Genomic DNA, 57,671 nt, shown 5'->3' with positions numbered 1-57,671 from the left:
TTCTTAGTTTCACAACCGGTGAAGAACAAAGAAATGAAATTAGCATTACAAGACACACGTGATACATTAGAATCAATTAGTACAGTTATGGAAGAAGATTTAAATAATGTACTAGCCTCTGATGTAGAACTCCTTAAAATGGAACTCGATTTTGCTAAATTATCCGTTAAACAGACAGAAAAACCTTTATATTTAGAAGGAGAATCAGAAAATGAGCGAAAAGTTATCGAATACAAGTGATGATATATTAATGGACGAATTATTATCTAGTCCATTTAATTTGGATACTACCAAACCCCAAGTTGTTTCCATAGAAAAAGAAGCTGCTCCAACTAAATTGATTGATCGATTATCAGAAGCGGAGCAACAAAAGGCTCGCCAACTTGCAGAACAAATTCCTGCTGGTGACTACGAAGCAATTCTAACGTACGGTGCAAATGCACAAGCAGAGCTTACACGCTTTTCCCACCAGATGTTAGACCATGTGCAAAAAAAGGATATTGGACCAGTTGGAGATATTTTAAGTGATTTGATGAATAAATTATCTGAGATTAATCCTGATGAACTATCCACTGAGAAAAAAACAGGTATTAAACGATTATTTAGTCGTGTCAATCGCTCGGTACAGGAACTAATGACAAAATATCAGAAACTAAGTACACAAATAGATCGAATTGGTATTCAACTAGAGCACTCTAAACGCGGCCTTGTTGAGGACGTGCAAATGCTTAATAAACTGTACGACCAAAATAAAACATATTTCCAAGCATTGAACGTATATATTGCAGCAGCAGAATTAAAACGAGATGACATAGTGAATGTAACGATTCCAGAATTAAGACGTAAAGCAGAACTATCCAATGATCAAATGGCATATCAAGAAGTAAATGATATGGCTCAATTTGTAGATCGATTAGAAAAAAGAGTGTATGATTTGCAGTTATCCCGACAAATAACCATTCAAAGTGCACCGCAAATTCGCATGATCCAGCAAACCAATCAAACACTTGCGGAAAAAATTCAGTCATCTATTATGACATCTATCCCACTTTGGAAAAATCAAATAGCTATAGCCTTAACATTAAATCGTCAGCAAAAAGCGGTTGCAGCTCAAAAACAAGTTACACAAACAACGAATGACCTATTACTGAAAAACTCGGAAATGCTAAAGGTCAATAGCATTGAAACCGCAAAAGAAAATGAACGCGGTATTGTAGAAATTGATACATTGAAGAAAACTCAAGAAAACCTACTTCAAACAATTGAGGAAACGATGCGTATTCAAGCAGATGGCCGTATTAAACGAAAAGCAGCAGAAATAGAAATCGGCCGCATGGAAGAAGAATTGAAACAACGCCTTCTACTTATAGCAGACCAATCTAAAAACCGCTCTTCTTAAGAAGGTATAGACTACTAACGAACAACTACTATATTTGGTGAAAATAAAAAGAATTCATATTAAATCATCATTGATTTAATATGAATTCTTTTCTTCATGTAGGAAAAACACTTCAGTAGTTTTTCAACATGTTTTTCTTATTCTCATCAGTAAACACTAATACTTCATGAGAAGCATCATAGGAATCACCATAAAAATCTTCATCTTTATACGTGTGAATATTTTCATAGGTCCATTTCATCGCTTTATAAATTGCATATTCATCCTGCTCTGATGGAGACCAATATAGAATTTCCAAAATGGTATTTTCACCAGTTGCCAGTGAACGACGCGAATAACCAATACGGGTGGCATGTTTGAATTCTTCACGCGCATAAAACTTTAGACGCTTTTCTGAGTCTGTATCTCCGTAGTTTTTAGGTTCTACTTCTAATAATATAACCTTATTTTTCACTTTTAATTGATTTAATAATTTACGACCAAGTCCTTCTCCACGAGCTTCTTTAGACACAAATAAATAGTCCACAAAGATAAAGTTTTCAAATTCTACGTACATTAATACATGCTTTGGACCTTCATCTTTTATATACACATTTTCTTTATCAACTAAAAGTGTTTCCATATGAACTTTCGATTTCATTTCATCGACTGGAAAATATTGATTGAGCTTTTCATACCAATTCATTCGGAACATCTCTCCTTCTAAAAATTGTATTTAGCTCGGTGATTTTCTATGAATGAAATTTATCAGGAATAAAATCACCGAAAAAAATCCTCGATTATATATATTCCCTATTGTATGATTTATAAACATATAAGATATAACTCTTTTAAGAACTTTGCACAACTAGATGTAGCATTTTGCGAAGTAAACGAAGTGTTTCCTCCGAAAATTTTTGTAATGAAGATGCGGTAGCTGATTTCTTATCAAAGATTAATCGAAATAAATTCAACTGCTCCTCTGTTGCCTCTTGATCATTTAAAAATAAATGTAAAACCGTAATACCCCGTTGCTCTTGCTCTAATACTGCCTCTGCAGTATCCATAATCCCATTTTGTGCATAACCAAATGCAGAAGGTTCCCCGTCTGAAAATACAAGAAGGAACTTATGAGTTTCCGATCTATGCTTTAAACGATTCCCCATCCATCTTATAGCAAACCCATCTCTATTATCTTCATGGGCAACCATGGAAAGAATATCTAAACCGTTATCCTGTTGCCCATCCTCTAACTTATGAATCCATTCAAAGGTGTTCGGTTGGGAAGTTTCTGTTGCCTCATAAGCATCTTCAAAATGTAGGACAATTTCATGCGTAATTTTTAGCTCTCTTAATACATCATGAAAAAGTAAAACAGCTTTTTTAGTTTCTTCCATCTTGTCCTGCATTGAAGCAGACCCATCCACTAACAAACCAAATACAGCATTTAATTGAATGCTTGGTGCATTCTTTTTATAAAAGGGTTTAGGTCTTTCCTCTGTCCAAAGAGCTGTCAATTTAGTAGATAATCTTCCCTTTGTTAAGTTAGTTCGTTTATCTATCCGTTTTTGATCTAACCGTTTTTTCATCTCTTGCACAAATGCCTTAACATATGGCGCGGACTCCTGACGGTACTTGTATAGGTGATGCTTATTGTCAGATGGATTAGTAAGCTCAATACGCTGTTCCTTGTAAACAACATTCGTATGTTCTTTACCAAAGGATTTCCCAGCTTTTTTCAAGTCACTGGATTGATCTTTGTCCGTCTGATCCACTTGCCCTTCTTTACTGTTCCCACTTGACTGACCCTTTCCAGTCATCGTAATATCATGACCCTCTTGTCCTTCTTCCGCATCAATTGCTTGTTCCGCTTTTCCATCTCTTCCATGCTCTAATTCATATTGAAGGTGGACACCGTCTTCCTGCTCATTTTCTCGATGCCAGGATCGAAATATCTCTTCAATCGTATCTTTCTCGCCCTCTTCACCAGGTTCTGAGTTTTTTACCCCTCGATGATAATGAAAATCCTTAGGCGGTAAACTTTTGTAAGAAATAATTGCATAGTATTGCAGTAAGCTATCCTCTTTCAGATATTCATTCAATAGTACATACATTTGATAAACTAAATCAATGGAATACTGAGTTGAATTAGACTCATATACTTTTTGAATAATAGTATTTGTAAGCTTAAAGGAATCTGGTCCCTGCACGTACATAGTCCCTTCGTAAAGGGAAATATATAAATAACTAATAAAGGCATCCGCTAAAAAACCTTTTTGTATACTTACGCGAAGCTGCTGTTTATGAAAATCCAAATAGGTTTGAATACGAATGTTGAATGTTTTTTGTGTGCCAATTCTCTTTTTCTGAATCATTTCAATCATTCGAAACTCTTCTATACAAAACAACAACTGATCCATGAATTTAGGGAGATTATTTGGTTTCTCCTCCTGAAAATACTGCCACTTTAATACATCAAATAGCTTCCAAAATCCATCTGCCATAATAAAAATATCGGACATTCTACCAGCATGCATCACATGTTCCTCACGATGTCTCCAAAACACACTCAAAGATATAGTCTGTTCCGCTGGTTGAAATTCTATCAATTTACGTTCATTTATTGCCAATAAATTGTTTTTAGTTAAAGCCTTGGCTACATTTTCATAATGCATTAGCTGTCTTGCATCTATCATTTCATTATTGAACTGTATAAAACGGTCAACTGAACCCATTGATCTACCTCACTTAATCCAAGAAGAAGCCAAAGCTAAAACAAGCTGTTTTTCTTGGTCATCCTCTAGCTTTTCAGCGATCGCATATGTAATTGCTCTTATTGGTTCCATATATAGTGCTAATTCAGTAGCATAGAGCAAACTTCTAATAGATGCTGCTTCCTCTGAAAGTAACCCTTGTTTGACTTGTTCCATTAAATCATTGGCTAAATTCAACATCAGTGTGTGTAGGGACTTAGGGGCTGTTGGAAACATCTCCTGCCATAGTTGTTCAAGATGCGCACCAGAAATATATGGAATTGCAAACGAAACGAATCGATTTTTCAACGCTTCATTCATAGGGGTTGTCCCGATATAGCCCTCATTAATCGCAGAAATAACCGAAAAATCAGGATGTGCCTTTATAACTTCTCCTGTAAAAGGGTTTGTAAGCATTCTTCTATAATCAAGTACACTATGTAAAATAGGAAGCGTCTCTGCTTTGGCCATATTTATCTCATCGATATATAAGATATGTCCTTTTTTCATAGCTTCCACTACTGGTCCATCTACAAAATCAATTACGTTCACTCCATCATTTGTCACGATAGTTTTAAACCCTATTAATGCCTCCGCATCTAAATCCACGGAACAGTTTATACTTTGAATAGGCTGAGAAAAAAATGCTGAAACTGTTTCGGCAAGCTTTGTTTTTCCAGCCCCTGTTGGTCCTTTTAACAAAACAGGTTTTTTTAAGGATATAGCAATTAGGACATCTTCCAGTAAATATTCTTCTGGTGATAGATACCCGCCCGCCCCAATAAGTTCTGTGTCTTGTTCGGAATGTACTCGAAGTAATCTCTTCTGTTGTTCATCCATTATTATGTCTTTCATTTTATATTCTTACCTCCTTATGAAAAAAAACCGATGAAATCACATCGGTTTTTTTATTGAAAATATTCTTTGTAGTAGCCGCCAACTTTTCCTGTGTTGTCAATTACAAATATAAATTCTTCTGTTTCATTTTTAACTTCATATGTTTTTCCAACAGTAAGCACATTACTCACAAGAAATTTTTTAGCATCTGTTTGCGTACATGTTACTGTTTTAATAGTTGGCATTGTAGCCCAATTTGTATGTATCATATATCCACTTCCTTTATAACTAGTATACGTTTCAAGATAACTTTTTTCAATAAATCATTGTAGGAAAGAAGAGAAATTTATACAGCTCCTCTTTCCTGTTGTAATATGGGAACGAGTGCTAGGACATGATCGACTCGAAATGTTCTTTTCGCATTCTGCTTAAAACAATAAGCATGGAATATATCTTCTTGTACTTTTAGTAGCTTTACTTTACGCTTACTGATCTCTCCAGCTTTTGATACATACATTAACTCGACAATCCATCCTCGATTTAAATACTTTACTAAATCATTACGCAAGTTCGTTCCTCCTTTTTACTATTGTATGCGAACGTATGTTTTTTACCTACTATATTTAATCATTTTTTATAAGTTCTTTTAATTGATTTAAGACTATTGTAAAGTTTTCTTTTTCCATATTTAATCTAAAGTCTCGAAATGGATTCCCTTCATTCTTTACACGATCTAGTACATATGGAATCGAAAATGTATTTGGTTTTAAAGATTCTTTGACCTCCTCCCATATAAGCGGAGTTGCGATAAGCCCCGAGTCATTTCCTCTAGGTGAATAGGGAGCTATTATCGTTTTGCCTTCCTTATGTTGGACATAATCCAAATATAATTTATTGCCGCGATTCTTTTTCAGTCTTTCAGTAGTAAACCACTTCGGATCTTGCTCTACTAAAAATTCACATACAAATCTAGTGAAAATACCTGTCTCTTCATACGTAAAGCTATCCTCCACTAATGGGATATATAGCTGAATTCCCTTCCCACCAGAAGTTTTTACATAGGACTTCAGCTGAAATTGATCAAATATGAGTTTCATTCGTAAAGCAGCTTCCACAGCCAATGAAAATTCGTGAACCGATGGTGGATCCAGGTCAAATACAATTTCGGTCGGATTATTTGTATGTACCGTTTGAAAAGGAATATGAAATTCCAGTGCTAGCTGGTTTCCTAACCAGAGCAATGATTCTATATCATTACACATCATATAATTAATATCGTCCATTTGCCTTGTCGCAACAAAGTCTGGAACATAATCAGGAGTATTCTTCTGATAGAAACTTTCCCCAGTTACACCATGTGGAAATCGAATAACTGTAAGAAGCCGATCCTTTAGAAAAGGTAACATGTAGGGAGATATTCGTTGTAGGTACATAAGGTAATCATCTTTTCGTATCCCCAGATCAGGCCATATTGGTTTATCAGGATGAGTCATCTTAGTAGATGGGGGTAAAGGATATAATTCTTTATACATCTGTTGCCAATTACAATCCTGTATATCCTTATTCAAATTAAACGAATGAAATCTTGGTTCTCTTAACTTTTTTCCATCAAAATCAATACAAGCAATTTCTACACAAATGGATGGTTCTATTTCCCAAATATTATTGGATAGTTTTGTCCCATTCTTTTGAAATAATGCTATTAACATATTTTGCTCCTGTTTGAATAGTCCGTGTCTAAATGTAACGACTTCTAACAAAAGGTCATTTTTATATAGGGCACCATGAAAAAAGCCATTCTCTTTATCATATTTCGTTAAAACGACATTAATAAATCTCCAGTTTTTTATTTTTAACCACTTGGTAGTCCGCTGGGCGCTATTCCATGTGCTACTTCTTTGTTTGGCTATTAACCCTTCCCCATTACCTGCGACTATTTTATCCCACAATTGTGTATGGTCCTCAAAAACGTCTATGGCCTGTAATCTTTTTGTATCTTCATAATTTATGGACACAGGAAGTTGAACTTTTTTAAACAGTCGGTCCATTTGCTTTTTTCGTTTAGTTAATGAAAGATTGCTTTGATCCTTGCCTATATATTGCAGCAAATCGAATACAATATAATGACATGTAAATGTTTGAGCATTATTTCTTATGGACTCGCTATTTTTCATTCGACCTCTTAACTGAACTTTGGAAAAATCACTTTGAAAATTATTTATTAAATAAACTAATTCACCGTCCATTGTCAGCGGTAAATAGGGTTTTATTTGGTTATACATGTCATGACAGAAGTTAATAATCTCAGGAAATATATCATTTAGTAATTTTCCGTTTCTGCTTTTCAGTAATGGCTCATTCTCCCATTCTAAAATACATCGAAATCCATCATATTTCGTTTCGTACACCCACTCATTTCCTAAAGGAACTTCTGTTGAAGCAGTTAAAAGCATAGGCATCAATTGTTTTCCTACTTCCAATGTTTTTCTTTAGTTTTCATATTAAATCTACTTTTGATACATAAAAAGAAGTAAAAGATTGCATAGTAAGAAGAAAAAGAAAAAGTGGTGACCATCATGCATACAGTTTGGAAAGGAAGTATCAGCTTTGGTTTGGTTAATATTCCCATTAAGCTCCATACAGCAACAGAAAATAAGGATATAAAATTACGTCAGCTCCATAAGGATTGTCATACACCAATAAGCTATGCGAAGGTTTGTGAAGGCTGTAAACAGGAGGTGAAGAATGAGGATATCGTCAAAGCATATGAATACTCTAAAAACAAATTTGTTATTTTAGATGAAGAAGAACTAGAAAAACTGAAAAAAGAAAATGAAGATAAGGCTGTTGAAATAATAGACTTTGTAAAACTAGAGGAAATTGATCCAATTTACTTCGAGCGAAGTTACTTTATGGCACCTGATAGTGGTGGTGGAAAAGCTTACTCTCTGTTAAGAGAAGCATTGCTGGAGTCTGGCAAAATTGGAGTTGCTAAAATTATGATTCGTTCTAAGGAGCAATTAGCAATTGTCCGCGTCTATAAAGAAACATTAATCATGGAAACCATTCACTTCCCCGATGAAGTTCGTAACTCTACAGATGTACCAAATATTCCTACTGAACAAGCGATAGTAAAAAAAGAACTCGATACTGCCTTAATGCTTGTGGACCAATTAACTACAGAATTTCAACCTGAAAAATACACAGATGATTACCGAACTGCCTTAATGGAGCTAATTGAAGAGAAAAAGGCTGGAAATAATGTAGTCACTACAAGCGAAAAACAAACAGAATTACCATCAAATGTGACCGATCTAATGTCTGCCCTACAAGCTTCCCTTGATAGAACCAAAATGAAAAAACCTACGACCAAGAAAAGAACTCCGAAAGCCAAAACCTCTTAATCCAGGGGAGCAAGTTATATATTATTCAGCATGCTCTCATTGCAAACAAAAGCGAAAGATCCATAGGCTACACTTGGGAACTTTGATGAAGGGTCGTGAAAAATTTAATAAAGAGGCGAGATAGCGAATGAAATTGCATATTCGGGCCCGCATGATGCGGGACAGGCAGTCGTTGCGAAATGTTTTTTTATTTTGCGACGATCTTTGCGCAGGAGCACCACGATGTCGCGTACTTAGACCGTCATCCATCATCCACTTCTCTAAATAGGAAATCATCTTTTCTATCCAAAAACGTACTTACCTGTTTCTAAGAGTTGTAGGAGGGCGACAGATAGAAAAAGTGAAACTTCAATTAGTGGGGCTTCATCCCCCCACTGATTGTTAGTTGAACCATTCGGGCTTTTACGGGCAGTTCTCTACTGCCCGTTAATGCGGGACAAACGCCATAAGATTACCGAAAAAAAGGATGCTGGTTGGTTGTGACGAGTGTCACAACCAACCAGCATCCCTAAAAATTCAAACGGTAATATTATAGCAAAATGTCTGTTCAAAGTCCTTCGAAAACGATAGAAACAGGTCTTGAACTTAAAGAACCGGGAAACTGGATTCCTGATTTTTTTGTTAACTATTAAGCAATAAGTCTTCTGGATTTTCTAGTAATTCTTTAACTGTTTTTAGGAAGCCAACTGAATCTTTTCCATCGATTACACGGTGGTCATAAGATAATGCCACGTACATCATTGGACGGATTTCAACTTCATTTCCAACAGCGATAGGACGTTTTTGGATTGTGTGCATTCCTAAAATACCAACTTGTGTACCATTTAGGATAGGTGTTGACAATAAAGATCCGAATACTCCACCGTTTGTAATAGTGAAAGAACCACCAGACATATCCGATAGAGCTAATTTATTATCACGTGCTTTTTTAGCAAGTTCTCCAATATTAGCTTCGATTTCTGCAAAGTTTTTTCGGTCTGCATCACGAACGATCGGGACTACAAGACCACCTTCTGTAGAAACGGCGATACCAATATCATAGAAGTTGTTTTTCACGATATCTGTTCCATCAATTTGAGCATTTACATATGGATATTTTTTAAGTGCTGCCACTACCGCTTTTGTGAAGAATGACATGAACCCAAGACGTACATCATTTTGTTCAAAGAATTGATCTTTTTTGCGCGAACGTAATGCCATAACATTCGTCATATCAATTTCATTGAAAGTTGTAAGCATTGCAGTACTTTGTCTTACTTCTAATAAGCGTGAAGCAATCGTTTGACGACGACGAGACATTTTTTCACGAGTTGTGCGGCCATCATCTTCTTTAGGTGCACTTGCTGCTGGAGCAGGAGCTGCTTTTGCAGGTGTTGGTGCTGAGCCATGAGCAGAAACGTCTTGTACACGTACGCGACCCATAGGATCTACAGGTGAAATATCACTTAGGTTAATGCCTTTTTCACGAGCTAGTTTTCTCGCTGCAGGACTTGCAATCGTACGGTCTTGCTCAGTTGCAGTCTCTTGAACTACTGGAGCTGCTTTAGGAGCTTCAGGTGCTTTTACCTCTTCTTTTGCTTCAGCTTGTGCAGCTGGAGCTGATGCAGTTGAACCTGAACTAGCTCCTACTACTGCGATTACTTGCCCAACTAGAACTGTATCTCCTTCAGCAGCTAAAAGTTCACTAACTACTCCAGCTTCTTCTGAAATAACTTCAACGTTCACTTTATCTGTTTCAAGTTCTACGATGAACTCACCTTTTTCAACTGTATCACCAGGCTGTTTTAACCATTGTGCAATAGTACCCTCTGTAATCGATTCTGCTAATTCTGGAACAATAATGTCTGCCACTTGAATTTCCTCCTCTAGTCTGATCTAATCCTATGTTATAAGCTCTTTAATGTTTCTTCAATAATACGTGCTTGTTCTACTTTATAAGTATCTCCATCACCCTCAGCAGGACTTGCTCTATGCACACGCCCTACATAAGTAATTTCTTGATCTTTTGCTATTTCTAATAGATATGGAAGAGCAAAGTGATATGAACCCATATTTTGTGGTTCTTCTTGAGCCCAAACAAGCTGTTTCACATACTGGAAACGGGATACAATCTCTTGAATCTTTTCTTGTGGGAATGGGTACAGTTGTTCAACACGAACAATATGAAGATGGTCAAAACCTACTCCATCTTTTACTTTGTCTGCCAAGTCTATTGCAAGTTTACCACTAACAAAAATAATTTTCTCTACTTTGTCTTCCTGTTGACCTAAACCAGGTTGTTCCACCACTGTTTCAAATTGACCAGAAGTTAAATCTGCTACATCTGCTCCAACTAGTGGATGACGTAATAATGATTTAGGTGAAACAATGATTAACGGACGAATAACTTCTTCCTTAAGCATTTTCGCTTGTCTGCGTAAAATGTGGAAATAGTTAGCCGCACTTGATAGATTGGCAACAGTCCAGTTATTTTCAGCAGCTGATTGTAAATAGCGTTCTAAACGTGCACTAGAATGCTCGGAACCCTGACCCTCTGCAGCATGTGGCAATAGCATAACCAAGCCTGATTTTAGACCCCATTTAGCTCTAGCCGAACTGATAAAGTTATCAAACATAACTTGTGCCATATTCGCAAAGTCACCATATTGAGCTTCCCAAATCGTTAGTGAGTTATTATCTTCTAAGTTATATCCAAATTCATACCCTAAAATTGCTGCTTCTGTTAGTGGGCTATTATGCACAACAAATGAAGCGTTCCCATCGCTAATAGCATGAATCGGTGTTAATTCAGCTCCAGTTTTTTCATCATGAAGTACTAAATGTCTATGAGAGAAAGTCCCACGTTGAGCATCTTGACCAGATAGACGGATAGAATTGCCTTCTTGTAAAATTGTTGCAAATGCTAATGTTTCTGCATGGCCCCAATCTACTTTACCCTTACCTTTGAACGGCTCTTCACGACGCTTCAATATTTTTTCTAACTTTTTGAAAGCATTAAAATCAGCTGGCCATGTAAGTAAATCTTCATTGATTTGAGCAAGCTTACTCTCTTCTACCCCTGTTTGAATTTCCGGTATACCATCTAACACAACTTGTGGTATAACGATATCATGTACAGTCGATGGTGGAAGTTCTTTCACACGATCATAAGCTTGTTGCATTTCAGCGAAAACAGATTCGTCTATTGTTTTTACTTCCGAAGCATCGATTAAGCTTTCTTCTACTAACTGCTTGCCGTATAACTCACGAACAGTTGGATGTTTATGAATAGAATGATACATCGTTGGGTTTGTTACTAACGGTTCATCCATTTCGTTATGTCCATAGCGACGATACCCCATTAAATCAATAACGATATCTTTTCCAAATTTTTGACGATATTCATGTGCAAATTTTGCCACACCAATTACCGCTTCAGGATCATCAGCATTTACATGAATAACAGGTACTTCATACCCTTTAGCTGGGTCAGAAGAATAGTTAGTTGAACGAGAATCAAAATGTTCGGTAGTAAAACCAATCATATTATTCGCGATAATATGTATCGAACCACCAGTTTGATAACCACGAACGCGGCTATAGTTTAATACTTCGGTTACAACCCCTTGCCCTGGGAAAGCAGCATCACCATGTACTAATATAGCAAAAGCAGCATTTTTATCTTGAACTGGGTAACCAGCCGCATCTGTTGTTTCTTGTGCCGCACGTGTTTGACCAGTAACGATTGGACTTACAACCTCTAAATGGGAAGGATTATAAGCAAGTTTTACTTTTAAACCTGAAGGGGAGAGATAATTTGCCCCTTTATGGTATTTAACGTCTCCAAACCAACCTTCAAAAAGTTTTAGTGAACCATCTTTTGGTAAAAATGATTCTGTAGGCACATGTGCAAACTCTGCAAACATCATTTCATAAGGTTTGTTAAGTACATGAGTTAATACATTTAAACGACCGCGATGAGCCATACCTATATTTACTTGTTTTGTTTTTGTTTTATCGGATTGACGAACTAACTCATCCATTAATACAACTAAAGAATCTAAACCTTCAATGGAAAAACGTTTTGCTCCTACAAACGTACGATGGATGAATTTCTCAAACCCTTCCACTTGTGTTAAACGTTTGAGTAATTGTTTTTTGTCTTCAGCTGTAAGTTTTTCTTTTACAGCACCTTTTTCGATCTTTTCTTGTAACCAAGCACGTTCTTCCGAATTAACAATATGAGCAATTTCAAATGCAATTTTATCCGTATACATAGAACGCAAATACTCAATTGCTTGTAAACCATTTGCAATATTTGATGGTCCATTTTTAATTAGGAATGAAACAGGTACTTCTCGTAAATCTTGCTCCGTTAAACCATAAGTAGATAATTTTAGCTTAGAATCTTCTTTTGGCCCATCATTTAATGGATAAATATTAGCAGTTAAGTGACCATGATTTCGTATTGCATCTGCAAGTTGAATTGCATTTACCACTTTCTCGAAATTATTTGCCTCTACAACAGGTTTCTCAGAGTTGTTAGATGATATCGCAGTAGGCATCTTAGGCGCACCATATTGCTGAAATAACTCTACTAATTCATGATCCACATCTTCCGGAGACTGTAAAAATAAATCATACTGCTCCATCACATACCCAAGATTAGGACCAGAAAAAGCTGACCAAGGTGTTTGATTGTTCGACATTTAAAAAAACCTCCAACATTTTGTGCCTTTTAGGCATTTATCAAAAAATATATTAATGAATAAAAAAGTTCCTGTAGATTTACATGAAAAAAATTTAACTATATACATGTATATAGTTTACCACTCTTTTATATTGTCACAAACTATCCTTATCTAAGAACAATTTTTCCATCTCAATCTTACTACTATCGAAAAAAAATACAATGGGTTTTACAAAAAAATTCAGTATTTCGACAAATTTTTTATGGTTTTCCACTGAATTATTATTCACTTGTAAATTTAGGGAATATAATGTAAAAATTTGAGCCATTATCTTGCTCACTAGTAACCGAAATGGTACCTCCGTATTCAGTTACTAAACTGTTGACTATACTTAATCCTAAACCGGAACCTCCTTTATTTTTGGTTCTTGCTTCATCTACAATAAAAAAACGTTCGAAAATTTTGGGTAATAACGATTCTGGAATGCCAACTCCATTATCTTTCACGGTAATTTGCACCTGCTCCAATTTGTTAACAACTGTCACTTTAATATAGGGTCGTTTATCATTATATTTTATGGCATTTTCAATTAAGTTACGTAGAATTTGTTCTAGAGCAGTAGGCGGAATAAGTACTTTTACTTGTTCATCTCCTAGAATTTCTATCGTTGTCTCTGGTGATAAATGTACATAACTTTGCTGTAACTGCTGAAGGACAGTTACTACAGAAGTGACCTCCATCCAATCATCATGCTCATTTTTTGCTAGCTTTAACATTTCTTCGATTAATAATTTCATTTTTTGTATTTCCAAAAGCGATATTTCCAGTGACTCATCTAATATGGAGCGATCCTCTTTTCCCCACCGATTCAATAACGACAAATGCCCCTCCACTACCTGGACGGGAGTACGCAATTCATGAGATACATTTTGGATAAATTCATCTTGCCTTGTAATCGTTTTTGATACTTCACCCATCAATTCCTTGTAAATTTTTAGTAGCTCACCAATTTCATCTTCATTGTCATATTCGAAGCTCACTGATTTCGAAAACTTCGTCTGTTTTGCAAACTGCATCTCATCCCTTAGTTCTTTAATTGGCCTCAACAATACAGTGGATAACGTATAGGCTATTAACGCGGAAAGAACAAGCGCTATGAGTGCGAATATACACATGGCTATTAATATATAATTCATGAGCTGAGAAAAGCTTTCTAAACTATGTGATATTTGTACATATCCTTTAAACAAGCCGAAGTCTATTTCCGAACCCTTGTGGAACACTATTTGTCCATCTATTTCTTCTCTAACAAATTCCTCTGTCTGGAGTGGAAAGGATTTTGGGAAATCACTAGCATCGTTGATTCGGAGAATTTCGATCCCATCTTCATTCAATACACGAACTGATTGCTTTTGGTTGACCAGTTGGTTGAGTAGTGGTCTATTTTTTTGAATATCTTGAATGGAGATGATGGGACCATTAGATTTGAAAAAATGTGTGACTTCATCCAGTGTATTCTGCGCAATTTTCTCCTCGGAAATTTGCAACCAATTAAAAAGAGAAAAATATAATATAATACACATCATTAGGAAGCTAAAAAATATGGAAATCGCCGAAGCGTAAGTCCATTTCTGTTGTAAAGTCCAATGTTTTTTCATCTCATAACATACCCTACTCCTCTGACGGTCTCAATAATGGCTGCAATTTCAGCGGGTAACTTTTTTCTCAGATGTCTTATGTATACATCCACCACATTTGTTTCAATCTCTACATCATATCCCCAAACTTTTTCCAATATGGCATCTCTAGACAACACCATATTGTAATTCTCCATGAAATAAACGAGCATATCGTACTCCGTTTTTGTTAATTCGATTTCCTTCCCTTCATAGAAAACCTGATGTGCTTTTTGTTCAACTGTTAGCCCTTTGATAGCCAATTCTTTTTTAGTACTGTCTAAAGCGGGCTCTACCCTTCTAAATACTGCACGTATTCTTGCTAACAATTCCTCAATAGCAAATGGTTTCACCACATAGTCGTCAGCACCTGTTTCTAAACCGGATACGCGATCTATAATCGCATCTCTTGCTGTAATTAGGATAATAGGGGTATTTTTCTTTTTGCGTACTCTTCGACATATTTCCAAGCCATTGAGATTTGGTAGCATGACATCAATAAGCATTAGATCATAAGCATGATTTAATGCTAAATCTGCACCTTCGCGCCCATCGTGAGAAACTGTGACTTGAAAATTTTCATGCTTTAACTCTAGCTCCACAAACTTCGCAATATTCACTTCATCTTCTATTAATAAAATATGTCGCGTCATCTCTTCCACCCTTTCCAATATTTCTATAGTATTTCCCAAAATTCAAGAAAAAGCCGTTTCATTAAACATGAACGGCATTGGTATAAATATAATTGTTCTTTCCATCTTTCTTAGCCAAATATAGCGCCTGATCTGCATTATCTAATAGTTCATCGGCAGAAGACCCATCATTCGGGAACATAGCAATCCCGATAGATGAAGTTGGCGAAAAATAAAAATCATTTATCTTCCAACCTATACGTAAGTTTTGCTGAATCGAATGAACAATTTCTTCCACTTTGCTACTTTTGCCATTCACATAATCAACAATTTGATCAATAATTACGACAAACTCATCACCGCCAATACGATATACATCGTATTTATAGTCTAAACTAATGTTAAGCTTTTCAGCAAAATGAGTTAAAAACTGATCTCCAACATCATGCCCGTATATATCATTAATTTCTTTAAAATTATCTCCATCAATATAAAGTAAACCGACATTTGGAAACGCAGAGCTAACCGATGAAATCGTAACAGGAAAATCAAGATAAAAGGACCGTCGATTAGGAAGGCTAGTTAAACTATCATGAAAAGCCATAAACTTCAGCTGATCTTCTAAGGCTCTTTTCTCTGTAATTTCACGAGATACGATAACAAACCATTTTTGTTTCTCATCGTCAACAGTACTTTCTACTGTCGTAATAGATGTATCAGTCCAAATTGAGTTTCCATCCTTGGTTTGTAGGAGAAGCTCCATACGGAACTTATCTTCCATTTTCAACTCAGAGAGACCCTCTATTTCTGTTTGATCTGTTACTAAACTTAAATAATAGCTACCAAGTAATTCTTCTTTATCATATTTTAATATTGTTTCATGACTTGGTGATGAGTAAAGTAAATAGCCTTCTGCGTCCGTTATAGCTATTAAATCATTTGAATGTTCCGTTATCAATTTAAACAAGCGTTCAATATTTCGCAGTTCAGTCATCATACGTTTCTTTTCCGTATTGTCAAACTGTATCGTTAAGAATCTTTCGATTTGCCCTAAATCATTTCTTATTGGTACAATGGTCGCATTTACCCAAAAAAAGGAACCATATTTAGTTCGATTACGTACTTTCCCACTCCAAATATTCCCATTCCGAATAGTTTCCCACATATTGGAGAAGAAAGTTTCATCATGATAATTCGAATTTATCAGATGAAATGTGCTTCCAATTACTTCCTCTTTTTTAAACTTGGTGGTAGTTTCAAATAATTCGTTGACTACTTCAATTATTCCATCTTGATTGGTTATTGCAACCAATGCAACCTCATTAATGGCTGTATGGAAGGTTTCTAAAACATACGTAGATTCTTTCATTTGCTGTGTTCGCGAAACTTCCTTAGTTGTGGCTAAAATGTAAGTAATTCCATTTTCAAAAATGGGAATAGCTGTCGTCTCATTAATGATTGTTTCACTTTTCACACAAAAATTATCTTGGTAGCAAACAGATTCTTTTTGTAAGCATGCACGATTATAATGTTGAACAATCGTTTTATTGTGAAACTCATTAAAACATTCCTCGAGCGTTCTCCCACTGGGGTCGTCCGAGAAAAGCTCCTCCGCTTTTTTGTTGATAAACTCATACACATAAGTAGAATTTTCTTTGCGCATAAAGAACACATAATCATCGGCTAAATCATATAATAAATGGAATTGAGTATGGTTTAAGAAGGACTGAGACATCTGTTTAAAAACTCCTATTCAAGTTCTATACTAAGTTATTATAATCATATGTATTTAATTAGAAACATTCAAGCATTTTACATTTTTTATCGAAATAATGTTCACAAAAATTTAATTATTTTTAATATACTTTCTACTATGCAAAACAGAAAAAAATTAGTATATTATTAATGCAAATAATTTTATAAGGCAAAGTTCGCTTTGCCGAGGGAAGGCAAATGGTGCGCCACCGGTTTTGAGCTGGTCCTAGTAGGTTCGATTCCTACCCCGAAATTTTTTATGCACGTTGAAGTGAAAAATTTCAGGGGACTAGGATGACTCTGCTCATTTATCGGTTCTTTTAGGGGGCGCTTTTATTGATAAAAAAACGGGATTTGTTTGAATGTACATCGCTTTTTGAACTTATGTCAGATCCAACTATTTTGCCTTTCGTACGTCAAAAAGCAAGTTCGGCTGATGAGTATTTGTTTATTACGAAACAGTTAGTGGAAGAAGAAGAAAAAGGTAAAGTTATATCTCGTACAATTGTGAGCGACTTTGGCCAACCCATCGGAACAATTAATCTGTTCGATGTAGATCATGGTGCAGGATTTTTAGGCACCTGGATCGGTAGTCCGTTTCAAGGTCTAGGGTACAATAAGAAGGCTAAGGAACAATTTTTACAGGAGCTATTCTTTGAATTAGATATCCAAACGGTGTTTTTACGTATTCGCAAACATAATAGTAAAAGTATCCGTGCGACAGAAAAACTTAGATATGCCATAAAAGCCAATGAATCACATTCTGCGATTTATGCAGAAATTAATGAAATAGATGAAGTATATGATCTTTATTATATACCAAAAGACTTATTCCACTTAACATTGATGCAGCAAGAGAACGAAGAGGAACAAGCAATGTAAAAGAACACCCGCCACTACCTAGTGACGGGTGTTTCTGGTTCTTTGTCAAATGACGTTGGCGAAGAATAGTAGCCAACCATAATTTAGTTATTGTAGGGCTATCCTAGAAGTCAGTAAAGCTGATTTTCTGGGATAGTCCTTTTTCACATAGTCTTCCTGTATCCCATTGTTTTCCGTTCCAGATGGACGCTTTCCGCGGGCACGGCTCAGCCTCCTCGTCGCAAAAAGCATGCTCCTGTGGGGTCTTCAGTTCCCGCTGGAGTCGCCATCTTGCACTCCAAACAACTACTATTGCACTTGTAAAGGATACAAAAATAGACAAATGAATTTCAAACCTATAAAATCCACATAAATGTTATACAGCATGGGATTGTCCTTTTTTTGCTGTTTAATCGATGGTTTTAACTTAAAGTGTAAAAGGATTCGTTTTCTGTAGTTCTGAAAGTTTCTATTTCCATAGGCGACACGATTCAATACATTAATCTTATTGTTATTCCCCTCAATTCTTCCGTTATCATAGGGGTAAATAAAACTATTTTCTATAAACGGAAGATGTTTTCTCAACGTTTTTAAACTCGTCCTCATATAATTAGTTGAACCTGGTGGAATCAGTCAATGATAATTTTCGCCAGTGGAAATAATTCTTTAATCACACTTACATAACCCGCATTCATATCATTTGTTACGGTTTCCACATGTTGACAGTCAGTCAAACTGTAGTTCACAATAAAGTGATTCTTAATCGTAAGATTATTTCGTCTATCTAGGATATCCAATATGTCTCCTGATTCCGCATTTATATATTCGAAGGCCATTTCACCTTTTGCGTATTTAAACTCATCAATAGAAAGGTGCTTAGGTAGTGACTTGTAGTGGGGTATAAATTGTTTTGCGGCTTTATTAATTTGTCGTTGAACGGGGGCATGTGATACCGAACAATCCCTTGCGATAGACGTAAGAGATTGTGCTTCGGTAGACTTTAAAATAACTTGCGCTTTCACGTTTTGTGATATAAAACAATTCCGCTGAACAATAGGCGTTTTAGCAGTAAAACTACTTTGACAGGCTTGGCACATGAAATGTTGTTTCTGTAGAAGCAGGTAGGTTGGATTTATACCCGTAATGGGTAAGGTAATATTTACACCTTTTTCCTTTATAGGTTCCTTCCTTTACACAATTTTCGTTAACATTAATGTTAACGTCTTGAATATCAAGCAAAGATTTAATACTATTAGAACATGACAAGTAATTTCCCTCCTGGATGATGGTTTTGGTCGACTTTTATTCTACAGGGAATCCCACTTGTTTTCTATTTGTATTGAATTTATGATTCCTACACTTTCAAGATGATTGTAGTGCAGAGCGGCGACTCCTGCGGAAACAACGCGAGCCGAAGACCCCATAGGAGCGTGAACTTCGCGACGAGGAGGCTGAGGACGTGCCCGCGGAAAGTGTCCGCTCGGAACGGAAATCAGAGGGGCAGGACTACTTTGTCCGATGTATTTATAAAAAATGACGTTAGTGAGAATCCTCCTCATCTCGTTTAAAAGAGATGGGGGTTTTCTTTCACCAACGTCATTTATTGTACAATCGTGTTTCTTATTTTTGGTAAGTTAATAATAGATCAACGAATTGCTCGGGCGTTTTAGATGGGTTAACCTCGCACATACGATCGATCATGTCTTCCTTTTCATCTACCATACGATTAAAAGAATCCATAAAAGTAGTAGCGGTAAGATTTTCCTCTTCTAGTACATATGCATAACCTTTTTTCTCAAAATATTTAGCGTTCAATACTTGATCCCCTCTGCTTGCTTGTAAAGATAATGGAATAAGTAGCATCGGTTTTTTTAATTCTAGAAACTCGAAGATAGAGTTGGAGCCAGCTCTACTAATTACATAATTAGACATTTTCATCAAATGAGGTAATTCGTTTGTGACATATTCAAATGCTATATAATTTGGTTTCCCAACTAAAAATTCATCTTTGTTTCCTTTTCCACATAGATGGATCAGCTGAAATCTGCTTGTTAGTTGCTCCATATTTTGTTTGATGACTTCATTTATCTTCGCAGAGCCTTGACTTCCGCCCATAACTACAATCGTTGCTTTCTTTGCATCAAAACCTGTTAATTGTTCTGCCAATTTTTCATCCCCTTGAAATAAATCAGGACGTAATATAGCACCTATAGCTGAAGCCTTACTATCTGGCAAGTGTTTTACTGTCTCATCAAAAACGGTGAAAATATGCTCAGCAAATGACGAAGCTATTTTGTTAGCTAGCCCTGGGGTTAGATCAGATTCATGAATCACTACTGGTATATTCGAAAGTTTTGCTGCAAGTACGACAGGAACAGATACAAAACCACCTTTTGAAAATACAATGGAAGGTTTCACTTTTTTCAATACGGATAGAGCTTGTAATGTACCATACAGTACTTTAAATGGATCGGAAAGGTTTTTGAGTGAAAAATATCTTCTTAACTTCCCATTTGAAATAGAATGATAAGGTATTTCAGGAAACCTCTCTCCGATGATTGTTTTTTCTATCCCATTATACGATCCAATATAATGGATCGTATAATTTTTCTTTATTAACTCGGGTATTATGGCTTCATTTAATGAAACATGACCAGCCGTTCCTCCACCCGTTAATACTATTGTGTTATTATTCATTAATAATCTCCTAACTAATTTATAACTTTAAAGGATGTATGCCAACATGTACGAAATGAGAACTCTACCAGAAAAAAGTAAGTATATGATTAAAATCGTCTTACCCATATTAATCACACAGATTGCACTCTATTTAATGACCTTCTTTGATATTTTAATGACAAGTAAATATAGTATTGCCCATTTAGCTGGTGTATCGATTGGTTCTTCTTTATGGGTACCTGTATATACCGCCTTAACCGGTATATTAATAGGCATTACGCCAATTGTAGCACAATTAATAGGAGCAAAAAAGAATAAAGATGTACGTACCTTTGTACAACAGGGATTTTATATTGGAATAGTCCTAGCTATTATTGTTTTTATAGGTATTTTTCTGCTCATAGATCCAGTATTAAATGCAATACCCCTTGAACCTAGTGTACGCATAGTAGCAAAGAATTATTTGTTCATGCTGAGTATTGGACTCATTCCATTATTTTTATATAGTGTGTTACGATCTTTTATCGACGCGTTAGGAAAAACGAGAGTTTCCATGTTCATCATCCTATTGTCTGCGCCTATTAACATCGTATTAAATTACATACTCATATATGGGAAACTAGGCTTCCCAGAATTAGGTGGAGTCGGCGCAGGACTAGCCTCGGCAATTACATACTGGCTTATATTATTGATCGCCATTATTATCGTTCTTAGGGTTAAACCATTTGCAGATTTAAAAATATTTTACAGTTGGACCAAACCATCTCTCATTAAAATACGTACACTAATGAAAATCGGCGTACCCATTGGGTTATCTCTTTTTGCAGAAACAACTATATTTTCGGCTGTCACCATACTAATGAGTGTTTATTCAACCGAAGTGATTTCGGCTCATCAAATAGCAATGAATTTCACCTCTTTGCTATATATGATCCCTCTGAGCATCGCAATGGGAGCTACGATTTTAGTAGGATATGAAATTGGGGCAAAACGATACGCAGATGCGCGAGTATATAGTTGGTTAAGTGTTGTAACAGCCATATGTTTTAGTTTAATTTCTATTTCGATTTTGTTGTTATTTAGAGAGCAAATTGCCTCTGTGTATACGGATGATCCTTATGTCATCAAATTGACCGTCCAATTCTTCTTCTTCGCCGCATTGTTCCAATTATCTGATGCCATTCAGGCACCTGTGCAAGGAGCACTACGTGGTTATAAAGATGTGACAATAACATTTATCATGGCTATCATTTCTTACTGGATAATTGGTTTACCAACTGGGTATGCCTTAGCTAATTACACTTCGTTTGAGCGCTTTGGTTATTGGATTGGATTGATCGTAGGTTTGTCTATAGGGGCTATCACGCTTACTATACGGCTCATCTATTTACAGAAGAAAATGAAGAAACAGTGATATTATATTTGATAATAAAACTCCTTACTGCAGAAGGAGATAAAAAGAGTGTTTTCTACACGGATATGCGCAGCCACAAGCTACGCATGAGCCTTCAAGGATGGTCGCTATCCCTTTTGACGTCTCATTCTTCGCGCTCCTGCAGCTTTGAAGGCGCTCATCCTAGGAACCGCTAGCAAATTAGAATTCACTTTCTAAAATGACGTATTATTGCATTATCTGTATACAAGACGCCCGCTGATAATGTATATTTTTTCCGTTTCGCAAGTATATCATCTCTAAGCGCGGGTAAATGAACAGTAACCGCCAGTAACCTGTTGAGCAGCGCAAGTAATCGAAGCATGAACGATAGTATTCGCCAATCAAACGCAAGTAGCCGTCTACTAAGAAGAAACAGATCTATTAAGATCATTCTACACGAGCTTGCTCAGAATCGTTCCTGGATGTGTTTGTCGTCGCTATCGCTCAATAACTACGCTCCTACAGCTTACAAGACGCACATCCTAGGTTGCCGCTGGTAAATTCATATAAATTCAAAAAAGCGACGCAAATGCGTCGCTTTTTGTGTATTAATTATTTACCAATGAATTGTTGTGTCCAATAATATCCACTATCAGATAATCCTACACCGATATGTGTAAATGAAGCATTCATAATGTTAGCTTTATGACCTGGGGAATTCATCCATCCTTCTACAACTTCCGCAGGGGTACGTTGACCCATTGCAATGTTTTCTGCAGCAGATTTATACGTAATTCCCATTGACTTCATTTGATCAAATGGTGATCCGTAAGTTGGGCTTGTATGAGAAAAATAGTTTTTATTTTTCATATCTTGAGATTTTGCTTGAGCTGACTGAGTAAGTTTTGTATCAATTTGAAGTGCTTGCAATCCAGCCTTTGCACGTTCTTGATTTGTTAAGTTCACAACCTGTTGAATTTCAGAAGTAACTTTAACCTCTTCTTTCACTTCAGGTGCTGGCTTTTGTACTACTGGTTCTTGAACTACTGGTTCTTGAACTGGTGCTACTGGCTCTTTTACTGCTGGTTTTTCTTCAACTGGCTTAGCCGGAGTTACCACTTCTGGTTTTTCTTCTACTGGTTTAGCCGGAGTTACCACTTCTGGTTTTTGTACTGGTTCCGCTGGTTTCTCAACTACAGGAAGTGGAGTTTTTTCATCTTTATCTATAACTACTGGTTTTTTCTCTACTTGGTTTATAATCTTAGATACATCTGTAAGATTTAGAAGCTTTGCAAATGTTACTTGCATGTTGGAATCCCATTTCACATTATAGTTAAAGCTATTTGGAGCTTCCCATTTGTATGAGACGGATGTTTTTGCCTCGGAAGTAGTTGGTGAAAACTCAGTATTCATAGATGCGCTAGCTGTATTTGCAGAGATTAATAATCCACTAGCTAAAATTCCAGCCATAATCGTATGTTTTTTATTCATGTTTCATTTCCTCCTTCTTTTGTGCTCCCCTATTGTAAACACAAAATAGAATGAAATTTTTACATAAAATCCTCCAACAAAACCAATTACATTTTCTTTTCTTTTAAATCTACAAATCTAGTAAAGATTTTTGGATAACTTAACCACTTTACTAAAATATTAGCTTTTATAACCGGTTGACAGTTTTTTATATTCTTCCTTATATAGCTCAATCATCAATTTCTGCTGTTGGTCAGATAACTTACTATTTTTAATACGATACATGGCTAAACTATATTTTTTTTCAATCCCTAACCTCGCTCTTGGGTGAGTAAATTCATCTAATAACTCCGAATGAATGAAAGCTCTGATCTCTTCTTCGGCTTGAATATTACTAACTGACTGACGGTTTTGATAAAGTAATTGGAACGCTTTAATCAACTGGATTATTACCTATCACAGTGATGGATTCCACTCGTTCTCCAATAATAACAATCTGAGGCTGCATTTTAATGTATTCCGGAAGCCACTGAACCATCCCGTATGCATATTGAAACAGAAAAGGATTTTTAGATCCTTTTAACGGGACATAGCCCTTCATACGATAAATAGTATCTGGTAGTTCTTTAACCCATTGTTCAAACTCTTCCTTATCAACTGGCTCTGAAAAAGTGTGTAAACGGGAAGATAATGAAAGTTGTTTTCCTAAGGCCGCTTGTTTGACCTCTTGACCATAATAAGTAGCTTCTAAGTTGGTTATCATTTTTAACGGCAATTTAGCATTTGACGTCTGGATAATAGGAGCGTGACTATTTAATCCTTGAATTTGCATCGTTACCGTTGCTACTTCATCATCAGACAGAAGATCTACCTTATTTGCTACTATTAAATGCGCATGTTTAATTTGCTCCATAAATAACATACGTGTCTGAGGGGACATTTTGTCTCTATCGATCCATCTTTTGCAATCTGCCACTGTAATAATACCCTTCATATTTAATCTACTAGCAAAGTAAGGAGATAAAACTGCATCCATTGCTTCAACAGGATGAGCGGCACCTGTTGTTTCGATTAATAGTATATCAAACTCTTCTCCTTCTAGTAACATTTGTAGCTGTGCTTCCATTTTTTCAGCACCAGTACAGCAAATACACCCTTCCAGCATTTCTTTTATCGGAACATCATCATCCACTGATCTACTATCAAAAGGTAATTTCCCTAATTCATTCATGATTACAGCTGGCTTTAGCCCTTCTGCTTTCAATTGTCCAATTAAATGAGATAATAAAGACGTTTTTCCGCTTCCTAAAAATCCACTTAGTAGATAGACATCTATCATATAGTTTAACTCCCTTTATATCGTTGAAAAAGCTGACCAAAAGGCCAGCTCTCCTTCAACTATTTATTTGTTTAACAAATCCGTTACTACTTTTTGCGCTTTTAATAACTGTGGATCCTCTTCTAAGATTTTCGCTCTTAGTTTATCCATCAATTGATAGGACGTTTCTCCATCAATATCTCCAGATACAGCAAGTTTATTGTCTGATTGGAACTTCTTCACAGCAGCATTCATCTGATCATCAAAGTTACCATCTACTACACCTACATCATATCCTACCGCTTGCAGCATTTCTTCTGCAGTTTGAACTGCTTCAGATGATTGGTTTATTTTTAAAGTTACAGTAGTATCCAAAGGTGGTAACATCGAATATGCTGGATATTCCACTACATGGTCTGGTAGAATTCCTTTATCATGAATCCAATTTCCATTTGGCGTTAACCATTTGGCAGTTGTGATTTTAATGTTTGAACCATCTGGTAAGTCATTCACTGTTTGGACAGTCCCTTTACCAAAAGAATTTGTACCTACTAATGGAACATTAGCCGATTCACTTAAAGCGCCAGCTAGAATTTCTGATGCTGATGCACTACCCTCATCAATGATTACCGTAACAGGTACATCGACGCGAGTTCCAGGCGTAGCAACAGTTACCTCTTTGTTATCCTGAATTTCAATTTGTAGAATGTTTTCCCCTGCTTTAACAAAGAGATTAGAAATATCGATTGCAGAAGATAGAAGGCCACCAGGATTTTGGCGAACATCAAGTACTAATGCTTTCATGCCCGCTTTCTCCATTGCATCTATTGCAGTTAGCAGTTCATCGTATGTGTTTGTAGAAAAACTGGATATAATAATATGAGCTACTTGATCATCTAACATTTCTGCATAAACTGTTTCAATCGGAATATCGTCACGTACAATTGTTACTTCCATTAAAGCATTCGTACCTCGTTGTATAGACAAAGTTACTTCTGTCCCTTTACTACCTCGAATAAGTAATACTGCTTCAGAAGCACTATATCCTTTAATATCTTTTCCATCTACTGCTATGATTTGGTCATTGGGCATCAATCCAGCTTTTTCAGCAGGTGAGTTTTTGATAGGAGAAACAATGTTTATAACACCATCTCTTTCTTGAATCTCTGCACCTATACCTTGAAAGCTAGAAGAAATATTTTCATTGAATTGTGATGCCTCATCTTGGTCCATATAGTCAGAATATGGATCTTCTAAAGCATCAATCATCCCGTTAATAGCCCCATTAATGACTGCCTCTTCATTGACCTCTTTATAGTATTCTTCCTCTAATTTATCATATGCCAAATACAATTTAGAAAACTCTGGACGGCTCTACCTGACTAACTGTGTTTCCGTTAACAGCTTTTTCGTCACCCCAAGTTAATGCAATCATGGTAACTGCTGCAGTTGCCACGACTAGGGCAAAAGTACTTAGTAGGAAAACAAAAGGTTTTATTTTTATATATTTTGATGCGGGTTTTACTTCTGTTATCTCTTCTTCATTATTTTGTTTTTGTTCGTCCAAATTCTTTCACCCTTTTCAGTAAAACTTTCCTTCATATTATATGTAGTATTCAATACTTTAAGTCATCGCATTATTTTAAAAAATAGACTGTCATATACATGACAGTCTATTTCAAAGCCCAAAATAAGTATTAGTCTTGAATTGCTGCTTCTAGTGCTACAACTATCATATCGTTGAACGTTGTTTGACGTTCTTCCGAGGTAGTAGCTTCCCCTGTGATAATATGGTCACTAACTGTTAAGACAGACAATGCTTGACGTCCGAATTTAGCAGCAAGTGTATATAATGCTGCAGATTCCATCTCTACTGCTAGAACTCCGTATTCAGCCCACTTTTCATTTTGAGCGTTATCATTGTAGAATAAATCAGCTGTAAATACATTACCAACTTTTAAATTCAACCCAGCTTCTTTACCTGCATTATACGCTTTGTATAACAAGTCAAAGTCAGCAGTTGGTGCGAAACTTATATCATCTAATAAAACTTTGTTCATAGATGAATCTGAAGATGCACTTTGCGCAAGAATTACATCACGAACTTTCACATCTTTTTGGATTGCTCCACATGTTCCAACTCGGATTAACTTTTGTACATCAAACTCACTCATCAATTCAGTCACATAAATTGATATAGAAGGCACTCCCATTCCTGTACCTTGTACAGAAATACGTTTTCCTTTATAAGTTCCCGTATATCCAAACATATTACGAACCTCGTTATATTGAACAACATCCTCTAAGAATGTTTCGGCAATATACTTTGCACGTAATGGATCTCCAGGAAGTAGAATTGTGTCTGCAATTTCACCTTTTTTAGCACTAATATGAATACTCATTTAAATAACCTCATTTCTAATACGTTTCGGCTTAATGATACCGTTTTTTTCCTTCAATTGCAATGAACTTGCTACTTTGAATCTTCCAGATAATACTCCCAAATTTCATCAAAGATTGTTGCAGGCATATTCGGATCTGCAAGCTCTTCAATATATAACGAAATCTTATTAAAAGAGGTTTCTGCTTTTGGAAAATCATGATGGTCAAACATGCTATTAGCAAATATTGCCTTTTCATCTTCCTTTTGACCCCTGCGAAATTTTAATGCAAATAAATAAAACGATTGTCGCATAAGATTATTCCTCCTTTGGTCCTGAAGACTTATAATATTCAAAAAAGTGTAGATAATTCAACCTAAAACAAGTAAAATTAAAAATAATACAAGTTTGACAGATTGAGAGGATTGATACCATTGAGAAATAATATTACAAAGAAATTTAAGTCAATGAATATTTCTAAAATAAAGGCTAAGAAGAATGAAGAAACTACCCCCAAAAATAGTAAGTTTTCATTATTCAAAAAAGGTGGAAAGACGGATAAACAACTAAAACCAAAATATGCAACTAAGGCCAAGTTTTTTCATTCTATTCGCGGTCGAGTTCTTATAATTTTCAGCGTTCTTATTTTAGTCTTAATATCCATGCTTGTCCTTACTTCTACCAAAATGTTTTCCGCACAACAAGCATTAGAGAAATTTACAAATGTAGACATTAAAGAACAGATGATGGTGAACCAAATCTCTACGGAAATTGCAAAACTCGCAAATGCAGAGCAAAGTTATATAATCACCGGTAAGAATGATTATATGACAAGCTATAGAAAATATAAAGAATCAACTATTACAAACATCAAAGAACTATATAAAACGTATGAAAATCGTCCAGACGAATTACAAAAAATCAAAAATATTGACCAGTTTTTCACAACTTATTTACAATACTCTGAACGCGTAATCAAAATTCGCGATGATCAAGGTCTAGAATCAGCTCAAAAGTTAATCAATACTGGAAACGGTAAAACTGCAATGAATTATGTAGATGTACATACAACTGCAATGAATGAACTTCTTAATAAGAATAATGCAAACCAGATTGCTTTATTGAAGAAAGAAAATAACACTTCTCTTATTTTATTTATAGCCCTAACCGCTTTCTCAGTCATTCTTACTTTATCTTTCGGTATTTTCTTATTCTCTTCTATCAAACGTAACACGAATGCTATTAATCGCTCTATTTTAGATATAGCACAAGCTGGCGGAGACTTAACGAGACGAGTAAAAGTTAGATCCAAGGATGAGTTTTCTGAGATTGCAAATAGTACGAATGTGTTAATAGCATCTATAGCTGACCTGGTAAGAAGAGTTAGAGAGCTTACTTTGAATGTTTCGGCTAGTGGACAAGAATTGATGGCTTCATCAGATGACACTGCATTAACCATCCAATCTATCGCTGACTCTACGAATGAAATCGCTGCTGGCAGTGATCAAACATTGAAGAGTATGACAGCAGCAATACAAAAAATGAATTCTTTAGAAGAAGCTACAAGGTATTTAAATAATGACGCTCAGGCAGTAAAAGAAGCTACGGATCATATGATTGAGGCTGCACAAAAAGGTGGAGAATCTGTTCAACATTCGTCTAAAGTCATGATGAGTATCGAGGAGACAATGGCAAATACAACTCAAACAGTGCAATCTCTAGGAACCAAATCAAAAGAAATTACTTCTATTATTAAAACAATCACAACTATTGCGGAACAAACGAACCTATTAGCATTAAATGCTGCAATTGAAGCTGCTCGTGCAGGTGAACATGGGAGAGGATTTGCAGTAGTTGCAGATGAGGTAAGAAAACTTGCGGAACAATCCCAAAATGCTGCAAAAGAAGTTACAGGAATTGTTACTTCTATTCAATCTGAAGTTACTTCCATTATCAAACAAAATCATGAGGGCGTTGAAAATGTTATTCGTGGCGTTGAAGTAGCAAATGAAACGAATGCTTCACTAGACCAAATTATGAATCAAACAAATGAAACGATTTTTATTATTGATAAAATGGTAAAACAAATTGAAGAAACGCTTAACTTTAGTCAAGACGCTGCAGCATCGTTTATAGAAGTTACTCAAATTGCAGAAAATACAGCATCTAATACGGAAACTTCCGCTGCTGCTGCTGAACAAGGATCTGCTGCCATGCAAGAAATTAATGCTTCTGCTGTAGAATTATCCCACCAAGCAGATGAATTAAGTAAAGTGGTAAATGAATTTAAACTTTAATATCCTTTATCAATAAAAATGGTTGGTTATGACTTTCGTCATGACCAACCATTTTTTAATTCTAATATTTCAATTGAAAGGATTTTTACAGAAGACTCTCGAAAAATTTCCCAGTAAGCAAGTAAATCACCGTTGAGAGCAAGTAAACTATATCTGAGCACTAGTAACTATTGAAGTCCCTTGTCCTGCATTAACGGGCAGTAGCAAACTTCCCGTAAAAGCCCGAATGGTTCAACTAAATGCTTACGTTAGTTGAATAATTAAGATGAAGCTTATTTTACATTACTTAGATTTCTCCTCTGAATATATAAGAGAGGAATACAACAAATAAAACACCTAACGAAATAGAACTTAACGAAATATATTTAATAATACCTTTTTCCTTCTTAATGAAAGCGATAATTCCAAGTGTGATACCCGTTAAATAGATAGCAAAACCGATGGGTATGGCTATCATAGACCACTTTCCAAAAGTTATATTGATAGGTGGAAAAATCATGTACGCAATAAAAATCCCAACGACAATTAGAATAATAGAGTACTTACTATACTTCTTTTCCATTTTTGATATCCCCCTTATTGAACTAAAACAGCACAATAGTTAATATGTAATGTTTTACAATCTCTATATTTACTATAAATTAAATATTAGGAAAAATTAATCAAATAAAAAAATTATATTTCTTAATTGTTCGTCTAACATTTGGCACACAAAAATGCACATTACAATTTAATCATACACCAGCTGTTGTAACCTTACAATTTAGGGTAGAATCTACAATGCAAATGCAAATTTCAAATGGACGAAAGTCGTTTTATATCAATAAGAAAACGACTATAAATTGCTATGCAATTTAAAAGTCGTTTGATCTTACATTTTAATGTTTGCGATAGGTAATGGAAGCCATTAGGTTTATCCACTTCCCTTTTACTTACTCATCTATTTAAACATTTTGCTATAATCTTCATAGCCTTCTTCAGCTAATTTTTCTTTTGGAACAAAACGGAGTGCGGCGGAATTGATACAGTACCGTAGACCTGTTTCCTCCTTAGGACCATCTGGGAACACATGTCCTAAATGAGAGTCGGCAGTTTTGCTTCGAACTTCCACTCTTCTCATACCATGCGTGTCATCGAATTTTTCTAACACCTCATGTTCTTCAATGGGACGAGTAAAGCTTGGCCAACCGCAACCTGCATCATATTTATCCTTGGAATGAAATAATGGTTTCCCAGATACTACATCCACGTATATCCCCTCATCAAAATGCTTATCATACTCCCCTTGAAATGGTGGTTCTGTACCGTTTTGTTGTGTCACGTATAATTGCATTTCTGTTAAGTTCTCTTTCATTTATAGCCCCTCCTTCATACTGTCAACAAATGCAGCTCGACCTGAACCCGTGAAATATCCATTGTAGTGTGCAGGGTTTTTCTTATAATAATCTTGATGATAGTCCTCTGCAGGATAAAACTCAGCAGCAGGAAGTATTTTCACTGCAATTTTCACATTAAATTTTCCAGAAGCATCTAAAGCATCCTTCGACGAGATAGCTTGTTCTTTTTGCTCTTCTGTATGATAAAAAATGGCTGTCTGATAGGAAGAACCCCGGTCAAAAAATTGACCATTATCATCAGTTGGATCTATATTGAGCCAAAAAATTTCTAATAAACGATCATAAGAAAATACGGCTGGGTCAAAAGTGATTTGTACTGCTTCATAATGTCCCGTTGCGTTAGAACAAACCTGTTCGTATGTTGGGTTAACTACATGTCCACCCGTATATCCAGAAACTACTTTTTCAATTCCATCGTACGAATCAAAAGGCTTCACCATACACCAAAAACAGCCGCCTGCAAAAGTTGCTTTTTCCATTGTTTCGCCCCCTATTCTTTTGGTATTACAATTTCAAGCGTAATGATATCCTCTGCTAAATTCAACTCTTTTGCTCGGACATGAACACCTGAGGTCATCGGAATATCGGACAACTGGATGAGAACTTCCTCTTCTGCAGGGTTTACAACCATCCAAGAAGGAAGCTCCACTGAATCCCTTAGTAGCTTTAGAATCGTTTCTGGATCCATTTTTAGTGGTCCAATTAGAACAGATGATTGCTCTAATCGAATATTTCCGTTCTCTTCTACATAAGGTTCAAAAAACATTCTTACTGGCAAATTAATAGAAAAAGCAGTAAATTCCGATGTTAGAACAACTTGATCATCTACTGATATTTGAAGTGGAAGAGGTTTTCCACCGATTGCTTTTTTCAGGTACGTATTTGCAATAGCTTCAAAATCCTCTTTTGTAGCATTTACAGTCAACACATTGCCTTCTAGAGGTGTGCTAGTTTCCTCGATCCTTACAGACTCAACAGGAGTGGTTATCCAATAAATGAAGGTTCCAATGCTGCCGACGATTATTAGTACTAATAAAAAAAATGCGATTTTCCATTTATTCATACCATCCACTCCTTAAAACAACAATTCCCTACTATCCACATCTATTAAACCACATTTCTGCATTGAATTTACTATTTCTTCAATGACAAGTTGATAACCTTTACTATTCGGATGGAAGAAGTCCGTATGATAAACTAAATTTACATTGGTGTCGAAAAGATGGTCGATAGGTACATAACAAGCATTGCTATCACTAAAAGCCACCTCTTGTATGGTTTCATTCCAATTGTTTAATATTTGATCAAACTCACTTTTTTCATCTGTGACAATTGTAATAGGATTATATAAACCTATTATAATAATCGGAGCGGTACTATTAATCTCCCGAATCTCTTGAAGTATTTGGTCATAATTTCTTTCAAACTTTTCTAATTCCTTTTCAAATGTCTCTACTTTTAGATTAAACAAATCTTTCTTAACAACATTCATAATATCATTTCCACCAATGGTCAATGTAATGATATTGGCTTTTTGGATTTGGTGATCAATTTCGTCATTCTTTAACATCCTTAACAATTGATCGCTTCTGCGACCTCTTTTTGCAGTATTGGTTAATGGAACGTCTTTTATTCCTTTATATTGGGAAAAATGTAGCTGCAGACGCCCTAGATAACCTTCCCGCTTTAATTCATCCCCTACACCTTTTGTCAAGGAATCCCCAAGTCCAACTACTTCGATTGTTCTCGGGAAAAAGTGAAAAGGAATAACATAATCTTCAAATAGAACCTCCTGTTTTTCCGAAAAGCTGACTTCTACCATATCATTGGAATTACATCCTACTAGAAAAACAATGCTAATAATCATTATTAAGTATTTCATTAGAAACTCCTTTTTGTAAAACAAAGGCAGGGAAGTGTTCCTCCCTGCCTTTTACTATTCAGTCATATACATAAATCCAATAGCTCCAGGTCCTGTATGCGTACTAATGACAGGTGATGTAAATGAAACTTGGATATCTAGGAAACCTGATTCCTTAATGAGGTTCATCAAAGGAGTGGCCATAGACAAACCATTTGCATGTGAAATACCTACTGCTTTGACAACTTTTCCTTTAGTATCTGCTATATATCGGTCAAATAAATAATTGACAACTTGTTTATGGCTTCTTACTTTTGCAATTGGTGTATATTCGCCACCTGCTAAACTGGCGATTGGCTTAATAGAAAGTAAAGACCCAAGCATTGCCTTTCCCTTTCCAATTCGTCCACCTTTAACAAGATTATCCAAAGTATCTACCACTACAAATAAATTAGAATTTTTGCGAATATCTTCTACTTTTTGAATGATTGCTTCTTTTGTTTCGCCATTGTAAGCCATTTTAGCCGCTTCCTCTACTTGGAACAACAATGCAAAGGAAATAAATTTCGAATCGATTACTGTAACAGCTGATTCTGACATCTCGGCTGCAGCCTGTGCTGATTTTACAGTTCCACTCATGCCACCAGTCATATGTATAGAGATAATGTGAGAACCATCTTTACCAAGCTCGTCGTATAACTCCTTAAAGACCCCCGATGATGGTTGGGATGATTTTGGTAGTTCTTTAGACACTGCCATCTTTTCTAAAAATTCTTCTGCATTAATATCTACTCCGTCAGTAAATGATTCACCATCGATTTGGATGGTCAAAGGTACAACATGTATATTATATTGTTCTATCAGTGATGCTGTTAAATCCGCTGTAGAGTCAGTCACAATGTGAACTTTCGGCATGTGTTATCCCTTCCTTCCTAATTAATACTATTATAAGAAGAATAACGGCGTTCTGTAAACTATTTACTAGTGTATATAAATTATTTCGCGCTACTCTTATAGTGTATGTGGCTATAATATTGATTTGAACGTTTTTGGACATAATTATTATTATTTTTCCTACTATTTATAAGTCCACTTATCCACTTATTCACTTATTCTTCTTTCATACACCAAATAAACATACTTAATATCATCTGGAGTTTGCATATCTTCCGTAGTTTCTACTAGCAGCCATTCATCGCCGTATGGAGGGAAAAAAGTATCCCCTTCAAAATTTTCTTGAATAAATGTGATATAAAGTCTATCTGCTTTAGGTAAAATCGCACGAAAAATTTGTTCGCCACCTATTACCATTACTTCCTCATGGTGTGCGTATGCGATTTCGATTGCCTTTACTAAATCCGTCACTACCTCAGCGCCATCTACTTGATAATCGTCATTTCTAGTTACGATAATATTTTTACGTCCTGGTAATACCCGGCCAATGGATTCAAACGTTTTTCTTCCCATTACCATTGCTTTATCCATCGTCATTTTTTTAAAATATGCAAGGTCTCCCGGAATATGCCATGGCATTTTATTTTCAAATCCGATGACTCTGTTAGGATCATGTGCAACAATAAGTGATATCATGTACTTCCTCCTTTAATTATACGGCAATTGGTGCTTTAATTCTCGGGTGTGGATTATAGCCATCTAACTTAATATCTTCTATTTCAAAATCGAATATAGACTCTTTTTCGTCGTTTAATAGAAGGTTTGGTAAAGCACGTGGATCTCTTTCTAATTGAGTTGTCACCTGATCCATATGATTTACATATAAATGAGCGTCTCCTAAAGTATGTACAAATTCTCCAACTTCTAACTGGCATTCTTTTGCTATTAAATGGGTTAATAATGCATAAGAGGCAATGTTAAAGGGGACACCTAGAAATACATCAGCGCTACGTTGATAAAGCTGACAAGACAACTTCCCATTTGCCACATAAAATTGCATGAAGGCGTGACAAGGAGGTAAAGCCATTTCATCTACCTCTGCTGGATTCCATGCAGTGATTATATGTCTTCTAGAGTCAGGATTTTTCTTAATCTGCTCGATGACATTTCGTAATTGGTCAATCGTTTGTCCATCCTTAGACGGCCATGATCTCCATTGACGGCCATAAACTGGACCTAATTCGCCAAACTTATCAGAGAAAGCATCATCCATTAAGATTTTTTCACAAAATATATCCATCTGCTGTTGCACTATATTCTTAAAATCAGGGTCCTTTGCTGCTCGAACTCCAAAACTTGTCATGTCAGGTCCAGTATATTCCTCACTGTTTACCCATTTTTCAAATGCCCACTCATCCCAAATATGATTATTCGCTTGAATAAGTGTTTTAACATTTGTGTCACCCTTTAAAAACCAAAGAAGTTCCGTTGCAACCAAACGAAAAGCTGTCTTTTTCGTTGTAAGAAGTGGGAAACCCTCAGATAGGTCAAAGCGCATTTGATAGCCAAAGACACTTTTTGTGCCAGTTCCAGTCCGATCTCCTTTTTCAATTCCACTATTCATAATATGCTTACACAAAGTAAGGTACTGTTCCATGTCAAATCACTCTTTTCATTTTTAAATCAAAAAAGCTCTCACTAAGAGAGCCATTTTGGTGGTGTATTTTTGGACCAATATATGTCACCTAGCACATAATGTTTAGAATACTTATCTTCCGCCAGGTGATAATGGAAGTTGAAAAAGTACCCCTCTTGTGGTTTTTTGTCCGTTCTAACATGAAAACGGATTAAGTCTTTTTTTGTAGATTCATTATAAATATTAAAAATCTTTTCGTTATAATCTCCAGATGGTTGCTCCGAAATAGCTAACCGAGTTACTTCCTGATTGGATGCTTTAGCAATTGTCATATCAATTACCTCCTGCATCTTCGGAAATATAACATCATCAAATTCATGTTGAATGACTGGTCCTATTCGATTTCCAAACTTTATGTAAGCTTGTTCTCTGGCAACTTCTGTCATGTCTTCAAAAACGGTGGATTCATCTGTAAAGGTTACTTGTTCATAGTCATTCGCTTCAGTAGAAATAGCTCTAGAAGTACTTTTATTATCTAATATTTGCTCCCATATGAAATGACTAGGAGATATTAGACCAAACGTTAGTAATGCAACAGTAATGATTATTGACTTTTGGTACCATTTTTTCATCCTATTCACCTTCAATACTGGTCATTTTTAGTAAAACTCTTCCATCTATTAAAACGTTTTGCGGAACTAAAGGTTTCATCTTCATACATTTCATTGTACAATAAAATATATAAACAATCTATATAGGTTTTTGAATAAAGGAGGAAAATCACGATGGACTCAGGATTAATCATTGGTATCGGATTTTTATTTTTATTAGCATATCTAACATCACTTAACTTTACGGATTGATGTAAAAGTTACATGGAGAATCATGGCAATTGTCATGATTCTCTTTTCATTTCCAATAAATAACGAATACTATTAATTAATATATTATAAATCAATCACACCATAATGAAATTTGGAAGATAATCTAATTTCTCGTTTAAATCCAAATTGTTCAAATAATGGGGAACGGAAATGTGCTTTTAAAACAACTCTTTTTCTCGCAAGTCGTTTTGCCTCTGCCACCCACTCATCAGTTAAAGAATCTTGAACACCAACTTCTCTTAATGCTTGAAAATTGGAAGACTCCTCAATTATTTCATCGAACATTGGATCGACATAAACAACGTCATAGGAATTAGAAGGCATAGGTTTCATATAGTCCACTGCATCTTGATGGATTAGTTGGATATTACTCATACTATTTAGTAATGCCTCATGATTCGTTTCATAATTTTTTAGTCCTACCTCTACCACATACGCGATAAGTGGCTCTTTTTCACATGCATGTACAACGCCTGAATCTCCTACCGCATATGCTGCAATTATGCTATCTGAGCAAAGACCAGCTGTCGTATCTAAAAAGTGATCTCCCTCATTTAATCCTACAGCTTCTAAAAATGAATCTTGCTCTCCATTTAGTAGCCTCTTCATACGAAAAGCAGCAGAATTAGGGTGAAAGAAAAAAGGAGAAGTGGAACCGTATATATACAGTTCCAATCTCTCTTTGCTTACAATGAGCACATTTGCTTGCTGCTCAAGTTGTATGGTAGAAACAGATTTCTTCTGACGTTTTAAGTATGGTAAATTTAAACGTTTAGAAATCTCTCTTGCCTTTAAAATATATTCTTCATTTGTTCTTCCAGCAGTTGTTACTACAGTGTTCATGAAGAAACGACTTGTGATAGAACTCCAGATAGATGATCTTTAATCGTTTCCATCGAGTTGCTTTCAATTTGCTCACGTGGGATGAAATAAGCTAACTGATCATCTTTCCAAATGGCAATTGACGGTGAACTTGGCGGAACATCTCCAAAATATCCACGCATGGTTGCAGTTGCCTCTTGATCTTGTCCAGCAAATACGGTTACTAAGTTTTCAGGTTTAACTTCTAACTCATTTAAAGCATGAACAACTGCAGGTCTAGCAAGGCCAGCAGCACAGCCACATACAGAATTTATGACGATTAAAGAAACTCCACTTGCTGTAGACATATGTTCTTGTACATCCTCAGGAGTTGTAAGCTCTTTGAAACCAGCCCCCGTTAATTCACTTCGCATCGGCCCTACAATACCTTTCATATACTCATCGTATGCATTCATATAATCTCCTACTTTCCATTATGTTCATTTTCCCTTTATATTACGGGACTTGTAATTCCTATTCTACGCATGTATTCAAATAAATTCATCTTTTTTAGCTTTTTTAAAAATTAAACCAAATAAAATTGTAAAGACAAATACACTAGCGGCAGTTGTAATAATACATGGCAAAATATATTCTGAATCCATCAAAAAAATTACATTTTTTCGAAACCAGTTTTGAAAAGGTAGTCCGAAACTAAGTAAGACTGTAAAAAATAGTATCTTAATGCCGATATGCTTCCCTTTAATCTTTTTAATAGCACTATTTACACCTATTCGTAGCAAAGCGAGACATAATCCTACAAACATAAAAATGATAAGATAGTGTTTGACACTTTCATTTAATATAAAACTTTTACCAATCATAATAAGAAGTATAGTTATAGCAGCAGATAAAATAAGCGATTGTTTCTTTGATAGTAGTATTCATTTCCCCTTAAATATTATTTTTAATTTCTAACTATAGATTATATTTCGGCAATGCTTAAGTAATAAGCAATATCGAACACAATGTTGGATGGTTTGAAAGGAGAAAACAATGACTATATACTATGAAATGAAGATAAAAACAAAAAATGCCATTCAAAATGCTTTTATTGATTTACTTTTAGAAAAAAAATTTTCAAAAATTACGATTCGTGAAATCGCTACTATCGCTCAAGTGAATCGTGAAACTGTATATTACCATTATGAAGATAAATTTGATCTATTAAGTAAAATAGAAGGGCAACTTATCACTCAATTATCAGAGAAAATCTTACATTTAACACCTAATAGCGTTCTGCAAGAAGCGCGTGGAGCAATATCTACCTTTTCGAAAAGTGTATTTCAATATATTGAATATCATCAAAAAGTTTTTAACACGTTCCTCTCTCCTCACAGTGACGATGCATTTGCTAGGACATTGCGCCAAATTTTTGTCGATCAATTTTTATCAAAAGATGCTGATCATCAGTCTATAGCAAATTAACCTCCAAAGGAATATGTAGCTCCTTTTGCTGCTTCTGCTTTTTTAGGCATCTTCGAATATTGGCTTACAAAAGGTACGGAAGATGGCGATACAGCTGCAGAATATTATATTGATACGATTTTGATCATTCAAAGACTATCATGACGGAGGGTACTTAGTTCCCGATTTCCCATTGAATAGATTTCACTTACTAGGTTCATACTTCATAAAAAGAAGAAGGTGGACACTTTGGTAAAATATGAACTAACCCTAAATAATTTTTATGTTAAAACGCTTAACGATATTGTTAGACATTACAATGAACTTGTTCCTGAGAATGCCTCTTATTCCTATTCAGCGCAAGATGTTATTGAGTTACTAATCGTTCGGGAGCATGTGAACAGTGAGTTAAGAATTATAAGACCTTAATTATTTCTTTTTCTGCTGTACCAAACTTATTTCAAATTTCCGATAGCTAAATTCAACTTTTTCTTCCCTCCTAATAAGTGGATATATTATTTCATTTTGTTTACTTTTTCCAGTTAATGTATCCCTCTTCCTGATTTCATGCAATAATAGGCTACAGCACTATATTTGTTGAAGTCATAACAAGGAGTTGTATATGTTCTTAATTATACGAAATATTAATGGATCAACAGAAATATTAAAGTCATCAAACAGCTATTTGGATAAAAACTTTTCAGATATAGACAGAGCATTAAAGTTTGTTAAACTGTTAAACAAAAATATTATCCCCTACATGCATTGGAGTGTTTCTAAAGAAATGATGAATAATTGAGCAAATGGGGTATTTCCTACTTGCTTTTTTTTATAGAAACCAAATCATCTTACATATTACAAATATTAGATAGTTTTATACAACAAAAAAAGCCCCACTTCTTCAACAGTGGGGCCCAATCTATTTATATTAAGATTGTCTGAGAATTACGAAGGGAGATCTTCCTCTCATAGAAGCATATTACCCTTCACTCGCTGTTAATAACCTGGTAATTATATCTAGGTGATTTCTCTTGAAGTTGTAGCTTCCCTTGAAATCAGTTTAATCATCTTTTTTCCTTGTTGCACTAATGCTACCCGATTATAAACGTTTGAATAAAGCAATGATCATCATCCACTACATCTTGTCTTTCCTCAAACTGAATATTCATCTCACAATATATCTTTTTCCAAAAGGAAACAGCTGGACTATTCTCCACTAATTCTATAACAAAATATTTCCCTTTTTTAACTTTGAATAGTTCCACTATTGCCTGTCTGCCAAATCCATTACCTTTGTATTTATTTAATACAAAAAGGTCATTTACGCCGAAGTCATAATCTTTTTTTAGGAATGGTCTTTCCACTAGTAGTATAAAACCAATAATGTCTTTCTCTGAAATGATAAAATATGGGGACAATCCTTCTGTTTCCCAAAATTCATCTATCCCATCATATTCAAAGCTACCGTCTTCTCCTATATCTATGTTGGAAGTAAAACTTGAAAGGTCATGTAGATATAAAGAAAAGAGGTTTTTTAAAATAGTTCTCTCTGTTTCTAAAACTTCCTTCAGATGCAGATTCATTAGCTTTCTCCTCCATTCATCATTTATATAATTCCTTATAAGCTAATACTTTTAAAGCGAGCATTTCTTCCTTAGTTAAGTTGCTTTCTAACTTATTAAAAATTTCCTGTTTTTCTTCCGCAGTCATTCCATCTTTAGCTTTTGATTGGATTTCTCGTATTTCACTAATGCCAAATTTTGTTATTAGCGCCCTTGTGGCTTCTTCTTTTGTTTGAAATGGCAGCTTGCTGCTATCTACATTCTTACCCTCTGCTATAAATTCCCGAAGCTCAGGATCATTTTCAATTTCCTTTTTTATCGCTTCCAACTGCCCGCTATCCTGCAACTCTACAGATACTTTTTCCATCACTTGATCGGCGACTAACTTTGGTCCAAAATAATAAGCGGCAACTACGATAATACCTAGAAAAATTACAATGCCCAAAAGTACTTTGATAAACTTCAACAGTCTCCCCCCTAAAATCTTGATTAGTCCTATTATACTACAATCAAAATAATAAAAAACCTCTTACCTATATAGCGCACTTACACGCTCAAAGTAAAAGGCTTATATGTAATTGATCAAGAAGCGACCCAATCGACTTGATTCAGAAATTCGTATACATCCTCGCATACTTTTTCTTTTTCTTTTCCAACAGTAATAATATGGCTAGATTCTTTATACCAAATAATTTCTTTTTCATTTGTATCTACTGTTTCGTGAATATAGGAAGCACTTTTTTGATAGATTTCATCATCTAGTGAGCCTTGCAGTACTAAAGTAGGTGAATTGATCAGCTGTAATCCATTACGAGTCATTTCTGTGATTTCATGAACTCCATCAAATGAATCACTTTTTGTGTTCTTTAATGTTTCTAATTCCGATATTATTTCTTCTTTTGATTTGCCCTCAAATGATTTATAGATTTTAGCGTAATTATATAACCGGTCAAATAACCCTTCCGTGTTATGTCGCTTAATAGGAGCACACATCGATACAACAGCCTTAACAGGAAACTCTTCTGCCACTTTCAATGAGAAAACTCCTCCAAGTGAAATTCCAGCTACTGCAATTTCTTCATATCCTAGATTTTTTAAATGATTATACCCATCAATTACATCCTGCCACCACTCGGCCGGACTAGTTAATAATAATTCTTCCGGTGTAACACCATGTCCTCTGTACATAGGGGCATGACAAGTATAGCCTCTTTTTTGTAAATACTGTCCTAATCTTTTTACATCCTTTGTGCTCCCCGTAAATCCATGAAGTAATAATACCGCTCTTTTCCCGCCTTCTAACGTAAAAGCTTTAGGTGCTACAACTTTCATCTTCATATCCCCTTTATCGAATTAAAGTGTTAATCTGTTGAACTAATAGTAGCATTGACTATTCATAATGTATAATTTATTATTATCATTAATACGATACCTTTTATGCATGATAAAACGGAAGGAAATGATTCAAATGGAATGGCAAAGATTAGAATATTTTCAAACTCTCGCAAGGATTCAACATATGACGAAAGCCGCTGAAATACTAGCTATTTCTCAGCCTGCTTTAAGTAGATCCATTTCAAGTTTGGAACAAGAAATTGGTGTTCCATTATTTGATCGACAAGGTCGTTCGATCATTTTGAATAAATACGGGCAGCTGTTTTTAATAAGGGTCAATAGTATTTTGAAAGAAATGGAGGATGGCTTAGAGGAGATCCAGCACATCATTAATCCTGAACATGGAGAAGTTTCTCTTGGTTTTTTACATACATTAGGTACAAGTACTGTTCCGAATATCATACGGGCGTTTCATAAGGATCATCCACAAATCACTTTTCAGTTTCAACAAAACCATACGCATACTCAGCTGAAGGAATTAAAACTTGGAAACTTAGATTTGTGCTTACTTGCTTCCATGGAAAACGATAATCCGATTGAATGGACGGAGCTTTGGCGAGATGAATTATTTGTAATGGTGCAAGCAAACCACCCGCTTGCGACGCGCAAGAGTATTCTTCTAAAAGAAATAGCGAAGGAATCATTTATAGGGATGAAAAAAGGCTATGCACTTCGGAAAACAACAGATGAAATCTTCGAGAACGGGGGATTAAAACCAAATATTTCCTTTGAAGGCGATGAAGTCGCAACCGTTGCAGGCTTCATCGCTGCCGGTCTAGGGTATTCCATTTTACCCGACGGTGGAGAAACGGATAGGATGACTAAATTGAGAATTGAAGATGCTTTATATGAGCGTGTCATAGGGATGGCAGTAGTGAAAGATCGCTACCTATCCCCTGCTGCTAAATTATTTCACCAGTTCGTTTTGGATTATTTTTTGGAAAAGTAGTAATTTTGTTTTTTAAATACACAATGGAATCGCTCCACACCAAGATATTTTTCACCAAGACTCGTTACTGTAAATCCAATAGAAGCATAAAAATTCACTGCATCCTTATCCGTTTCTGCAAAAATAGAATCTAATTGAAATTGCTCGATAATAAAATATATCATATTACTACCAATTTGCTGTTTTCTACTATCGGGGTCAACAGCAATATGCCTAATTTCACATATACTCGGAGAAACAAATTCTATTCCAATACAACCAACAATGTCAGTTTCCTTAATCATTCCATACAACATTCGATTTGATTTTAATAAATACGAATGATACTCCATCTCCACTTTCTCTTTAGAAACGGCTAAACATAACAGCTCCTCTATTTGAGGATGTATCGTCTCTGAATTAATTAATATCATCTGTTCTTCCTCCAATTGCTAGTCGCTATAAGCATATTGTTGAATGCTTATGTGTAGTGTGTAGAAACATATATTTGGCTAAAAAGCCACTTTTTTTAAAGAGGTTCCTCTTTATCATTAAAGCTATATTTTCATTAATGGAGTAGCGTCAGGAAAATGCGAATTTACAACGGTAAGCATAAGGAATCTCCATTATAAAAAAGACCAACTTCTCGGCAAATTAAATAGAGAAATTAGACTTTTCTGTCACTTCGTTATATCGCCTTATTATGGCAGAATTCAATTTCTTTGTTATGACAATACGAATTCCCCACGGACAGTTCGGCTCATATCGATCACCTTTGTCATTTGATTATATAATTTTTCAATCTCTTCATCATTATCGACTTTCTCCAAAACCTGACTATGGTGAACCTTATTATGATAACGATTAATTTCTAACATAAGTACTTCGCTTTCAAGTAGTTCAACTGCCGATATCATTCCTGAACAACCATATTCCGGCTGAATAGATGTAGCAGTATATGTTTCGCTCTCGATAGCCCCATATTCTTTGTAAATACGTTCAGCTTCTCGATTAATTTTTAAAAATTGTTCTTTGTTTTCTTCCAGTACTGGGTAAAGATAAAATTCTAAATACATGATTACTCCTCCTTTAGTTTGAATTATTAACGTTATTGTTAAAAAAACGCAAGAAAGCTGTTCCAATTAGTGAACAACCTTCTTGCGTTATTAAATAAGTTCTATTTCCGTGCTTCACTCATTTGTTTCCATACAGATCCTTTAGCTTCTTCTCCACCTTCAATGCGAGCAATAGCCATTAGAACCTGAAGTTTAACCTCGTATTCTTTATCATCCATTGCTTCTTTAAGGGCTGGAAGTGCCTCTGTATCTCCAATTTCATAAAAATACATTGCGGCTCTCCAGCGAACTAACTTGTTTTTGTCAAACAGAGCTATCTTCAACGCATCTGCAAATTGTTCAAATCCTAAGTCACTCATTGCATCGCCAGCCGTTCTTCTTACTGCTGAACTCTTGTCTTTGAGAGCCATCTCTAAATAAGGTACAACAGCCTGATCCTCTATTAATCCAAGATAAACTGTAGCTAGCCGTCTGATAGAAACTTGCTCATCTTGCACTGCTATTTCCAGTATAGGGAGATCCTCTATTTCTGGATTGATCAAGTTATTTAGCAATTGAAAACGTTGCTCCCAATCACTCACTTCAAATTGCATTAATGTAAATGGTACTCTAAAAGGTTTTTTATCTTCTTCGTTTATATCTTTATCTGCAATTAGTTGAACGAGCTTGCTTGCAGGAAAAGTTGCTTCCAGCTCTTTTACTAATTGTTCCCCTATTTCCTTCTGATCACCATAACGGACGCCATAATCTACCCATTTACGTAATAATAGATAGTTTTCTTTATCGCCTTCCATCGCTTCGTCTAACGCATTTATAAAGCGTGAAGATAGGCCATATCTCGATTCAGATTCACTATCGAATACTTTTACCTGAAGCGGGATTCCCTTATATTGCTGAACATGTACATATACTTCTCCAAAATGTTCTAAAGGTGTGTGTGCTTCTTTCACTTCATCATTTTCAGCGCCGAAAACATTTTCCACATTAGCTAAAATTATTTCCCAAGTAAACTTCGCAATACGCTCGATTGCTAGGAAGTCTGCCACATGGTAAACACCCTTTACACCTTCGACAGCAAAGATAGCTTGAATTTCCTTTGGAGCATCTGCGATATTATCTTTTTTATAGTTATAGCTTTTGCCAAAAGGAAGTTCCTGATCGATCACAACTTTCATCGTATTTGGACTTGGTGTTGGTTCAATCGTTACTATTTTCATGCTTACATACCTCCAGTAAGTAAAGTTAAGAAGATGCTATTTCTTCCAAATAGGACCATCTTTCAATTAGTTTCTCATATTTGCCGTTTGCTTCTGCTAACTCATTTGTTGCATCCTGAAGTAAAGTAAAATCAGCACCTGCAGTTTGCATTTTACCTTCTAATTGTTGGATTAATTGCTCTGTTTTCTCAATTTCTTGTCCAATAGTTTCCCATTCTCTTTGCTCTTTATAGGTAAACTTTTTCTTTTCTTTCGGTACTTCCACTTTAATCTCTTTTACTATTTCTTTAGGAGTTTCTTTTTGAATTGCTTTTGGTGTTGTTTTCGGTGCATCTAGCATATCGGAATATACGCCTAGCCATTCCGTTACCGTTCCATCACCATTTAATAGCCATAGCTTTTTGGCAATGCGGTCTAGGAAGAAACGATCATGGGAAATCGTAATAATAACTCCTGGGAAAGATTCCATGAAATCTTCTAGAACAGATAATGTTTGAATATCTAGATCATTTGTAGGCTCATCTAAGAATAGAACATTAGGCTGCTCCATCAACATTTTCAAAAGAACTAATCGTTTCTTTTCCCCACCAGAAAGTTTTCCAATTTGGGTACCATGTGTGTTTAATGGGAACAAGAATCGCTCCAACATTTGAGCGGCAGAGAATTTTTCTCCATTACCAGTTTCTATTAACTCGGCTGATTCCCGAACATATTCAATCATTCTTGTTTGCGGATTCAATTCCGGTAACTGTTGTGTAAAATGCATTAACTTAACGGTAGAACCTTTAATGATTTCACCAGAATCCATCGGAATTTCACCGGCAAGCATTTTAAGAAGTGTACTTTTTCCTACACCGTTTGGCCCTACAATTCCAATGCGATCTCCAGCTTGTAATAAGAATGAGAAATTCTCTACAATGTTTTTCGAGTCAAATCTTTTCGAAATTTCTTTCCCTTCATACACTTGTTTTCCAAGTCTAGTAGTAACCATTTCCATTTCTAAATTTAGAGATGAATTGTCACGATCCAAGCTTGCGTCTATATCTTCAAATCGATCTTTTCTTGCTTTTTGTTTAGTAGATCTTGCTTTGGCACCTCTACGAATCCATTTCAGTTCATTACGATATAAATTTTGAAGTTTTTGCTGAGATGATGCATTCATTTCTTCGCGTAAAGCTTTTGACTCTAAGTAGTCTGCATAATTTCCAGTATGCGTATATAAAGTTTTATCGGCAAGCTCATAAATATGGGTTGCAACTGTATCTAAAAAGTACCGATCATGCGTAACAAAGATGATAGATCCTTCTACTTTTTGCAACATATCCTGTAGCCAATCAGTCGACTCTTTGTCTAAATGGTTGGTAGGCTCATCCAACAACAAAAGGTCTGCTGGTTCGATTAACACTTTCGCTAATGCCACTCTCTTTTGCTGACCACCTGATAAGTGGAGGATAGAGTCTTCAAACTGAGTTATACCTAATTTAGTTAAAGCAGTCTTAGCCAATGAATTGACATCCCACGCTTGATAGTCATCCATTTTCTCCTGTAAGTCCATCAGTTTATTTTGAAGTTCTGTTGAATGGGAGTTTTCCATTAATGCTAATAAAGCTTCCTCATATTCTCGGTTTATCTTTAATATCGGTGAATCTCCACCAAATACAGTTTGAATAACAGTTTCGTCTTTTTCAAACGTTGGCTGTTGCTCCAAATAGACAACGCGATATTTGTTCGGGTGATCGCGTTCAATAGAATCTGCTTCTAATTCTCCTGCAAGGATTGAAAGAAAAGTCGATTTACCTGTACCGTTTATCCCTATCAAGCCGGCTCTATTTTGGTTGTTAATAGTAAAGGAAATATTTTCGAATAAGGTTTTTTCTCCAACTGTTTTTGTTAAATCTGAAATAATTAAATGACTCATATATGTTCCCCTGTTTCTTTGCGTAAGTTTTCTAGAAATAGTTCCATAAAGGCATGTCGTTCTATTGCTAGCTCTTTTCCTTTTTTAGTTTGCATTCCTTCAGATAGCTTTAATAATTTTTCGTAAAAATGGGTAACCGAGGCTGTTTGTTTCGTTCGATATTCTTCTACTGACATAGATTCTCTAGGAGTTTCATTTGCGTCGTAAAGGAGTCTTCCTTTTGCACCACCATAAGCGAATGTTCGGGCTATACCTACTGCACCAATTGCATCTAACCGATCTGCATCTCGAACTATTTTCGCTTCAATAGTCTCAGCCTCTACTTCATGACCGCCATTGAATGATATGGCAGTAATGATTTCTTTTACTTGAGTTATTTTTTTTGCCGATAAATTCAGCTGTTTAATGATTCTATCTTCTTCTTGCTTTTCTTTCGAAGAATATTTGGGGTCACTAACATCATGAAGTAATACCGCAAGTTCGATCATTTCCCTATTTGCAGTAGGTTCTGTATCCGCAATATCAAAAGCATTTTTACGTACTCTCTCTATATGTTGAAAGTCGTGACTAGCGTCAAAATGCCTATACACTTTTTTGACTAAATTCTCACATTGCTCCATCGGATTCATCTATTAATTCTCCTCAATTTTGATTCACCTTTCTATTATATACAATAAAGCTCTATGTCTGTATTATTTGGATTTAACTTTCTCGTTCTAACATTATTTGAAATAGTTTTACTAGTCTAGTCAAATAGACTATCTCCTTCCTCTATAAGCTCTTTTGTTATATAAATCCGGTTGTGAAATTATTGCAACCTGGAAATCAATAGAGGAAGGAGCTTATAAAATGAGTCATTGGAAATGCACATATTGTAAGTATGTTTGTGAAGCACTCCCAAAAATGCAACCGATGAAATAATCATCGTTGGGAAAAGGGAGAAGAAGAAAACAGCTGGGATTCCACTGGAAATACCGAGGATACAACGGTTTTTCCAGATGGCGGTCAGTTTTCATCTGTCGACCAAGAATCTGATGAATTAATCTGGATAAAAGATTCCTGTAATGTAACGGTTCAGTTATCAGATACCCAAGCCGCCGGTTCGCTACAAATAGGCTTACAGCTTGCAATCGCGTTATTAATCAGTAATTCAATCGGTGATACCATTCAAGGTCAAGCTGTATCGCAAGAACTGTTCCAACGGTTTAATGACGAGCAAAAGAACAAACAGAAAATTTATGTAAAAAATTCAAAAGACGTCAACATTGTAACTAATGATACAGACATATCAGTATATATCGAAGCGACTTTACAAGTACTAGTGGCATTAGTTGCGAAATTGGATATTCTTTAATTTAAAATAATAAAAAATATTGGAGCATTCGATCATTGCGATACTTCCACCGATAACGACAGTCATTCGTTTAAACTGTTTACTTTTCCTATAGTTGCATATGCTACTAGGCAACCGATTTTTATATGAAGAAGAGAACAAAGTGAGTAACGGTAACTTACCAGAAAAACCAAAGACTATTTCTAACAAGGTAATTGATTTTCTAGTAGATGACACTCTTAGAAGAAATGGTATTGATCCAGAAAGTATGAAAGGAAGTTAACAGATCAACAAAAAAACAACTAAAAGAATTGGTAGAAGATCTGACACAGCAAGTAAACACATTTTCCAATCAATCTACTACGTATAGGAAGAATTCAAAATAGAACTCGATGGGTTCTTCCCTTTTCTTTACTACTAGCCCGTCAAATACTCTATCCACTTCCTCTCCTTCTGCTAAAATTCGACATTTCATTGACGTTGACTGACAATTCAAGTATAGTTTATGTATCCATTTATAGAGTTTCTAGTGGATTAAGGGAGGAACGTTTATGCAACAGGGGAAAGTAAAATGGTTTAATAATGAAAAAGGTTATGGTTTCATCGAATACAACGATGGAGAAGATGTATTTGTCCATTTTACGGGAATTCAAGGTGATGGATTTCGAGCATTAGATGAAGGACAACAAGTAACGTTCGAAATAATTGAAGGAAACCGTGGACCTCAAGCTGCAAACGTGATAAAAAACGAATAGAAACGCTTCTTCCCGCGGCAAATTAGTCGTGGGACTTTTTTATTTCGAACATTTTAATTGACTGCCAATTTGTTTAATATTCTCACCGACCGTGCATTGTTCTAAACAAAATCTATATGCAATTGTTTTGCCACTTTCTTTTCGCAATTGCTTTCGAACGAAGCAGCCATCACAATAAGTGTCTAATAACTCATCAATTTTATTTATAAGTTGTGTATTTTTCATACAATTCTACTCCCCACTATTTCATAATTCTACTATTATGTTTCTTTTGTTTGCAACTATCCCTCTTATCATTCAAACTAGATATATCCATAATTTTTTCAAAAAAGGTGATTATATGTTAGAAGTATATACAGACGGTTCAACCACTGGCAATCCTGGACCAAGTGGAATTGGTGTATTTATAAAAGGGGAAGGACATCATCTGAGAATAAGTGAGTTTATAGGTGAGTATTCTAACCACACGACTGAATTTATCGCACTACAAAGAGGTTTAGAGGAGGCAAAAAAACTTTCTCCCTCTATTGTCTCTGCTCGCACTGATTCGCAAATCGTATTTGCAGCAGTAGAAAAAAGATATGCGAAGAATCCTGAATTTGCAGCTATTCTAGAAAAGATTTTAACAATTATAGATACATTTGACCTGTTTTTTATCAAATGGATTCCAGACGATCAAAATAAAGCAGCCCACGCTCTAGCACGAGAGGCTGTATTAAAACAACTGCCTAGAAAGTGAAAGGCAGTTGTTTTAGCGCTATTCAACTGTTCTAATATTATTTCACTTCTTCGTTTTGAGTTTCCTCAAAATCCAATTCAATTGCAACCTTTGCTCTCTTCAAAAAGTTCATAATGACCTCGTCATTACCAAACAATTGAAAAATAGAAAGCAGTGGGTTTTTCGGTTTATTTATAGAAGTATAGATGAATTTGGTCATCTTGTCACTTTGACTTTCTAATTCATATTCTGTTGTCATTTTAAAACGGTTATTAAGAAGGAAACTTTCCTGAAACGCTTTGTAATTTGGGTCATTCGTATATTTTTTTATCGTTATTTCATATTGTTCTGTCACAGATCCAATTTGATAGCTTTGATTTATAATTGTACCTATAATTTGTTCGGTTTCCATAGTGATTTCCTCATCCACTACTTTCGGAAATATCTTTTTCTTTTTTGATATATCTCCATAAAAGTATGGCCATGCAAACTCAATTGGTACGTTAAGTATAATTTCTTTTTTCCATTTTTTCATCTATTTTCACCCTTTTCTATTACGATTATATATTTCCGGTTTGGCTTACTTTTCATCATCGTATTATACCAGTTCTTTTATAGCTTCGTTCGATTTGATTCTTCTAATTGTCAAACACCTCAGAAATATTACTATAATCATAGCATATTAATCGAAATACTTTCTTGTCTCAAGTAATCCAAGATAGATAAATACAAAAAAACAGACTCTCAAGTGAGAGCCTGTAAAAGTTTTATTTTAGTTTTAGGGTTAAAATTAAGCTTTATTTACGTTAGTAGCTTGAAGGCCACGTTGACCTTGCTCAATTTCAAAAGTTACTTCTTGACCTTCGTCAAGTGATTTGAAACCTTCGCTTTGAATAGCTGAGAAATGTACGAATACGTCGTCTCCGCCATCGCGTTCGATAAATCCAAATCCTTTTTCTGAGTTAAACCATTTTACTTTACCTTGTTCCATGTGTATATCCTCCTCATATGCAAAATCTGCATACATTGTGTTACTATCCTTGCTCAACACTGTTAAGTAAAAGTGTTGCCACCTACTAACTAACCGAACAAAAATAATCCTCTTTAAATATAGCACGGATTTTCTAATAATGCAACTATTACACCTAAAAATTTTTAGTGTTTTCTAATAATGCCCCTATCGCCCCACTATAGCCATGCTTCTCTAAAAAGACTGGTTTTTTAAGCTTTAATACTGTATAAGATTGAATGATCTGCTGTAGTAATTCATTGTCTTCCAAGGTAGTACCTATGTATATAATATCTTCCACTTCATGAGCATCTGCAGCTTGAATACAAAGGGATGCAACTACTTCACCAATCATTCCTTGGACACCTGCAAGCAAATCCGAATTACTTTTATTCTCTGTGTGATTTATCGAAATACCACCAAAATTACTCGCCGTTAATGTACCTTTTATAGGAAGCTTATTGTTTTTATAAATGTCGCTAACTAACACATCTATTTCAGCTCTACTACCCATTTTTGATTGTTTCATAATTTCTTCAAAATCAGAGATGCCTGTTAATGCCATACCCAAACCAAGCAGCGTTCCCCCACCAATTCCTGTACCACTAATTCTTTGATGTTTGTTTGCTTGCATAATATGTATAGATGTACCCGTCCCAATGTTTGCTATTACTGCAGCTTTAGGTTCGAATGCCCCTAACTTCAATTGATACATGACACCATTCATTGTCGCATCAAATTCAACTATATATGGTATTTCTTCACTGGAGCTAAAATGTACTTTTAATTGCTCCGCACGACCACCAGTGACACAGATAGAAGCATTCGGATGATTGGATTCAATCCATTTTTTAACTTTAAGGAAATCTGATGAAAGAAATCGCTCAAAGACCATTTCATTATTTTCATTCCAATAAGCTATTTTTGTTAATGTTCCACCTGCATCAATACCGATTTTAGTAGTCATTCTAATTCCCCTTTATGTTAAGACACTTACTTTACCCATGATCCAACAATAGGATAGTTGAAGGTGTCTCCTGTAATTGCTTTAACAATTCCAATAATCGGAACTACAAATGCCATTATACCAAAAATGATAAGCATCGGAATACCAATTAAAATAAAAATTAAAAAGAATGAAATTGTAAATAATACAGCCATTACTAATTGGAACAGTACTGCTTGAATCGATAACTTTTTAATTTCTTCGTCATTTACTACTAAAAATAATATAAATGGAACTAGAAAAGGGGCAAACCATGTACTTGCATGTAGCAAGATTTTAAAACCTGTGTTTTCCATTTCCTCTCACTCCTCTCCTATTATTTATACGATTATACAAGCTAAATAGTTTCACTTTTCTTCTTATACACAATTTCACCAGCCACAACTGTCTTTTCAACAGAACTAGAAAGAATGTTTGTTTTGTCTAGCACATTATTTAAAATAGTAAAATCTGCATCATAACCTGGTAGTATTAATCCTCGTTTGTGCTCTCTACCGATGGCTTTTGCGCTCCCCGATGTATATAACGAGACTGCATCAAACACTGTTAATTCCTGCTCTGGCAAATAGAAATTATTAACTGCTGCATCTATCCCAAGTAATGGATCTGCTAGTTCGATAGGTGAGTCAGATCCCCCGGAGCAATCGAATCCGTCGTTGAGCAGGGATTTCCATGCATAAGCCCAGTCTAATCGGGAAGCTCCAAGTCGTTCTTTTACCCACGGAAAATCGGAAGCTACAAATATTGGTTGTAAATCCAATATTACAGGAAGCTTTTTCATCCGCTCAATAAGGTCAGCCCGTAATACATTGACATGTATTAACCGATCTTTCTTCCCTTCTGCTACTGGATATTTTTCGATTAAGTCCAATACTTTTTCAACAGCTTGATCTCCAATTACGTGAACTGCAATATTCTCATTATAGCTGCGAGCCAATTTCACTAAGTTCTCCAGCTTTTCGGGGCTATGGACCTCTATTCCTCTTTCACCAGGTTCATCCGAATAGTCTTCAGATAATAACGCTGTTCTACCACCCAATGAACCGTCAACAAATATTTTCATCGCTCCAAATTCGATAAAAGGGGTCGTTTCCTCCCCCTGCATTTGTTCAAAAACATCATGATGTCGCAATAAATGAACTCTAAAACCATTTTTCACTACTTCACGATATGCTTGTAAAGGAACTTTATAGTGTCCATAATAAGACATATCCTCCGAATGGACACCTGTAAACCCATTTGATTTTAAGTCCTCGATACTAGAAGCAATAATTTTCTTCAGATATTCAGTAGTTGGTAAAGGTATATGCTCCGTTATTAGCCGCTGTGCCTCATCATAGAATAGCCCATTAAGTTCACCGTTTTCATCTTTCCCTATTACTCCTCCTATTGGGTTGGGTGTATCTTTTGATATACCAGCTAAATTCATTGCGGTTGTATTTGCTACTAAAACATGTCGGCATACTCTTTTTAGCACTACTGCTGTTTCGGTTATGAAGTCGAGATCACTACAAGTTAAGGCTCTACCTTCATCTAATTTATTGTCGTCCCAGCCTTCTGTCATATACCATTCTTCATTAGTAACATAAGTAGCTATCGTTTCTTTTATTTGTTTAATAGATGAAAAAGTAGATAAATCTAAATAAGATAGCTTCTCACCATGGCCAATTAAGTGAATATGGCTATCTACAAAACCCGGATACATAGCACAGCCATTTAGTGATTCCAAGTGATCTGCTAAAGGGAGGAGATCATTTTTTAATCCGGTATTAATAATGGTCCCATCTTCTACTAGTATCGCTTCGACGAAATTTCCCTCCGCTTCCATCGTGAAAATCTTACCATCTGCCCATAAAGTTTTCACTGCTTTGCCCCATTTCTTCGTTCTGTTAATTCGTCTACTAGCAGCTCCGCCGCTTTTCGATAAGCGTTACTCATATTCGAAAGGGAAGCAATGAGTAATATTAGTTTATGAGTTGCCTCTGTTTCCTGATTTTCCACCTCTTCTTCATGGCTTTTCATTTCATCAAGAAAATTTTGGGCATTCTTCTGTTGGAGTTTTACCCAAGAACTATAAAACTGTTCTAATGAAAAATCTTTCGTATCCATTTTTTCATTTATCGGCTCTAATACAGATTTTATGTCTTTAATAGAAAGTGCGCCTTTCAACTGATATATTAAGCTGATCAACATTATATGGTCTTTGGAATACTTTTTGTTCTTAATAGGAATAAATAATTTTCCCTTTGCATAATTATTGATCATCGTTTTGGTCAATACCTTTTCATCCGTATTACGTAAAGAATCATTATACGTTGCATCAAATAACTGAATTACTTGGTCCATATACAAATCAATAGTTGGTATATCTTCTTCATGTATAGTGGAGTCCAAACCCAACTTTTGTGTAATTTCTTCTGATTTACTCACTCATATACCTCCAGTTTGTTACATTACGTTTATCCCGCTTTAACTGGCAGTAAGACTCCCACTTCAAAGCTTCGCCAAAGTAACAAAGCGCAAGTGGGAGATTAACTGCCTGTAAAAGCCCGATTGGTTAGGTCAACAGAATGTTGATCACTCAGGCCTTGCCGCACGAAGCGGCGTTAGTTGCCTGAGTTCCATGTTCAATCAGTGCGACGGATAAAAAAACCCGCTGATTGAAGTTTCACTTTATCATAACTTAAAAAACACCCACGGTAAACCTTGACTAAGTGTTGTTGTAGTAATATATTTATATGTAGTTATAAAAACTATATATAGAGGTGGAGATACCTAGATGAAAACATATATAAGAGAGCCATTTAATAGTCTTTCTCACTTATTAGGAGCAATTCTCGGAGTAGTAGGTTTAATCTTTATGTTCTGGAAAGCTACAGAACTCGATAGTCCTCCCCAAACTTTAACTGCAATTGTTATTTTTGGGGTTAGCATGATTTCACTTTATAGTGCATCTACTACATATCACTGGTTGATAGGGAAAGTGCAACATATACAATTTTTAAGACGCCTCGATCATTCTATGATTTATATTTTAATCGCAGGCACCTACGCACCATTTTGCCTAATCACTTTAAATAACACGGCTGGATTTGTTTTGTTTACCATTATACTCTTACTAGCTGCTAGTGGTATTTTGTTTAAAATGATTTGGTTCAATAGTCCAAGATGGGTTTCTACGTCTATTTATATCGGCATGGGATGGATAATTATATTCTTAGCACCAACACTTGCTGACGCTCTAGGGTCCGCAGGATTACTTTACTTAATATTAGGTGGGGTCTCTTATACAATCGGAGGAATTATCTATGGGATAAAGCCCAATATTCCATTTATAAAGAAATTAGGATTTCATGAGATATTTCATATTTTTATATTATTTGGGACATTATTTCACTTCATTTGTGTTTATGGCTATGTGTTATAAAACAAATAAAATTGCAAATAGATTGAATCAATAAAATAATCGTCTATCTTATATAGAGTAGTGTTAGAGCACCCAAAATTGTATATTTCGGTGCTTCTCACAAAATAAGAAAGTATCTTCACTCTAGTTATCCAAAAAATCAATCGGTAAAAATATAGTATAGAAACAGATCTATTGTTCGATTTTATCACTTACTAGCAGTGTAGGTTCAAGTTCTATTTCTACATTTCCATTCAGAGCTTTACTAATCATACAAGTGTCTTCAGCTTTCACTAATAATCGAGTTGCCATTTTGAAATCTTTTTCATTCACTATTACTAGTGTAGGTCGATGTATAATCTTTTTGTATGTAAAAATCCCATTCGTCACATCTACTACGGCAGAGGAATCTACAACGAGAGATACTTTTTCTATTTGGCTTCGTTCAAGCATAGCGGCAAGTGTGATAATATAGCATGTTGTAGCCGCTCCTAGCAGCATTTCGTCAGGATTTGTACCTTCCCCAGGACCATCCATTTCTGAAGGAATAGAAATTTTTGTTTGAAGATTTTGTGCATAAATTGTCCCTATATCATTGCGATTACCTGGCCAGTCAGCTTTTAGATGAAAATAATGTTCAGACATTCATATCATTCCTCTCGTTATTTGCATATCCTATTGGAAATATCGTCATATTCCAGTATGATTAGTTAGTGAAAGTAGGCGAATTAATTGTTAAAGAATTATGGGAAAATTGCAATTACAATTATTTTTATCTCAATGTTTTTACTTATTTTAGGAGTTAAATATGTACTTGGTCAAGATTTAGTTATTATGAACATACTTGCGTTCGCTGCATTTTCCGTAGTGATTGGCGTTTTAGCAGGGGCCCTGTTGTTGTATAAGTTGCAAAAAACATTTTATATTTTTACTATTGGATTATTTATCGGATTTTTTGAAATGTATCGATCCTTTTTTACTGGACCTGCAGAATTTGGAGACTTAGCGGGAATTCTCTCTTTATTTATCTTCACTGCTTTTGGATTTGCAATTGGGTTAATTGTGGAAACAATATATTATTTACTAAGTAATAACGAGCAAAAGGATTAAATATTAGATCCTGCCTGCTCTTTTTTTTATTTTGCGATTACTATTTTATTTCTTCCATTTGTTTTTGCTTCATAGAGAGCTCGGTCAATTCTATTCACAACTTGCATTAGAGTTTCACCAGAATTATATTCACCAACCCCGAGAGAGATAGTAAGTTTATTATCGATAGGTGGGATAGATTCCTCTACCGTTTTTCTTATTCGTTCGCCCAAAATATATGCTTCCTGCATATTCTTTCTCGGAAGTATAATGATAAATTCCTCTCCTCCAAATCGAATACACTCTTCTTGATCAACACATAAGTCCGTCAAAATCGTGGCGGTAAATTTCAGAACCTCATCCCCAGCAATATGCCCGAACTTATCATTAACATTTTTAAAATGATCTATATCTATCATGATTAATGAAAATCCATTATTTTGGTTCATTAATTCATCTATTAAAAAATCTCCATATCTCCTATTTTTCAATCCAGTCAATGGGTCTGTTACGGATAATATCTTCATATTATCGACAGTTTCTTCCTGCCGTTTTGTATAATTATTAATCGTTTCCGTTAATTGTTTTGCCTCAAAATACCAGATTGGGATATCAAGGATACTTTCTTGATCATCTTTATCTGTTAAAGTGTAAATGGCTAGTTTACGTAATGGTGCTGCTAGCTTATTTGATATGTAAAACGCTACAACTATAAAAATAAGAATAAACGGCAAAGAAAATGAAAATATCGTGAACATAATTTCAGATAAAGGCTTTATTGCACTATTAAATGGAGTCTGTGAGACTACACCCCACCTGCTTTTCTCTATGTATGTATATCCTGCCAGAAAGTTAATTCCCCGTGTATTATCTATTTGCAGAGTCCCACTCTTTTCTTCTATTAAGTTTCGAACAACAAGGTTACTTTTTACAGATTCCCCTATTCTTGTTTTATCAGGATGATAGATTAGAAATCCATCTCGATCAACCACGTAAACGTAGGAACCATCTTTAGAGTAATGCTCTGCAAGAATATTATGTATAAAGTTATCTTCTTCCAAGTATACCGTACCATTAAGCATACCTAAGTATTCCCCACTGTCTCCAAACAAAGGAGTAGTAATTAATATTAAGAGTCTTCCTGTTTGAGCGTAATATGGTTTAGAAATAAAAGGTTCTTTCCTTGCTAAAGCTTCTTTTACACCAGTTGAGGTAATTTTATTGCCAACAAGACCTAAATTCGGAGTAGTAGCAATAGCAATTCCCAGATCATTGATAACCGATAATGAGTTGAAGTTCTTACCACTTATTTTTAACTGTTCTAATATACCGGTAACAGTTTTGGGATTCTTTATATTCTTAACCACATCTGACTTTCGAGCTTCTAGGTTGCTTTGCATATTTAAAAACACTTCATCTGTCATTTGAGCTAATTTCATTGCGTACACTCTATTTTGCTCTAAAGAATTTTCTATCAAGTTTTTTTTCGTAACATAATAACTCGAAGTTAAAGTGCTAACTATTATTCCAAACATAGTAAAACAAATAAGCGATAAAATCCAAAACCTTAAAGTTTTCAATATAACCCTCCTTTCTATGTAATTCAATTAATAATTAATACTCATCATATTATAACATTACACCAAAAAAACTACGACTAAACATAGTCGTAGTTTACTATTAATGCCCACCAAGATAAGCAAGTTTAACTTCTTCACTATTTTGCAGTTCTTGCGCTGATCCAGAAAGTACAACTCTTCCTGTTTCAATTACATATCCTCTATTAGCTATAGACAAGGCCATATTAGCATTTTGTTCAACTAATAAAACCGT

At 35.4% G+C, this 57,671-nt stretch carries 61 protein-coding genes and 3 pseudogenes (1 of these 64 running past the window's edge); 15 read left to right on the top strand and 49 right to left on the bottom strand.

From position 1 onward, the window contains the following. Positions 1-240, top strand: partial view of a 5-bromo-4-chloroindolyl phosphate hydrolysis family protein gene (locus LDK52_RS02430; RefSeq protein WP_277584364.1) — the 3' end only. 441 nt of this gene lie to the left of the window's left edge; 240 of the gene's 681 nt are visible here — the last part of the coding sequence; its start codon lies beyond the left edge, outside the window; it ends in the stop codon at positions 238-240. Next, positions 212-1,399, top strand: coding sequence for a toxic anion resistance protein (locus LDK52_RS02425; RefSeq protein WP_277584363.1), 1,188 nt, complete (start codon positions 212-214; stop codon positions 1,397-1,399). Before LDK52_RS02430 ends, LDK52_RS02425 begins: the two co-directional genes overlap by 29 nt. A gap of 112 nt (positions 1,400-1,511) precedes the next feature. Here LDK52_RS02425 and LDK52_RS02420 read toward each other — a convergent pair whose 3' ends face one another. The 6 genes from LDK52_RS02420 to LDK52_RS02395 all read right to left on the bottom strand — a co-directional run bounded on the left by LDK52_RS02420 (position 1,512) and on the right by LDK52_RS02395 (position 7,430). Next, positions 1,512-2,084 carry a GNAT family N-acetyltransferase gene (locus LDK52_RS02420; protein WP_277584362.1) on the bottom strand — a complete coding sequence of 191 codons (573 nt, stop codon included), beginning with the start codon at positions 2,082-2,084 and terminating at the stop codon, positions 1,512-1,514. Between the two features lie 145 nt (positions 2,085-2,229). Beyond that, a complete protein-coding gene (locus tag LDK52_RS02415) occupies positions 2,230-4,113 on the bottom strand; it encodes a vWA domain-containing protein (RefSeq protein WP_277584361.1) in 1,884 nt (627 codons plus the stop codon). 9 nt (positions 4,114-4,122) lie between these two features. Beyond that, on the bottom strand, positions 4,123-4,986 hold the full coding sequence (locus LDK52_RS02410) for an AAA family ATPase (RefSeq protein ID WP_277584360.1): 864 nt from the start codon (positions 4,984-4,986) through the stop codon (positions 4,123-4,125). 53 nt (positions 4,987-5,039) lie between these two features. Continuing rightward, positions 5,040-5,237 (bottom strand): DUF6501 family protein, encoded by a 198-nt coding sequence (locus LDK52_RS02405; protein ID WP_277584359.1) that lies wholly within the window; start codon positions 5,235-5,237, stop codon positions 5,040-5,042. A 77-nt stretch (positions 5,238-5,314) separates the two neighbouring features. After that, positions 5,315-5,536, bottom strand: coding sequence for a transcriptional regulator (locus LDK52_RS02400; RefSeq protein ID WP_277584358.1), 222 nt, complete (start codon positions 5,534-5,536; stop codon positions 5,315-5,317). Between the two features lie 55 nt (positions 5,537-5,591). After that, positions 5,592-7,430, bottom strand: a complete 1,839-nt coding sequence (locus tag LDK52_RS02395) for a DNA ligase D (RefSeq protein WP_277584357.1) — start codon at positions 7,428-7,430, stop codon at positions 5,592-5,594. Positions 7,431-7,544: 114 nt separating this feature from the next. On the opposite strand from LDK52_RS02395, the gene ku reads away from it, so the two are divergent. Next, entirely contained in the window at positions 7,545-8,372 is an 828-nt protein-coding gene (gene ku, locus LDK52_RS02390) for a non-homologous end joining protein Ku (RefSeq protein WP_277584356.1), read from the top strand. A 621-nt stretch (positions 8,373-8,993) separates the two neighbouring features. Here ku and odhB read toward each other — a convergent pair. From odhB to LDK52_RS02365, 5 genes are all read right to left on the bottom strand, one after another. Then, complete coding sequence (gene odhB, locus LDK52_RS02385; RefSeq protein WP_277584355.1) at positions 8,994-10,223, bottom strand: 2-oxoglutarate dehydrogenase complex dihydrolipoyllysine-residue succinyltransferase; 1,230 nt, start codon at positions 10,221-10,223, stop codon at positions 8,994-8,996. A 35-nt stretch (positions 10,224-10,258) separates the two neighbouring features. Beyond that, positions 10,259-13,060, bottom strand: a complete 2,802-nt coding sequence (locus tag LDK52_RS02380) for a 2-oxoglutarate dehydrogenase E1 component (RefSeq protein ID WP_277584354.1) — start codon at positions 13,058-13,060, stop codon at positions 10,259-10,261. A 263-nt stretch (positions 13,061-13,323) separates the two neighbouring features. Continuing rightward, entirely contained in the window at positions 13,324-14,700 is a 1,377-nt protein-coding gene (locus LDK52_RS02375) for a HAMP domain-containing sensor histidine kinase (RefSeq protein ID WP_277584353.1), read from the bottom strand. Continuing rightward, positions 14,697-15,371: a response regulator transcription factor gene (locus LDK52_RS02370; RefSeq protein WP_277584352.1), complete on the bottom strand. Its 675-nt coding sequence runs from the start codon at positions 15,369-15,371 to the stop codon at positions 14,697-14,699. Before LDK52_RS02370 ends, LDK52_RS02375 begins: the two co-directional genes overlap by 4 nt. Before the next feature lie 61 nt (positions 15,372-15,432). Then, a complete protein-coding gene (locus tag LDK52_RS02365) occupies positions 15,433-17,085 on the bottom strand; it encodes a diguanylate cyclase domain-containing protein (RefSeq protein ID WP_277584351.1) in 1,653 nt (550 codons plus the stop codon). A gap of 356 nt (positions 17,086-17,441) precedes the next feature. On the opposite strand from LDK52_RS02365, the gene LDK52_RS02360 reads away from it, so the two are divergent. Then, a complete protein-coding gene (locus LDK52_RS02360) occupies positions 17,442-17,987 on the top strand; it encodes a GNAT family N-acetyltransferase (protein WP_277584350.1) in 546 nt (181 codons plus the stop codon). A gap of 288 nt (positions 17,988-18,275) precedes the next feature. Here the strand turns inward: LDK52_RS02360 and LDK52_RS02355 are convergent, their stop codons facing one another. The 3 genes from LDK52_RS02355 to LDK52_RS02345 all read right to left on the bottom strand — a co-directional run bounded on the left by LDK52_RS02355 (position 18,276) and on the right by LDK52_RS02345 (position 20,663). Further along, entirely contained in the window at positions 18,276-18,572 is a 297-nt protein-coding gene (locus LDK52_RS02355; protein WP_277584349.1) for a transposase, read from the bottom strand. A gap of 23 nt (positions 18,573-18,595) precedes the next feature. After that, positions 18,596-19,063: a transposase gene (locus tag LDK52_RS02350; protein ID WP_277584348.1), complete on the bottom strand. Its 468-nt coding sequence runs from the start codon at positions 19,061-19,063 to the stop codon at positions 18,596-18,598. Between the two features lie 523 nt (positions 19,064-19,586). Further along, on the bottom strand, positions 19,587-20,663 hold the full coding sequence (locus tag LDK52_RS02345; RefSeq protein ID WP_277584347.1) for an undecaprenyldiphospho-muramoylpentapeptide beta-N-acetylglucosaminyltransferase: 1,077 nt from the start codon (positions 20,661-20,663) through the stop codon (positions 19,587-19,589). 46 nt (positions 20,664-20,709) lie between these two features. Between LDK52_RS02345 and LDK52_RS02340 the strand changes: the two genes are divergently transcribed. After that, entirely contained in the window at positions 20,710-22,059 is a 1,350-nt protein-coding gene (locus LDK52_RS02340) for an MATE family efflux transporter (RefSeq protein ID WP_277584346.1), read from the top strand. Between the two features lie 573 nt (positions 22,060-22,632). Here LDK52_RS02340 and LDK52_RS02335 read toward each other — a convergent pair. The 6 genes and pseudogenes from LDK52_RS02335 to LDK52_RS02310 all read right to left on the bottom strand — a co-directional run bounded on the left by LDK52_RS02335 (position 22,633) and on the right by LDK52_RS02310 (position 27,503). Next, the gene (locus LDK52_RS02335) at positions 22,633-23,511 is read right to left on the bottom strand and encodes a CAP domain-containing protein (protein ID WP_277584345.1); all 879 of its coding nucleotides are present in this window, start codon (positions 23,509-23,511) and stop codon (positions 22,633-22,635) included. Positions 23,512-23,670: 159 nt separating this feature from the next. Next, complete coding sequence (locus LDK52_RS02330; RefSeq protein WP_277584344.1) at positions 23,671-23,931, bottom strand: hypothetical protein; 261 nt, start codon at positions 23,929-23,931, stop codon at positions 23,671-23,673. Next, complete coding sequence (locus LDK52_RS02325; RefSeq protein WP_277584343.1) at positions 23,924-24,829, bottom strand: CobW family GTP-binding protein; 906 nt, start codon at positions 24,827-24,829, stop codon at positions 23,924-23,926. Before LDK52_RS02325 ends, LDK52_RS02330 begins: the two co-directional genes overlap by 8 nt. Before the next feature lie 63 nt (positions 24,830-24,892). Continuing rightward, a pseudogene (locus LDK52_RS02320) lies at positions 24,893-26,375 on the bottom strand (S41 family peptidase). Between the two features lie 130 nt (positions 26,376-26,505). Next, positions 26,506-27,210 carry a purine-nucleoside phosphorylase gene (gene deoD, locus LDK52_RS02315; protein ID WP_277584342.1) on the bottom strand — a complete coding sequence of 235 codons (705 nt, stop codon included), beginning with the start codon at positions 27,208-27,210 and terminating at the stop codon, positions 26,506-26,508. A gap of 71 nt (positions 27,211-27,281) precedes the next feature. After that, on the bottom strand, positions 27,282-27,503 hold the full coding sequence (locus LDK52_RS02310) for a YozE family protein (protein WP_277584341.1): 222 nt from the start codon (positions 27,501-27,503) through the stop codon (positions 27,282-27,284). A 120-nt stretch (positions 27,504-27,623) separates the two neighbouring features. Between LDK52_RS02310 and LDK52_RS02305 the strand changes: the two genes are divergently transcribed. Further along, positions 27,624-29,486 carry a methyl-accepting chemotaxis protein gene (locus LDK52_RS02305; protein WP_277584340.1) on the top strand — a complete coding sequence of 621 codons (1,863 nt, stop codon included), beginning with the start codon at positions 27,624-27,626 and terminating at the stop codon, positions 29,484-29,486. A gap of 286 nt (positions 29,487-29,772) precedes the next feature. Here the strand turns inward: LDK52_RS02305 and LDK52_RS02300 are convergent, their stop codons facing one another. From LDK52_RS02300 to LDK52_RS02250, 11 genes are all read right to left on the bottom strand, one after another. Next, complete coding sequence (locus tag LDK52_RS02300) at positions 29,773-30,048, bottom strand: hypothetical protein (RefSeq protein ID WP_277584339.1); 276 nt, start codon at positions 30,046-30,048, stop codon at positions 29,773-29,775. Positions 30,049-30,426: 378 nt separating this feature from the next. Then, positions 30,427-30,840, bottom strand: a complete 414-nt coding sequence (gene msrB, locus LDK52_RS02295) for a peptide-methionine (R)-S-oxide reductase MsrB (protein WP_277584338.1) — start codon at positions 30,838-30,840, stop codon at positions 30,427-30,429. Continuing rightward, a complete protein-coding gene (gene msrA / locus LDK52_RS02290; protein WP_277584337.1) occupies positions 30,841-31,362 on the bottom strand; it encodes a peptide-methionine (S)-S-oxide reductase MsrA in 522 nt (173 codons plus the stop codon). 11 nt (positions 31,363-31,373) lie between these two features. Next, a complete protein-coding gene (locus LDK52_RS02285; protein WP_277584336.1) occupies positions 31,374-31,946 on the bottom strand; it encodes a YpmS family protein in 573 nt (190 codons plus the stop codon). A gap of 12 nt (positions 31,947-31,958) precedes the next feature. Beyond that, positions 31,959-32,765: a GDSL-type esterase/lipase family protein gene (locus LDK52_RS02280; RefSeq protein ID WP_277584335.1), complete on the bottom strand. Its 807-nt coding sequence runs from the start codon at positions 32,763-32,765 to the stop codon at positions 31,959-31,961. Positions 32,766-32,819: 54 nt separating this feature from the next. Then, the gene (locus LDK52_RS02275) at positions 32,820-33,659 is read right to left on the bottom strand and encodes a DegV family protein (RefSeq protein WP_277584334.1); all 840 of its coding nucleotides are present in this window, start codon (positions 33,657-33,659) and stop codon (positions 32,820-32,822) included. A 186-nt stretch (positions 33,660-33,845) separates the two neighbouring features. Continuing rightward, positions 33,846-34,334, bottom strand: a complete 489-nt coding sequence (locus tag LDK52_RS02270; protein ID WP_277584333.1) for a dihydrofolate reductase — start codon at positions 34,332-34,334, stop codon at positions 33,846-33,848. 16 nt (positions 34,335-34,350) lie between these two features. Beyond that, a complete protein-coding gene (locus LDK52_RS02265; protein WP_277584332.1) occupies positions 34,351-35,295 on the bottom strand; it encodes a thymidylate synthase in 945 nt (314 codons plus the stop codon). Positions 35,296-35,336: 41 nt separating this feature from the next. Continuing rightward, a complete protein-coding gene (locus tag LDK52_RS02260) occupies positions 35,337-35,906 on the bottom strand; it encodes a YpjP family protein (RefSeq protein WP_277584331.1) in 570 nt (189 codons plus the stop codon). Between the two features lie 315 nt (positions 35,907-36,221). Then, entirely contained in the window at positions 36,222-37,001 is a 780-nt protein-coding gene (locus LDK52_RS02255; RefSeq protein WP_277584330.1) for a class I SAM-dependent methyltransferase, read from the bottom strand. Then, entirely contained in the window at positions 36,998-37,435 is a 438-nt protein-coding gene (locus LDK52_RS02250) for a BrxA/BrxB family bacilliredoxin (RefSeq protein WP_277584329.1), read from the bottom strand. The genes LDK52_RS02255 and LDK52_RS02250 overlap by 4 nt, the downstream gene beginning before the upstream one ends. Before the next feature lie 580 nt (positions 37,436-38,015). Here LDK52_RS02250 and LDK52_RS02245 point away from each other — a divergent pair. Then, positions 38,016-38,447, top strand: coding sequence for a TetR/AcrR family transcriptional regulator (locus LDK52_RS02245; protein WP_277584328.1), 432 nt, complete (start codon positions 38,016-38,018; stop codon positions 38,445-38,447). Between the two features lie 228 nt (positions 38,448-38,675). Further along, complete coding sequence (locus tag LDK52_RS02240) at positions 38,676-38,855, top strand: hypothetical protein (protein ID WP_277584327.1); 180 nt, start codon at positions 38,676-38,678, stop codon at positions 38,853-38,855. A 662-nt stretch (positions 38,856-39,517) separates the two neighbouring features. On the opposite strand, the gene LDK52_RS02235 is transcribed toward LDK52_RS02240, so the two are convergent. From LDK52_RS02235 to LDK52_RS02225, 3 genes are all read right to left on the bottom strand, one after another. Further along, positions 39,518-40,009 carry a GNAT family N-acetyltransferase gene (locus tag LDK52_RS02235; RefSeq protein WP_277584326.1) on the bottom strand — a complete coding sequence of 164 codons (492 nt, stop codon included), beginning with the start codon at positions 40,007-40,009 and terminating at the stop codon, positions 39,518-39,520. Positions 40,010-40,028: 19 nt separating this feature from the next. Beyond that, complete coding sequence (locus tag LDK52_RS02230) at positions 40,029-40,454, bottom strand: hypothetical protein (RefSeq protein ID WP_277584325.1); 426 nt, start codon at positions 40,452-40,454, stop codon at positions 40,029-40,031. 116 nt (positions 40,455-40,570) lie between these two features. After that, complete coding sequence (locus tag LDK52_RS02225) at positions 40,571-41,320, bottom strand: alpha/beta hydrolase (RefSeq protein WP_277584324.1); 750 nt, start codon at positions 41,318-41,320, stop codon at positions 40,571-40,573. Positions 41,321-41,456: 136 nt separating this feature from the next. Between LDK52_RS02225 and LDK52_RS02220 the strand changes: the two genes are divergently transcribed. Further along, on the top strand, positions 41,457-42,332 hold the full coding sequence (locus LDK52_RS02220) for a LysR family transcriptional regulator (protein WP_277584323.1): 876 nt from the start codon (positions 41,457-41,459) through the stop codon (positions 42,330-42,332). On the opposite strand, the gene LDK52_RS02215 is transcribed toward LDK52_RS02220, so the two are convergent. The 5 genes from LDK52_RS02215 to LDK52_RS02195 all read right to left on the bottom strand — a co-directional run bounded on the left by LDK52_RS02215 (position 42,314) and on the right by LDK52_RS02195 (position 47,151). Beyond that, complete coding sequence (locus tag LDK52_RS02215; protein ID WP_277584322.1) at positions 42,314-42,745, bottom strand: GNAT family N-acetyltransferase; 432 nt, start codon at positions 42,743-42,745, stop codon at positions 42,314-42,316. The two genes, LDK52_RS02220 and LDK52_RS02215, sit on opposite strands and share 19 nt — an antisense overlap. A 291-nt stretch (positions 42,746-43,036) precedes the next feature. Then, positions 43,037-43,387, bottom strand: coding sequence for a DUF1428 family protein (locus LDK52_RS02210; RefSeq protein WP_277584321.1), 351 nt, complete (start codon positions 43,385-43,387; stop codon positions 43,037-43,039). 101 nt (positions 43,388-43,488) lie between these two features. Further along, positions 43,489-44,604: a conserved virulence factor C family protein gene (locus LDK52_RS02205; RefSeq protein ID WP_277584320.1), complete on the bottom strand. Its 1,116-nt coding sequence runs from the start codon at positions 44,602-44,604 to the stop codon at positions 43,489-43,491. A 25-nt stretch (positions 44,605-44,629) separates the two neighbouring features. Continuing rightward, positions 44,630-46,522: an ABC-F family ATP-binding cassette domain-containing protein gene (locus LDK52_RS02200; RefSeq protein WP_277584319.1), complete on the bottom strand. Its 1,893-nt coding sequence runs from the start codon at positions 46,520-46,522 to the stop codon at positions 44,630-44,632. Further along, the gene (locus LDK52_RS02195) at positions 46,519-47,151 is read right to left on the bottom strand and encodes an HD domain-containing protein (protein ID WP_277584318.1); all 633 of its coding nucleotides are present in this window, start codon (positions 47,149-47,151) and stop codon (positions 46,519-46,521) included. Before LDK52_RS02195 ends, LDK52_RS02200 begins: the two co-directional genes overlap by 4 nt. A 380-nt stretch (positions 47,152-47,531) precedes the next feature. Between LDK52_RS02195 and LDK52_RS02190 the strand changes: the two are divergent. The 3 genes and pseudogenes from LDK52_RS02190 to LDK52_RS02180 form a co-directional block, all read left to right on the top strand. Continuing rightward, positions 47,532-47,666 (top strand): annotated as a pseudogene (locus LDK52_RS02190) (spore coat protein); the annotation flags it as partial. Continuing rightward, positions 47,652-47,876: a spore coat protein gene (locus LDK52_RS02185; protein ID WP_320415334.1), complete on the top strand. Its 225-nt coding sequence runs from the start codon at positions 47,652-47,654 to the stop codon at positions 47,874-47,876. The pseudogene LDK52_RS02190 and the gene LDK52_RS02185, both read left to right, overlap by 15 nt. A 530-nt stretch (positions 47,877-48,406) precedes the next feature. Then, entirely contained in the window at positions 48,407-48,610 is a 204-nt protein-coding gene (locus LDK52_RS02180) for a cold-shock protein (protein ID WP_093534448.1), read from the top strand. A gap of 39 nt (positions 48,611-48,649) precedes the next feature. Here the strand turns inward: LDK52_RS02180 and LDK52_RS02175 are convergent, their stop codons facing one another. Further along, positions 48,650-48,835, bottom strand: coding sequence for a zinc-finger domain-containing protein (locus LDK52_RS02175; protein ID WP_277584317.1), 186 nt, complete (start codon positions 48,833-48,835; stop codon positions 48,650-48,652). A gap of 115 nt (positions 48,836-48,950) precedes the next feature. On the opposite strand from LDK52_RS02175, the gene LDK52_RS02170 reads away from it, so the two are divergent. Then, positions 48,951-49,349 (top strand): reverse transcriptase-like protein, encoded by a 399-nt coding sequence (locus LDK52_RS02170; protein ID WP_277584316.1) that lies wholly within the window; start codon positions 48,951-48,953, stop codon positions 49,347-49,349. Positions 49,350-49,386: 37 nt separating this feature from the next. Here LDK52_RS02170 and LDK52_RS02165 read toward each other — a convergent pair whose 3' ends face one another. The 6 genes from LDK52_RS02165 to LDK52_RS02140 form a co-directional block, all read right to left on the bottom strand. Next, positions 49,387-49,863: a hypothetical protein gene (locus LDK52_RS02165; protein WP_277584315.1), complete on the bottom strand. Its 477-nt coding sequence runs from the start codon at positions 49,861-49,863 to the stop codon at positions 49,387-49,389. A 255-nt stretch (positions 49,864-50,118) separates the two neighbouring features. After that, a complete protein-coding gene (locus LDK52_RS02160; protein WP_016427350.1) occupies positions 50,119-50,319 on the bottom strand; it encodes a cold-shock protein in 201 nt (66 codons plus the stop codon). Between the two features lie 154 nt (positions 50,320-50,473). Then, complete coding sequence (gene coaW / locus LDK52_RS02155; protein WP_277584314.1) at positions 50,474-51,304, bottom strand: type II pantothenate kinase; 831 nt, start codon at positions 51,302-51,304, stop codon at positions 50,474-50,476. A gap of 26 nt (positions 51,305-51,330) precedes the next feature. Next, positions 51,331-51,639 carry a DUF4870 domain-containing protein gene (locus tag LDK52_RS02150; RefSeq protein ID WP_277584313.1) on the bottom strand — a complete coding sequence of 103 codons (309 nt, stop codon included), beginning with the start codon at positions 51,637-51,639 and terminating at the stop codon, positions 51,331-51,333. A gap of 41 nt (positions 51,640-51,680) precedes the next feature. After that, on the bottom strand, positions 51,681-53,207 hold the full coding sequence (locus tag LDK52_RS02145) for an amidohydrolase (protein WP_277584312.1): 1,527 nt from the start codon (positions 53,205-53,207) through the stop codon (positions 51,681-51,683). Then, positions 53,204-53,773: a DUF1836 domain-containing protein gene (locus LDK52_RS02140; protein ID WP_277584311.1), complete on the bottom strand. Its 570-nt coding sequence runs from the start codon at positions 53,771-53,773 to the stop codon at positions 53,204-53,206. The genes LDK52_RS02145 and LDK52_RS02140 overlap by 4 nt, the downstream gene beginning before the upstream one ends. A 349-nt stretch (positions 53,774-54,122) precedes the next feature. On the opposite strand from LDK52_RS02140, the gene trhA reads away from it, so the two are divergent. Continuing rightward, the gene (gene trhA / locus LDK52_RS02135) at positions 54,123-54,770 is read left to right on the top strand and encodes a PAQR family membrane homeostasis protein TrhA (protein WP_277584310.1); all 648 of its coding nucleotides are present in this window, start codon (positions 54,123-54,125) and stop codon (positions 54,768-54,770) included. 171 nt (positions 54,771-54,941) lie between these two features. On the opposite strand, the gene LDK52_RS02130 is transcribed toward trhA, so the two are convergent. Continuing rightward, positions 54,942-55,394, bottom strand: coding sequence for an SACOL1771 family peroxiredoxin (locus LDK52_RS02130; RefSeq protein WP_277584309.1), 453 nt, complete (start codon positions 55,392-55,394; stop codon positions 54,942-54,944). A gap of 87 nt (positions 55,395-55,481) precedes the next feature. Between LDK52_RS02130 and LDK52_RS02125 the strand changes: the two genes are divergently transcribed. Continuing rightward, positions 55,482-55,859 carry a hypothetical protein gene (locus LDK52_RS02125; protein ID WP_277584308.1) on the top strand — a complete coding sequence of 126 codons (378 nt, stop codon included), beginning with the start codon at positions 55,482-55,484 and terminating at the stop codon, positions 55,857-55,859. Between the two features lie 26 nt (positions 55,860-55,885). Here LDK52_RS02125 and LDK52_RS02120 read toward each other — a convergent pair whose 3' ends face one another. Continuing rightward, entirely contained in the window at positions 55,886-57,418 is a 1,533-nt protein-coding gene (locus tag LDK52_RS02120; protein WP_277584307.1) for a sensor domain-containing diguanylate cyclase, read from the bottom strand. A gap of 100 nt (positions 57,419-57,518) precedes the next feature. Further along, positions 57,519-57,671: pseudogene (locus LDK52_RS02115) on the bottom strand (ABC transporter ATP-binding protein); the annotation flags it as partial.

Source organism: Psychrobacillus antarcticus (genome assembly GCF_029533155.1).
GTDB lineage: Bacteria > Bacillota > Bacilli > Bacillales_A > Planococcaceae > Psychrobacillus > Psychrobacillus antarcticus.
Note: the sequence above shows the minus strand (reverse complement) of the source record. Positions and strands in the feature narration are given on the sequence as shown.

Bases quoted from the DNA above. Each gene is read 5' to 3' on its own strand.
- LDK52_RS02285 (WP_277584336.1), bottom strand. From the start codon at position 31,946: ATGAATAAATGGAAAATCGCATTTTTTTTATTAGTACTAATAATCGTC.
- LDK52_RS02130 (WP_277584309.1), bottom strand. From the start codon at position 55,394: ATGTCTGAACATTATTTTCATCTAAAAGCTGACTGGCCAGGTAATCGC.
- LDK52_RS02165 (WP_277584315.1), bottom strand. From the start codon at position 49,863: ATGAAAAAATGGAAAAAAGAAATTATACTTAACGTACCAATTGAGTTT.
- LDK52_RS02235 (WP_277584326.1), bottom strand. From the start codon at position 40,009: ATGAATCTGCATCTGAAGGAAGTTTTAGAAACAGAGAGAACTATTTTA.
- LDK52_RS02300 (WP_277584339.1), bottom strand. From the start codon at position 30,048: ATGGAAAAGAAGTATAGTAAGTACTCTATTATTCTAATTGTCGTTGGG.
- LDK52_RS02280 (WP_277584335.1), bottom strand. From the start codon at position 32,765: ATGAAATACTTAATAATGATTATTAGCATTGTTTTTCTAGTAGGATGT.
- LDK52_RS02265 (WP_277584332.1), bottom strand. From the start codon at position 35,295: ATGGAACAGTACCTTACTTTGTGTAAGCATATTATGAATAGTGGAATT.
- LDK52_RS02345 (WP_277584347.1), bottom strand. From the start codon at position 20,663: ATGAATAATAACACAATAGTATTAACGGGTGGAGGAACGGCTGGTCAT.
- LDK52_RS02160 (WP_016427350.1), bottom strand. From the start codon at position 50,319: ATGGAACAAGGTAAAGTAAAATGGTTTAACTCAGAAAAAGGATTTGGA.
- LDK52_RS02420 (WP_277584362.1), bottom strand. From the start codon at position 2,084: ATGAATTGGTATGAAAAGCTCAATCAATATTTTCCAGTCGATGAAATG.
- ku (WP_277584356.1), top strand. From the start codon at position 7,545: ATGCATACAGTTTGGAAAGGAAGTATCAGCTTTGGTTTGGTTAATATT.
- LDK52_RS02275 (WP_277584334.1), bottom strand. From the start codon at position 33,659: ATGCCGAAAGTTCACATTGTGACTGACTCTACAGCGGATTTAACAGCA.
- LDK52_RS02355 (WP_277584349.1), bottom strand. From the start codon at position 18,572: ATGAGGACGAGTTTAAAAACGTTGAGAAAACATCTTCCGTTTATAGAA.
- LDK52_RS02245 (WP_277584328.1), top strand. From the start codon at position 38,016: ATGACTATATACTATGAAATGAAGATAAAAACAAAAAATGCCATTCAA.
- LDK52_RS02175 (WP_277584317.1), bottom strand. From the start codon at position 48,835: ATGAAAAATACACAACTTATAAATAAAATTGATGAGTTATTAGACACT.
- LDK52_RS02325 (WP_277584343.1), bottom strand. From the start codon at position 24,829: ATGATAGATGTCTATCTACTAAGTGGATTTTTAGGAAGCGGAAAAACG.
- LDK52_RS02340 (WP_277584346.1), top strand. From the start codon at position 20,710: ATGTACGAAATGAGAACTCTACCAGAAAAAAGTAAGTATATGATTAAA.
- LDK52_RS02375 (WP_277584353.1), bottom strand. From the start codon at position 14,700: ATGAAAAAACATTGGACTTTACAACAGAAATGGACTTACGCTTCGGCG.
- coaW (WP_277584314.1), bottom strand. From the start codon at position 51,304: ATGACTACTAAAATCGGTATTGATGCAGGTGGAACATTAACAAAAATA.
- LDK52_RS02380 (WP_277584354.1), bottom strand. From the start codon at position 13,060: ATGTCGAACAATCAAACACCTTGGTCAGCTTTTTCTGGTCCTAATCTT.
- LDK52_RS02425 (WP_277584363.1), top strand. From the start codon at position 212: ATGAGCGAAAAGTTATCGAATACAAGTGATGATATATTAATGGACGAA.
- msrA (WP_277584337.1), bottom strand. From the start codon at position 31,362: ATGGAAAAAGCAACTTTTGCAGGCGGCTGTTTTTGGTGTATGGTGAAG.
- LDK52_RS02310 (WP_277584341.1), bottom strand. From the start codon at position 27,503: ATGCGACAATCGTTTTATTTATTTGCATTAAAATTTCGCAGGGGTCAA.
- LDK52_RS02415 (WP_277584361.1), bottom strand. From the start codon at position 4,113: ATGGGTTCAGTTGACCGTTTTATACAGTTCAATAATGAAATGATAGAT.
- LDK52_RS02410 (WP_277584360.1), bottom strand. From the start codon at position 4,986: ATGAAAGACATAATAATGGATGAACAACAGAAGAGATTACTTCGAGTA.
- deoD (WP_277584342.1), bottom strand. From the start codon at position 27,210: ATGAGTATTCATATTAGTGCTAAAAAAGGTGAAATTGCAGACACAATT.
- LDK52_RS02260 (WP_277584331.1), bottom strand. From the start codon at position 35,906: ATGAAAAAATGGTACCAAAAGTCAATAATCATTACTGTTGCATTACTA.
- LDK52_RS02170 (WP_277584316.1), top strand. From the start codon at position 48,951: ATGTTAGAAGTATATACAGACGGTTCAACCACTGGCAATCCTGGACCA.
- LDK52_RS02250 (WP_277584329.1), bottom strand. From the start codon at position 37,435: ATGAATGCATACGATGAGTATATGAAAGGTATTGTAGGGCCGATGCGA.
- LDK52_RS02405 (WP_277584359.1), bottom strand. From the start codon at position 5,237: ATGATACATACAAATTGGGCTACAATGCCAACTATTAAAACAGTAACA.
- LDK52_RS02205 (WP_277584320.1), bottom strand. From the start codon at position 44,604: ATGAAAATAGTAACGATTGAACCAACACCAAGTCCAAATACGATGAAA.
- LDK52_RS02150 (WP_277584313.1), bottom strand. From the start codon at position 51,639: ATGGAAAACACAGGTTTTAAAATCTTGCTACATGCAAGTACATGGTTT.
- LDK52_RS02335 (WP_277584345.1), bottom strand. From the start codon at position 23,511: ATGAATAAAAAACATACGATTATGGCTGGAATTTTAGCTAGTGGATTA.
- LDK52_RS02220 (WP_277584323.1), top strand. From the start codon at position 41,457: ATGGAATGGCAAAGATTAGAATATTTTCAAACTCTCGCAAGGATTCAA.
- LDK52_RS02225 (WP_277584324.1), bottom strand. From the start codon at position 41,320: ATGAAAGTTGTAGCACCTAAAGCTTTTACGTTAGAAGGCGGGAAAAGA.
- msrB (WP_277584338.1), bottom strand. From the start codon at position 30,840: ATGAAAGAGAACTTAACAGAAATGCAATTATACGTGACACAACAAAAC.
- LDK52_RS02255 (WP_277584330.1), bottom strand. From the start codon at position 37,001: ATGAACACTGTAGTAACAACTGCTGGAAGAACAAATGAAGAATATATT.
- LDK52_RS02350 (WP_277584348.1), bottom strand. From the start codon at position 19,063: ATGTGCCAAGCCTGTCAAAGTAGTTTTACTGCTAAAACGCCTATTGTT.
- LDK52_RS02270 (WP_277584333.1), bottom strand. From the start codon at position 34,334: ATGATATCACTTATTGTTGCACATGATCCTAACAGAGTCATCGGATTT.
- trhA (WP_277584310.1), top strand. From the start codon at position 54,123: ATGAAAACATATATAAGAGAGCCATTTAATAGTCTTTCTCACTTATTA.
- LDK52_RS02215 (WP_277584322.1), bottom strand. From the start codon at position 42,745: ATGATATTAATTAATTCAGAGACGATACATCCTCAAATAGAGGAGCTG.
- LDK52_RS02180 (WP_093534448.1), top strand. From the start codon at position 48,407: ATGCAACAGGGGAAAGTAAAATGGTTTAATAATGAAAAAGGTTATGGT.
- LDK52_RS02200 (WP_277584319.1), bottom strand. From the start codon at position 46,522: ATGAGTCATTTAATTATTTCAGATTTAACAAAAACAGTTGGAGAAAAA.
- LDK52_RS02210 (WP_277584321.1), bottom strand. From the start codon at position 43,387: ATGTATTTAGAATTTTATCTTTACCCAGTACTGGAAGAAAACAAAGAA.
- LDK52_RS02370 (WP_277584352.1), bottom strand. From the start codon at position 15,371: ATGACGCGACATATTTTATTAATAGAAGATGAAGTGAATATTGCGAAG.
- LDK52_RS02195 (WP_277584318.1), bottom strand. From the start codon at position 47,151: ATGAATCCGATGGAGCAATGTGAGAATTTAGTCAAAAAAGTGTATAGG.
- LDK52_RS02365 (WP_277584351.1), bottom strand. From the start codon at position 17,085: ATGTCTCAGTCCTTCTTAAACCATACTCAATTCCATTTATTATATGAT.